The organism is Nesterenkonia sp. K-15-9-6 (assembly GCF_052656005.1).
Genome location: NZ_JBQYEY010000020.1, coordinates 1 through 50,617, shown reverse-complemented (window position 1 = coordinate 50,617; position 50,617 = coordinate 1). Strand labels below are relative to the sequence as shown.

General features: G+C 68.4%; 76 protein-coding genes and 1 other RNA gene (1 of these 77 cut by a window edge). 16 read left to right on the top strand and 61 right to left on the bottom strand.

The features are described from left to right. Nucleotides 1-613, bottom strand: the 5' portion of a protein-coding gene (locus SD455_RS12550) for a tape measure protein (RefSeq protein ID WP_445508307.1). The gene continues 2,822 nt to the left of window position 1, outside the view; the window shows 613 of its 3,435 coding nt (coding positions 1-613); its start codon is at nt 611-613; its stop codon lies beyond the left edge, outside the window. A gap of 86 nt (nt 614-699) precedes the next feature. Between SD455_RS12550 and SD455_RS12545 the strand changes: the two genes are divergently transcribed. Further along, complete coding sequence (locus SD455_RS12545) at nt 700-1,392, top strand: hypothetical protein (protein ID WP_445508306.1); 693 nt, start codon at nt 700-702, stop codon at nt 1,390-1,392. Here the strand turns inward: SD455_RS12545 and SD455_RS12540 are convergent. The 11 genes from SD455_RS12540 to SD455_RS12490 all read right to left on the bottom strand — a co-directional run bounded on the left by SD455_RS12540 (nt 1,389) and on the right by SD455_RS12490 (nt 7,648). Further along, entirely contained in the window at nt 1,389-1,604 is a 216-nt protein-coding gene (locus tag SD455_RS12540) for a hypothetical protein (RefSeq protein ID WP_445508305.1), read from the bottom strand. The genes SD455_RS12545 and SD455_RS12540 overlap by 4 nt on opposite strands. Before the next feature lie 92 nt (nt 1,605-1,696). Then, nucleotides 1,697-2,296: a hypothetical protein gene (locus SD455_RS12535; protein ID WP_445508304.1), complete on the bottom strand. Its 600-nt coding sequence runs from the start codon at nt 2,294-2,296 to the stop codon at nt 1,697-1,699. Between the two features lie 110 nt (nt 2,297-2,406). Continuing rightward, nucleotides 2,407-2,952 (bottom strand): phage tail tube protein, encoded by a 546-nt coding sequence (locus SD455_RS12530; protein WP_445508303.1) that lies wholly within the window; start codon nt 2,950-2,952, stop codon nt 2,407-2,409. Nucleotides 2,953-2,954: 2 nt separating this feature from the next. After that, nucleotides 2,955-3,242, bottom strand: a complete 288-nt coding sequence (locus tag SD455_RS12525) for a hypothetical protein (RefSeq protein ID WP_445508302.1) — start codon at nt 3,240-3,242, stop codon at nt 2,955-2,957. 22 nt (nt 3,243-3,264) lie between these two features. Beyond that, a complete protein-coding gene (locus SD455_RS12520) occupies nt 3,265-3,717 on the bottom strand; it encodes a hypothetical protein (RefSeq protein ID WP_445508301.1) in 453 nt (150 codons plus the stop codon). Further along, on the bottom strand, nt 3,714-4,055 hold the full coding sequence (locus SD455_RS12515) for an HK97-gp10 family putative phage morphogenesis protein (RefSeq protein WP_445508300.1): 342 nt from the start codon (nt 4,053-4,055) through the stop codon (nt 3,714-3,716). The genes SD455_RS12520 and SD455_RS12515 overlap by 4 nt, the downstream gene beginning before the upstream one ends. A 3-nt stretch (nt 4,056-4,058) precedes the next feature. Further along, nucleotides 4,059-4,484, bottom strand: a complete 426-nt coding sequence (locus tag SD455_RS12510) for a DUF6093 family protein (protein WP_445508318.1) — start codon at nt 4,482-4,484, stop codon at nt 4,059-4,061. A 20-nt stretch (nt 4,485-4,504) separates the two neighbouring features. Then, nucleotides 4,505-4,870, bottom strand: a complete 366-nt coding sequence (locus SD455_RS12505; RefSeq protein WP_445508299.1) for a hypothetical protein — start codon at nt 4,868-4,870, stop codon at nt 4,505-4,507. Nucleotides 4,871-4,921: 51 nt separating this feature from the next. Then, a complete protein-coding gene (locus SD455_RS12500) occupies nt 4,922-6,016 on the bottom strand; it encodes a phage major capsid protein (protein ID WP_445508298.1) in 1,095 nt (364 codons plus the stop codon). A 37-nt stretch (nt 6,017-6,053) separates the two neighbouring features. Next, on the bottom strand, nt 6,054-6,404 hold the full coding sequence (locus SD455_RS12495) for a capsid cement protein (protein WP_445508297.1): 351 nt from the start codon (nt 6,402-6,404) through the stop codon (nt 6,054-6,056). A gap of 2 nt (nt 6,405-6,406) precedes the next feature. Beyond that, on the bottom strand, nt 6,407-7,648 hold the full coding sequence (locus SD455_RS12490; protein ID WP_445508296.1) for a hypothetical protein: 1,242 nt from the start codon (nt 7,646-7,648) through the stop codon (nt 6,407-6,409). Between the two features lie 34 nt (nt 7,649-7,682). Between SD455_RS12490 and SD455_RS12485 the strand changes: the two genes are divergently transcribed. After that, a complete protein-coding gene (locus SD455_RS12485) occupies nt 7,683-7,838 on the top strand; it encodes a hypothetical protein (RefSeq protein ID WP_445508295.1) in 156 nt (51 codons plus the stop codon). Here SD455_RS12485 and SD455_RS12480 read toward each other — a convergent pair. From SD455_RS12480 to terL, 3 genes are read right to left on the bottom strand one after another with little or no spacing between them, the layout of a single operon-like run. Further along, nucleotides 7,835-8,872 (bottom strand): phage minor head protein, encoded by a 1,038-nt coding sequence (locus tag SD455_RS12480; protein WP_445508294.1) that lies wholly within the window; start codon nt 8,870-8,872, stop codon nt 7,835-7,837. The genes SD455_RS12485 and SD455_RS12480 overlap by 4 nt on opposite strands. 19 nt (nt 8,873-8,891) lie before the next feature. Then, nucleotides 8,892-10,445 (bottom strand): hypothetical protein, encoded by a 1,554-nt coding sequence (locus SD455_RS12475; RefSeq protein ID WP_445508293.1) that lies wholly within the window; start codon nt 10,443-10,445, stop codon nt 8,892-8,894. 26 nt (nt 10,446-10,471) lie between these two features. Beyond that, on the bottom strand, nt 10,472-11,959 hold the full coding sequence (gene terL / locus SD455_RS12470) for a phage terminase large subunit (RefSeq protein WP_445508292.1): 1,488 nt from the start codon (nt 11,957-11,959) through the stop codon (nt 10,472-10,474). Between the two features lie 159 nt (nt 11,960-12,118). On the opposite strand from terL, the gene SD455_RS12465 reads away from it, so the two are divergent. Beyond that, on the top strand, nt 12,119-12,739 hold the full coding sequence (locus SD455_RS12465) for a restriction endonuclease (RefSeq protein ID WP_445508291.1): 621 nt from the start codon (nt 12,119-12,121) through the stop codon (nt 12,737-12,739). Between the two features lie 165 nt (nt 12,740-12,904). On the opposite strand, the gene SD455_RS12460 is transcribed toward SD455_RS12465, so the two are convergent. From SD455_RS12460 to SD455_RS12300, 33 genes are all read right to left on the bottom strand, one after another. Further along, nucleotides 12,905-13,513: a DUF7341 domain-containing protein gene (locus SD455_RS12460; protein WP_445508290.1), complete on the bottom strand. Its 609-nt coding sequence runs from the start codon at nt 13,511-13,513 to the stop codon at nt 12,905-12,907. Beyond that, nucleotides 13,510-14,157, bottom strand: a complete 648-nt coding sequence (locus SD455_RS12455; protein ID WP_445508289.1) for an HGGxSTG domain-containing protein — start codon at nt 14,155-14,157, stop codon at nt 13,510-13,512. Before SD455_RS12455 ends, SD455_RS12460 begins: the two co-directional genes overlap by 4 nt. Continuing rightward, nucleotides 14,154-14,528 carry a RusA family crossover junction endodeoxyribonuclease gene (locus tag SD455_RS12450; protein WP_445508288.1) on the bottom strand — a complete coding sequence of 125 codons (375 nt, stop codon included), beginning with the start codon at nt 14,526-14,528 and terminating at the stop codon, nt 14,154-14,156. The genes SD455_RS12455 and SD455_RS12450 overlap by 4 nt, the downstream gene beginning before the upstream one ends. Next, nucleotides 14,525-15,115, bottom strand: a complete 591-nt coding sequence (locus SD455_RS12445; protein WP_445508287.1) for an HNH endonuclease — start codon at nt 15,113-15,115, stop codon at nt 14,525-14,527. Before SD455_RS12445 ends, SD455_RS12450 begins: the two co-directional genes overlap by 4 nt. 446 nt (nt 15,116-15,561) lie before the next feature. After that, nucleotides 15,562-15,924, bottom strand: coding sequence for a hypothetical protein (locus SD455_RS12440; RefSeq protein ID WP_445508286.1), 363 nt, complete (start codon nt 15,922-15,924; stop codon nt 15,562-15,564). A 1-nt stretch (nt 15,925) separates the two neighbouring features. Further along, nucleotides 15,926-16,918: a hypothetical protein gene (locus SD455_RS12435; RefSeq protein WP_445508285.1), complete on the bottom strand. Its 993-nt coding sequence runs from the start codon at nt 16,916-16,918 to the stop codon at nt 15,926-15,928. Then, nucleotides 16,908-17,243, bottom strand: a complete 336-nt coding sequence (locus SD455_RS12430; RefSeq protein WP_445508284.1) for a DnaB-like helicase N-terminal domain-containing protein — start codon at nt 17,241-17,243, stop codon at nt 16,908-16,910. Before SD455_RS12430 ends, SD455_RS12435 begins: the two co-directional genes overlap by 11 nt. Beyond that, nucleotides 17,240-17,608 (bottom strand): hypothetical protein, encoded by a 369-nt coding sequence (locus tag SD455_RS12425; RefSeq protein ID WP_445508283.1) that lies wholly within the window; start codon nt 17,606-17,608, stop codon nt 17,240-17,242. Before SD455_RS12425 ends, SD455_RS12430 begins: the two co-directional genes overlap by 4 nt. Continuing rightward, nucleotides 17,605-18,060, bottom strand: a complete 456-nt coding sequence (locus SD455_RS12420) for a hypothetical protein (RefSeq protein WP_445508282.1) — start codon at nt 18,058-18,060, stop codon at nt 17,605-17,607. Before SD455_RS12420 ends, SD455_RS12425 begins: the two co-directional genes overlap by 4 nt. Continuing rightward, nucleotides 18,057-18,287: a hypothetical protein gene (locus tag SD455_RS12415; protein WP_445508281.1), complete on the bottom strand. Its 231-nt coding sequence runs from the start codon at nt 18,285-18,287 to the stop codon at nt 18,057-18,059. Before SD455_RS12415 ends, SD455_RS12420 begins: the two co-directional genes overlap by 4 nt. A 12-nt stretch (nt 18,288-18,299) precedes the next feature. Further along, nucleotides 18,300-19,925: a DNA cytosine methyltransferase gene (locus SD455_RS12410; protein WP_445508280.1), complete on the bottom strand. Its 1,626-nt coding sequence runs from the start codon at nt 19,923-19,925 to the stop codon at nt 18,300-18,302. A 72-nt stretch (nt 19,926-19,997) separates the two neighbouring features. Further along, on the bottom strand, nt 19,998-20,321 hold the full coding sequence (locus SD455_RS12405; RefSeq protein ID WP_445508279.1) for a hypothetical protein: 324 nt from the start codon (nt 20,319-20,321) through the stop codon (nt 19,998-20,000). Next, nucleotides 20,318-20,497, bottom strand: coding sequence for a hypothetical protein (locus SD455_RS12400; protein ID WP_445508278.1), 180 nt, complete (start codon nt 20,495-20,497; stop codon nt 20,318-20,320). The genes SD455_RS12405 and SD455_RS12400 overlap by 4 nt, the downstream gene beginning before the upstream one ends. Beyond that, entirely contained in the window at nt 20,494-20,946 is a 453-nt protein-coding gene (locus SD455_RS12395; protein WP_445508277.1) for an XF1762 family protein, read from the bottom strand. Before SD455_RS12395 ends, SD455_RS12400 begins: the two co-directional genes overlap by 4 nt. Continuing rightward, nucleotides 20,943-21,284, bottom strand: a complete 342-nt coding sequence (locus tag SD455_RS12390) for a hypothetical protein (RefSeq protein WP_445508276.1) — start codon at nt 21,282-21,284, stop codon at nt 20,943-20,945. Before SD455_RS12390 ends, SD455_RS12395 begins: the two co-directional genes overlap by 4 nt. Then, complete coding sequence (locus tag SD455_RS12385) at nt 21,277-21,522, bottom strand: hypothetical protein (protein WP_445508275.1); 246 nt, start codon at nt 21,520-21,522, stop codon at nt 21,277-21,279. Before SD455_RS12385 ends, SD455_RS12390 begins: the two co-directional genes overlap by 8 nt. After that, a complete protein-coding gene (locus SD455_RS12380) occupies nt 21,515-22,066 on the bottom strand; it encodes a hypothetical protein (protein ID WP_445508274.1) in 552 nt (183 codons plus the stop codon). Before SD455_RS12380 ends, SD455_RS12385 begins: the two co-directional genes overlap by 8 nt. After that, on the bottom strand, nt 22,063-22,308 hold the full coding sequence (locus tag SD455_RS12375; protein WP_445508273.1) for a hypothetical protein: 246 nt from the start codon (nt 22,306-22,308) through the stop codon (nt 22,063-22,065). Before SD455_RS12375 ends, SD455_RS12380 begins: the two co-directional genes overlap by 4 nt. An 81-nt stretch (nt 22,309-22,389) precedes the next feature. Next, complete coding sequence (locus SD455_RS12370; protein ID WP_445508272.1) at nt 22,390-23,427, bottom strand: thermonuclease family protein; 1,038 nt, start codon at nt 23,425-23,427, stop codon at nt 22,390-22,392. Nucleotides 23,428-23,579: 152 nt separating this feature from the next. Further along, nucleotides 23,580-24,074 (bottom strand): single-stranded DNA-binding protein, encoded by a 495-nt coding sequence (locus SD455_RS12365; RefSeq protein ID WP_445508271.1) that lies wholly within the window; start codon nt 24,072-24,074, stop codon nt 23,580-23,582. Between the two features lie 547 nt (nt 24,075-24,621). Continuing rightward, nucleotides 24,622-24,942, bottom strand: coding sequence for a hypothetical protein (locus SD455_RS12360; protein WP_445508270.1), 321 nt, complete (start codon nt 24,940-24,942; stop codon nt 24,622-24,624). Further along, entirely contained in the window at nt 24,942-25,190 is a 249-nt protein-coding gene (locus SD455_RS12355) for a hypothetical protein (protein WP_445508269.1), read from the bottom strand. The genes SD455_RS12360 and SD455_RS12355 overlap by 1 nt, the downstream gene beginning before the upstream one ends. Further along, nucleotides 25,187-25,762 carry a hypothetical protein gene (locus SD455_RS12350; protein ID WP_445508268.1) on the bottom strand — a complete coding sequence of 192 codons (576 nt, stop codon included), beginning with the start codon at nt 25,760-25,762 and terminating at the stop codon, nt 25,187-25,189. Before SD455_RS12350 ends, SD455_RS12355 begins: the two co-directional genes overlap by 4 nt. After that, a complete protein-coding gene (bet, locus tag SD455_RS12345) occupies nt 25,759-26,724 on the bottom strand; it encodes a phage recombination protein Bet (RefSeq protein ID WP_445508267.1) in 966 nt (321 codons plus the stop codon). The genes SD455_RS12350 and bet overlap by 4 nt, the downstream gene beginning before the upstream one ends. Before the next feature lie 3 nt (nt 26,725-26,727). Then, entirely contained in the window at nt 26,728-27,246 is a 519-nt protein-coding gene (locus tag SD455_RS12340) for a hypothetical protein (protein WP_445508266.1), read from the bottom strand. 1 nt (nt 27,247) lies between these two features. After that, nucleotides 27,248-27,457, bottom strand: coding sequence for a hypothetical protein (locus SD455_RS12335; protein WP_445508265.1), 210 nt, complete (start codon nt 27,455-27,457; stop codon nt 27,248-27,250). Beyond that, nucleotides 27,457-27,597, bottom strand: coding sequence for a hypothetical protein (locus SD455_RS12330; RefSeq protein ID WP_445508264.1), 141 nt, complete (start codon nt 27,595-27,597; stop codon nt 27,457-27,459). The genes SD455_RS12335 and SD455_RS12330 overlap by 1 nt, the downstream gene beginning before the upstream one ends. Then, the gene (locus SD455_RS12325; RefSeq protein WP_445508263.1) at nt 27,594-27,728 is read right to left on the bottom strand and encodes a hypothetical protein; all 135 of its coding nucleotides are present in this window, start codon (nt 27,726-27,728) and stop codon (nt 27,594-27,596) included. The genes SD455_RS12330 and SD455_RS12325 overlap by 4 nt, the downstream gene beginning before the upstream one ends. Beyond that, nucleotides 27,725-27,949, bottom strand: coding sequence for a hypothetical protein (locus tag SD455_RS12320; RefSeq protein ID WP_445508262.1), 225 nt, complete (start codon nt 27,947-27,949; stop codon nt 27,725-27,727). Before SD455_RS12320 ends, SD455_RS12325 begins: the two co-directional genes overlap by 4 nt. A gap of 13 nt (nt 27,950-27,962) precedes the next feature. After that, nucleotides 27,963-28,172 carry a hypothetical protein gene (locus SD455_RS12315; protein ID WP_445508261.1) on the bottom strand — a complete coding sequence of 70 codons (210 nt, stop codon included), beginning with the start codon at nt 28,170-28,172 and terminating at the stop codon, nt 27,963-27,965. 68 nt (nt 28,173-28,240) lie between these two features. Then, on the bottom strand, nt 28,241-28,387 hold the full coding sequence (locus SD455_RS12310; RefSeq protein ID WP_445508260.1) for a hypothetical protein: 147 nt from the start codon (nt 28,385-28,387) through the stop codon (nt 28,241-28,243). After that, on the bottom strand, nt 28,384-28,671 hold the full coding sequence (locus SD455_RS12305; RefSeq protein ID WP_445508259.1) for a hypothetical protein: 288 nt from the start codon (nt 28,669-28,671) through the stop codon (nt 28,384-28,386). The genes SD455_RS12310 and SD455_RS12305 overlap by 4 nt, the downstream gene beginning before the upstream one ends. Nucleotides 28,672-28,761: 90 nt before the next feature. After that, nucleotides 28,762-29,079 carry a hypothetical protein gene (locus SD455_RS12300; RefSeq protein WP_445508258.1) on the bottom strand — a complete coding sequence of 106 codons (318 nt, stop codon included), beginning with the start codon at nt 29,077-29,079 and terminating at the stop codon, nt 28,762-28,764. 180 nt (nt 29,080-29,259) lie between these two features. On the opposite strand from SD455_RS12300, the gene SD455_RS12295 reads away from it, so the two are divergent. From SD455_RS12295 to ssrA, 10 genes are all read left to right on the top strand, one after another. Beyond that, nucleotides 29,260-29,751: a hypothetical protein gene (locus SD455_RS12295; RefSeq protein ID WP_445508257.1), complete on the top strand. Its 492-nt coding sequence runs from the start codon at nt 29,260-29,262 to the stop codon at nt 29,749-29,751. Between the two features lie 40 nt (nt 29,752-29,791). Beyond that, nucleotides 29,792-30,160, top strand: coding sequence for an ImmA/IrrE family metallo-endopeptidase (locus tag SD455_RS12290; RefSeq protein ID WP_445508256.1), 369 nt, complete (start codon nt 29,792-29,794; stop codon nt 30,158-30,160). Further along, nucleotides 30,153-31,598: a recombinase family protein gene (locus SD455_RS12285; RefSeq protein ID WP_445508255.1), complete on the top strand. Its 1,446-nt coding sequence runs from the start codon at nt 30,153-30,155 to the stop codon at nt 31,596-31,598. Before SD455_RS12290 ends, SD455_RS12285 begins: the two co-directional genes overlap by 8 nt. Before the next feature lie 75 nt (nt 31,599-31,673). Next, nucleotides 31,674-32,132 carry a TadE/TadG family type IV pilus assembly protein gene (locus SD455_RS12280; RefSeq protein ID WP_085437129.1) on the top strand — a complete coding sequence of 153 codons (459 nt, stop codon included), beginning with the start codon at nt 31,674-31,676 and terminating at the stop codon, nt 32,130-32,132. Between the two features lie 73 nt (nt 32,133-32,205). Beyond that, nucleotides 32,206-32,643 carry a hypothetical protein gene (locus SD455_RS12275; protein ID WP_070158668.1) on the top strand — a complete coding sequence of 146 codons (438 nt, stop codon included), beginning with the start codon at nt 32,206-32,208 and terminating at the stop codon, nt 32,641-32,643. 7 nt (nt 32,644-32,650) lie between these two features. Then, nucleotides 32,651-33,133, top strand: coding sequence for a hypothetical protein (locus SD455_RS12270; RefSeq protein WP_311023818.1), 483 nt, complete (start codon nt 32,651-32,653; stop codon nt 33,131-33,133). A gap of 93 nt (nt 33,134-33,226) precedes the next feature. Further along, a complete protein-coding gene (gene prfB / locus SD455_RS12265) occupies nt 33,227-34,339 on the top strand; it encodes a peptide chain release factor 2 (RefSeq protein WP_070158670.1) in 1,113 nt (370 codons plus the stop codon). Nucleotides 34,340-34,496: 157 nt separating this feature from the next. Further along, a complete protein-coding gene (ftsE, locus tag SD455_RS12260) occupies nt 34,497-36,569 on the top strand; it encodes a cell division ATP-binding protein FtsE (RefSeq protein WP_139827574.1) in 2,073 nt (690 codons plus the stop codon). Further along, entirely contained in the window at nt 36,566-37,483 is a 918-nt protein-coding gene (ftsX, locus tag SD455_RS12255; protein WP_070161764.1) for a permease-like cell division protein FtsX, read from the top strand. Before ftsE ends, ftsX begins: the two co-directional genes overlap by 4 nt. Nucleotides 37,484-37,658: 175 nt before the next feature. After that, nucleotides 37,659-38,037: a transfer-messenger RNA gene (gene ssrA, locus SD455_RS12250) on the top strand. Between the two features lie 81 nt (nt 38,038-38,118). Here the strand turns inward: ssrA and smpB are convergent. After that, a complete protein-coding gene (gene smpB / locus SD455_RS12245; RefSeq protein ID WP_070161762.1) occupies nt 38,119-38,622 on the bottom strand; it encodes an SsrA-binding protein SmpB in 504 nt (167 codons plus the stop codon). Nucleotides 38,623-38,772: 150 nt separating this feature from the next. Here smpB and SD455_RS12240 point away from each other — a divergent pair, with 150 nt between their 5' ends. After that, on the top strand, nt 38,773-39,564 hold the full coding sequence (locus SD455_RS12240) for a phosphotransferase (protein WP_311023821.1): 792 nt from the start codon (nt 38,773-38,775) through the stop codon (nt 39,562-39,564). A gap of 68 nt (nt 39,565-39,632) precedes the next feature. Here SD455_RS12240 and SD455_RS12235 read toward each other — a convergent pair whose 3' ends face one another. The 10 genes from SD455_RS12235 to SD455_RS12190 form a co-directional block, all read right to left on the bottom strand. After that, nucleotides 39,633-40,034, bottom strand: a complete 402-nt coding sequence (locus SD455_RS12235; RefSeq protein ID WP_311023823.1) for a fluoride efflux transporter FluC — start codon at nt 40,032-40,034, stop codon at nt 39,633-39,635. Next, nucleotides 40,031-40,597, bottom strand: a complete 567-nt coding sequence (locus tag SD455_RS12230; RefSeq protein ID WP_445508254.1) for a fluoride efflux transporter FluC — start codon at nt 40,595-40,597, stop codon at nt 40,031-40,033. Before SD455_RS12230 ends, SD455_RS12235 begins: the two co-directional genes overlap by 4 nt. 58 nt (nt 40,598-40,655) lie before the next feature. Further along, a complete protein-coding gene (locus tag SD455_RS12225) occupies nt 40,656-41,402 on the bottom strand; it encodes a metal-dependent transcriptional regulator (RefSeq protein WP_311023825.1) in 747 nt (248 codons plus the stop codon). Continuing rightward, entirely contained in the window at nt 41,399-42,304 is a 906-nt protein-coding gene (locus tag SD455_RS12220) for a metal ABC transporter permease (protein WP_311024426.1), read from the bottom strand. The genes SD455_RS12225 and SD455_RS12220 overlap by 4 nt, the downstream gene beginning before the upstream one ends. Beyond that, nucleotides 42,304-43,074 (bottom strand): metal ABC transporter ATP-binding protein, encoded by a 771-nt coding sequence (locus SD455_RS12215; protein ID WP_311023826.1) that lies wholly within the window; start codon nt 43,072-43,074, stop codon nt 42,304-42,306. The genes SD455_RS12220 and SD455_RS12215 overlap by 1 nt, the downstream gene beginning before the upstream one ends. Further along, the gene (locus tag SD455_RS12210; RefSeq protein WP_445508253.1) at nt 43,071-44,027 is read right to left on the bottom strand and encodes a metal ABC transporter solute-binding protein, Zn/Mn family; all 957 of its coding nucleotides are present in this window, start codon (nt 44,025-44,027) and stop codon (nt 43,071-43,073) included. The genes SD455_RS12215 and SD455_RS12210 overlap by 4 nt, the downstream gene beginning before the upstream one ends. A 125-nt stretch (nt 44,028-44,152) precedes the next feature. Continuing rightward, a complete protein-coding gene (gene hisN / locus SD455_RS12205; protein ID WP_085437126.1) occupies nt 44,153-45,040 on the bottom strand; it encodes a histidinol-phosphatase in 888 nt (295 codons plus the stop codon). After that, entirely contained in the window at nt 45,037-46,209 is a 1,173-nt protein-coding gene (gene rsgA, locus SD455_RS12200) for a ribosome small subunit-dependent GTPase A (protein ID WP_445508252.1), read from the bottom strand. The genes hisN and rsgA overlap by 4 nt, the downstream gene beginning before the upstream one ends. Further along, nucleotides 46,206-47,558: a 3-phosphoshikimate 1-carboxyvinyltransferase gene (aroA, locus tag SD455_RS12195; RefSeq protein ID WP_445508251.1), complete on the bottom strand. Its 1,353-nt coding sequence runs from the start codon at nt 47,556-47,558 to the stop codon at nt 46,206-46,208. The genes rsgA and aroA overlap by 4 nt, the downstream gene beginning before the upstream one ends. A 29-nt stretch (nt 47,559-47,587) precedes the next feature. Next, nucleotides 47,588-48,229, bottom strand: coding sequence for a DoxX family protein (locus SD455_RS12190; RefSeq protein WP_070161748.1), 642 nt, complete (start codon nt 48,227-48,229; stop codon nt 47,588-47,590). Between the two features lie 240 nt (nt 48,230-48,469). Between SD455_RS12190 and SD455_RS12185 the strand changes: the two genes are divergently transcribed. Then, the gene (locus SD455_RS12185; RefSeq protein WP_070161779.1) at nt 48,470-49,084 is read left to right on the top strand and encodes a sigma-70 family RNA polymerase sigma factor; all 615 of its coding nucleotides are present in this window, start codon (nt 48,470-48,472) and stop codon (nt 49,082-49,084) included. Further along, nucleotides 49,081-49,374 carry a mycothiol system anti-sigma-R factor gene (gene rsrA / locus SD455_RS12180; protein ID WP_070161746.1) on the top strand — a complete coding sequence of 98 codons (294 nt, stop codon included), beginning with the start codon at nt 49,081-49,083 and terminating at the stop codon, nt 49,372-49,374. The genes SD455_RS12185 and rsrA overlap by 4 nt, the downstream gene beginning before the upstream one ends. Nucleotides 49,375-49,632: 258 nt before the next feature. On the opposite strand, the gene SD455_RS12175 is transcribed toward rsrA, so the two are convergent. Then, entirely contained in the window at nt 49,633-49,707 is a 75-nt protein-coding gene (locus SD455_RS12175) for a 50S ribosomal protein bL37 (RefSeq protein ID WP_014300525.1), read from the bottom strand. 99 nt (nt 49,708-49,806) lie between these two features. After that, nucleotides 49,807-50,406, bottom strand: coding sequence for a GDSL-type esterase/lipase family protein (locus SD455_RS12170; RefSeq protein ID WP_311023836.1), 600 nt, complete (start codon nt 50,404-50,406; stop codon nt 49,807-49,809). Between the last annotated feature and the right edge of the window lie 211 nt (nt 50,407-50,617).

Sequence of the window (50,617 nt, the reverse complement as noted above, 5' to 3'; positions counted from 1 at the left end):
CCATGAGCTGCTGCTGGGCCTGGATCCAGGTGTCTCGGGCGAATGGTGAGGTGTCTGCGAACTCGTGGAGCCGGTCCATCTGGTCGGCGGCGGCCTCGGCGGATCCGGCCATGGTCTCCATGGCTCGGCCGGCGACCTGCTGCAGGGTGTTGTACTGGATGCCGGTGTTGATGACGCTGGTCATCAGGGCGGTGAGCCCGCCACCGACGACGGCCATGGCGCCACCGACCATGGTGAACTCGGAGCGGAGACCTTCGGCGGTGGTGAGGAAGTCTGCGGTGTGGTTGCGGGCGTCGAGCATGCCCTGCCCGACGGACAGCATCGCTCCGGAGAACCCGGAGGACAGGTCGATGCCCTGGCCGATCGCCTGGCCGGCTTGCCCCATGCTGTCGCCGAGGTCGCGTGCCTGCCCGGACGCGGTCTGGGCGGATTGGCCGAGCGTCTGGGTGCCGCGGGAGGCGGTGGAGGCAGACTGGCCGGCCCGCCGGGTGGCGGCCTCCATCCGCTCGGTACTGTCGGCCACCCTGTCGGTGGCGGACTGGGCCTGCTGCATGGGGCCGATGTATCCGGAGATCTCCGCGCTTAGCCGAACTGTGACATCACGATTGGCCATACGCGTCAGACCTCCTGGGTAAGCTGTGTGGACGACTCACTCGCGCTAGGAAAGGCACGGCAATGAGGGGAAAAATTGCGCCGCTAATGGCGATACCGCTGCTCCTTGCGGCAGGATGCGGCGTAGAAAAGGACGCACATTACGAGAGCGCAGGAAGCCTCCGCGTCGCGCTCGTGGACGAGGGGTATGCATGCTCAGCTAGGGACGGTTTCGACTACTTCGAGTCGGAGGGGACATCGCTCACATGCGACGGCGGGATCCGCGTGTTCTCCTGGGGAGAAGAAGAAGCAGGGGACCAGGAGAAGCTTGAGATCATCGCGGGAGGCGATGCTCGCCAGCCGCGCTACTATGTCCGGTCCGACACCTGGGTGCTGGCTACCCGAGATGAGGACGAGGCTGTCGACCTACACGAGACGTTCGGTGGCGAGCTAATCACTCCGGATGAAGCTTCTGGCCTGCTCAGCCCGTTGCAGGTGGCCTTTGAGTGGTGCGACGAAGGCGACCACATGCGGTATGACTCGAGCTACGATGTGCTGACGATCTCAGGCGCCTACCGGCAAGGGAGCGGGTCATTCACGAGCCCCGCAGGACGTGAAGCGGCCGACATTTACGAATGTGTAATCGACGAGATCGACCTGCCGCAGCACGTTGCAGACGACATTGCCAGGACCCGGGCACTGGACGGCACGAGGGATTCCTCTTGGGGTGACTTCTCCGCCTCCTGGACTTATCACCCTGACAATGGAATCAACATTCAGATTGAGCACGCGCAGGATTAGATCTCCACGGGCTCCTGGTAGACGGGCACGTGCAACAGGCCCGGCTCTGTCTCGCCGTCTTTGCCGCGTGAGTCCCGTTCGGCCTGCTCCACTGCGGCCTTCGCGAAGCAGTACTCCCGCTGCGCCTCGAACCGCTCCTGGGACCGGCAGACCTCCCGCGGGTAGCCGCAGTGTGGGCACAGGCCCCGCTGGTACAGGGTCCAGGCCAGCATCGTGATCCGGTTCCGGGTGGCGGCGTCCCCGTCAGCCTGCCTCGCGACGAAGTCTGACGGGGACCTGCCCCACGCTTGGGCTGCCTCGCAGATCAGCCGGCCCGCACCGCCGGACTCAGACGCGAACCAGCCCGCGAGAAAGGGCTATCAACCCTGGGGGTCGACTGCTGAGCCACGATGTGGGCCTGCTTGATCTGCAGCCACTGGCCGCCTGCGATCTTCTCGGACAGCTGCTCCCACTGCTCCGCGGTCAGCCGGCGCCCGTTGATGGTGCCTCCGGCGGCGAGGAACGCGCACGTTCCGGCGTGGGACTTCAGCGGGTCGACCTTGGACCCGTGCTCCCGCTGGAAGTCGGCCTGGATGCGTTCGATCTCCGCGTCCGAGAGAGCGGTGACCTCCACGGTGGCCTTGGCGGCGTCCATGCGTGCCTTGGCGGCCTCCCACCGGTCTTGCAGTTCGGTGAGAGTGGATTTCTCACCGACGGCGAGGTCTTCGTCTCCGGTGTCGGGCTGGTCGGAGAGCTTGGCGAGTTCCCGCTGCAGCTCGGTGGCCTCGGCGACAGCGTCGAGGTCGTTGTAGATGATCACGGTCTCGCGGGCGCGGCCGGTCTTGCCGGTGGCGAGCCAGGACTCGAAGTCGAAGGTCTCCGGGTCAGGGGTGGTGGTCTCGTCGGGGGTGTTCTGCTCGGTCATGGCGTCAGGCTCCTCTGGTGTCGCTGGTGTCAGGCTGAGTGGGGGTGGCCGTGGCCGGGAGCGAGCCTGACAAACTACTCCCGGCCACGGAGATCAACGGGACCGCCGGATCACTCGCCAGTGCCCTCGGGCTCGCCGACCACGGCGTTCACCCGAGCATCCGACACCGGCAGCGGGATGACCCGCTTCTGGTAGCCGGTACGGTCCTGCGGGGCCTGCGGCCAGTCCGTGGTCACCCGGTAGGCCTCGATCTCCTGGCCCGCCTCGAACGGGGCGTCCCATCGCAGGCCGAGGTCACGCTTCACGACGACGACCTCGGTGCCCTTCTCCTTGAGCGCCTGGAACACCTCGTCGTACTGCTCCGAGTGCTCACCCGGGTTGGTCTCGTCCGGGTACCGGTAGATGCCCATGCGGGCCTCGTAGTTGGACGCGCCCAGGGCCTGGGCATTGGCGGGCTCGCACACCGCATTGTCGGTCAGGGTGTCCGAGTCAGTGGGGGACAGTCGGGTGTCAGCGGCGACGGCACGGCAGGACGCCTGCAGCCCGTCGTTGATCACGTCGGCGGGGATGACGTCGAGCGGACCGGTGTAGTCGGTCAGCACGACGAGGGACATCATCTGTTCGGCCAGGACACGGGGGCCGGTGGTCTGAGGCATGATCAGCTCTCCTTGCTGTCAGGGGTGTCAGTGGTCTCCGGCTCGGTGACCGGCTCGGTGGTGTCAGGCTCAGGACTCTTCGCAGGCTCGGTGACCTGCTTGCGGCGGGTGGACTGCTTCCGCTTCGGCTTGGGCTTCTCGCCAGCCGCCTTGGTGTCGGCGGCCCGGGCGGACGGGGCCAGAACCAGGTGACGCGAGTACCGGATGATGTGGCGCTTCACGCGGCGCTTCTCGCCGGTGCGCTTATCGACGGCCCACACGCGGCCGTCCTCGATGTGATGAGACAACATGACCTCCAAAGGGGGCGGGGGCTTACTGGGTGGTGAGGTACCAGCGCAGCGGCACGAAGTACCGGGCCGGGGACACATCCGGGTCGACCAGGAATTCCCCGCCGCCCAGGAACATGGACGACTGCAGGCTGGACTCATGGCGGACGACCCCGGCCCCGACCTGCAACCCGGTGAGCCGGTCCGCGACCACGTCGACCATCGGGTAGAGCTGGTCGAAGATGTCGGCGGCCACACAGGTGGTCTGGAACAGGAAGGCCAGCCCTTCCCGGGACTGCACCTGGTTGACCGGCTCGTCGTCCACGGGGACCGGGACGCGGGGCCAGACGGCCACGTAGGGGAGTACCCTCCCGGCGCTGTCTTCGGGGACCTGGTCGGGGACGTGCCCGTGGAAGACCCGGTCCGGGGCGAGTCCCTGGATGTCGGCCAGGGCGTCGGTGACGGTGCTGTACACGTCCCGCATGGTGGGGGCGGTCATATGATGTCGCCTCCGATCTGTCCCATGGCGGCCTCGAAGGACGGGGCGACCGCGTCGGCCGCCGGGCCCATGGCTGGGCGGGGAGCCATCTTGGAGGTCCCGTACTCGAGGTAGATGGCGTAGTGGGCGTGCGCTGTTACCGCGGCGGAGAGCCCGTCGCCGGTGACGGAAGTTTGGATCGCGGAGCGGTGGAACCCGGTATCGACGGGCGCGACGGCGCGGGCGTGGTTCTGGACGGCCAGGGCGGACCGTCGGACTACCTGGGACGCCTGCTGTCGTACTTTCGGCCCAGCCTGCCCGAGGGAGGCGGAGAGGGCGCGCAGCTCGGAGCCTGCCACCGCTCAGCCCGCCTGGGTCTGGGTGACGTGGTCTCTGGCCAGGAGGTCGGCGTTGAACGCCTCCGTGCCTCCCAGTAGCCCCTGGATGGACAGGACACGGCCCACCAGCTGGGGCTGTTCGGTGTTCTCCACGACGCGGAGTCGGTGCCCGTTCTGGCCGATGAGGATGTTCGGCAGCGCTGAGGCTGGGACCTGCACCAGGTAGTCCTGGGAGTCGTTGGACTGCTCGGAGGGCGCCATGGTGTTGCCGGTGGACAGGGCGCGCATCCTGGCGTGCACCCCCGGGACGGCGACGTCGTCCACGTCCTCGGGGGTCTCTGGCCAGACCGGGGTGGGGATCTGGTCGACGGGGAGCAGGATGTCCACCCGGGACCGCATCGCGGTCTCCACGGATGGCTGGTGATGGGCTGACCAGCTATCGGGGATCATGGTGGTGCGGGGGAGCGGTGTCACTGTCGCCACCCCTCAGCCTCGAGCCGGCCCCGGCCGCCGAAGCCCACAATGTGCAGGGCGCCGATGGACTCGGCCTCCTCCGCGTCGGCCTTGGCGTCGTAGTCGTCCGCCAGGGCCCGCAGGGAAGCGGCCACTGCTGGACCATCGGTCGAGAGATCTTGCGTCCTGATCTTCTTGGAGACCAGCACCTCGGAGGCCGCGATGGTGCGCAGCGCGTCCGCGGCGGCCCGGTAGGTGGACCCGTCGTGCTCGCCGAGCAGCAGGGTGAGCTGGTCGTCTGTGAGCAGCTGCTCGTTCGGGTCGGTGGAGGTGTCGCTGATGCGGAGCCTGACGACGGCCACGGCTCCGGATTCGGTCGGCATGGTGTCCTTCCTTTCCGGGCTTGGTGGCCCTCGTCAGGTGCTCAGTGATGGTCAGGCCGCGCCAGTGGAGGCGTAAGTGCCCTCCGTGAACGCGGCAGCCGACCCGATCACGGAACGGCCGCGGTACCAGATCGTGTCGTTGTCGAAGCTGCCTTCCTGGTAACCGACCTGGCCGCCGCCGACACGCTCGCCCTGGTCACGCTTCGTGCGGATGTCGACCTCCGGGTGACCCGCCAGAGACGCCAGAATCAGCGCCGGGTTCTGCGTCACCGCACCCGGCACCAGGGCCCACGCGGTGTGGCGGATGCCCGTGTCCAGCAGCCTGGAGAACTCATGGCTGGCCTGCACCTGGATCCCAGCCAGAGTGTTGGTCCGCTCGATCTCCCGGATGGTGCCCCCGTCATCGAAGGTCTCGGTGACCCGGCGGGACTCGGTCAGCGCCCGGGCGGTCTCCTCGAGGGACGGGGGGACCACCAGCACCAGGGTGGACGCGTCGATGGGCCCGTCACCGCGCACGTTGTCGGCCTCGATGGCGTGCTGCTTCGCGTCCTTCAGCGACTGGAAGCCCAGCGCGGCGGTGGACGTCTCGGAGAAGTACCCGTCGTTGAGGGTGCCGTCCTCAGAGACCAGGTTGCGGTACACCAGCCGGTTGCGGGTGTTGGCCGCACCCCGGCCGAGGATCCCGGGGAAGTCGGCCAGGTTGGAGAAGTCCCCGTTGAGCCACCGCTCCCAGGTGAGCCCGTAGTTGCGGCCCCACTTGGAGACCTGGAACTCGATCTCCGTGTCGCGCAGCGGGTTATCGGACTTGTACTCCTCGCCCTCTCCGACTTCCTCGAAGTAGGTCTCGCCGAACACGTCGACCAGACGCTTGGGGCGGAAGTCCACGACAGACTCGCGCCGGGCGATCGGGGCGGTCTCATCGGAGACCTCCCGGTAGGCGGCCCGGGCTTCACGCTCGAACGCCTCACCCAGCAGGGCGGGGAAGTCCGAGGTGGTGAAGGCCTCCTTGAGGAGGGCGGTGGCGGTGTGGGAGCGGCCGGAGTAGCCCTCGGCGAAGAGCCGGGCGGCCTCGAGGACCTTCCGATCGCGGGTGGTGGCGGTGCGGAAGCCTGCGGACTCCAGCACGTTGCTCAGGACAGCATTCATGATGGCCTGGTTCCTTTCCTGGTGTGTGGTGCTGGGGTCACTCGCCGCCGGCGTCAGGCGCCGGGGCGACGAATCCGAACGGGCGGACCTCGAGGGTGTCCTCTCCGGCGGGCTTCTCCCCGAGGGAGACACCGAACGGGACACCGGCCCCGGAAGTGTTGAGGGCGCCGGCGTCGTAGAAGACTACGTCGCCCTCGGATGCGGCACCGTCGACGGTCAGGTCGTAGGACCCCACGGTCCACACGGTGACCCGGTCGCCGGCAGCGGCGTCGATCTTGGCGACACCGGCGACCGCGCCGATGACGACGGGGTCACCGGAGCTGACAGCCTCGGTGGCGGTGAGGGCGATGTGGTCGGCGCGGGGTCCGTAGCGCTGATTGGTAGCCATGGTCAGCGGGCCTCCTTCAGGATCTTGACGATGTCGTCGTCGGAGACCGTCTCGGCCTCACTGGCGGGGGTGGGGGTGGTGTTGCCGAAGCCGGTCACGGTGGGTCCGGCGGGGGTGAACTCGGCGGCAGACTCGACCGCCTCAGCCTTGAACGCCTCGGGGTCGAAGGTGTCGCCGGTGGTGGCGGCCTCGATGAGCCTGGCCTTCGCCTTGGGGGCGTCGATCCCTTCGAACGCCTCGGCCACGATGGTCTCGGCCTGGGCGCGGGTGCGCTCGGCCAGTGCTTCGGCCAGGGCCTGCTCGGCCTGGTCGGCGCGGGCCTTCTCGGTCTCGTACCGCTCCGCAGACTCGCGGAGCTTCGAGAGCTCGCTCTCGTTGATGTCGACCATGGTTCCTCCTGCGGTAGCGGTCGATTCCTGGACGGGGTTGTCAGGCTCAGGACTGGTGGGGGTGTAGACCGTCTCGGGCCGCACCTCGTGTGGTTCGCCGGTGAGGGACACGTTGACGCCGTCGAGGCTGTACGCCTGCCGGAACTGCGAACGCACACGGGAGTCACCGTCGAAGCGGACCAGCCGGACGTACACGTAGGTGTCGTCGTAGTCCTCGAGGAACGCCATCTGGTCCTCGGTCTCATAGGTGGTGTCGACGGCGTCGGAGAGGTAGCGGCGGACATCGTTGCTGGTCGCCTCTGTGACGGTCGCGGCGTGGCGGGGCTGGTAGTCCAGCCCGTTGCGCTCCGCGATCTCCCGGCGGGCGGACTCGATCACCTCAGTGATGCGTCCCCCGCGGCCAGCACGAGTCACCAGGTCGACGCTGTGCGCCTCGGTAATGCGGACCACGTTGCCGTCATCGTCGACCTCAGCGGCCGCCCGGATCGACGCGCCGATGATGTCCTTGCGTTCCTTGATGACCTGGTACTCAGAGGGCAGTGGACGGAACCACGTCTCGAGGGCCTTCACCGTGCGGCCACCCTCTTCGACGTCGACCACCTCCGCGTCTGTCTCGAATGCCCCGGCGAGGGTGAGCACGGACCGCTCTGGGCGCTCTTGCGCCTCCGTGACGGTCGGGTGGTCGTAGTGGATGTGGGTCCCGGCAGGGAAGGCTGCCACGGACGCGACGATCCCCTCGGCCGGGTAGTTCGCGGATGAGCCCTGACCTTCGGTGATGATGCGCAGGCGCATGAGCCCGGAGCGCTCGGTGGCCTGCAGGGCGCCCAGCGACTCCGTGACGGTGGTCGTGGTCATGACGGTTTCCTCTCCGAGGGTTACTCTGATGGGCATGTGGCAGGTCGACCCGCAAGACGGCATGTGCTCCGCCGAGGGGTGCACCGGTGAGCTGCGGCTGCGCGGCATCGACCTGCGCGAAGGGGCCCGCATGTGGTCCGAATGCAAGGTGTGCGGGGCGCTGGTGTACCGGCCCAGCCAGTGGGACTAGGCCCCCAGGTCCCGTGCCGGCCGTTCGTAGTAGGCGGCCCGCCAGTCGGGGTTCTCCCGGCGGACCGCGAAGTCACCCCAGCTGATGTCCCCGGCCTGCCAGAGCTCCCACCGCCTGGGGCCGAGCATGGCCCGCTGGGTGTCCTCGGTGAGCCCTTCGAACCACTCGTGAGCGTCCGGCATCATGTCCGGTGGTTCGGGGGCGTCGATCCCCAGCTCGGCCCAGGGGCGCAGCTTCGCGATGAACGTGCACCGGCCGTTCGGGTGGTCCAGCGGTCCGAATGCGTCGGCCGGGAACTCGGTGCCGTGCATGTCGATGCAGGACATGCAGGTGCGGGCGTCCAGGGTCGCCATCCACAGCTGCCCGGTGATGAGGTCCTCGTTGGCCAGTGCGGCGGCCTGGGAGCCGCCCCTGTTGGCGTCGAGCATCTCGGTTCGAGCGATCCTGGTGGCCCTGGCGAGGCCCCCGTTGAAGGCGCCTTCCACTCGGGTGAGGGTGCGGCGTGCGACCTCTCGGGGGTTGGCGCCGGCGGCGATCCCGCGGGTGAGCTCCCGGCGGATCGCGTCTTCCATGTCCTCGGCGAGCGGGTCGAGCCGGGAGCTTATTCGGCTGGTGACCCGGGTGATGATCTGCGCCAGCGACTGGGGGTCCACACTGTTGAAGCTGATCGTGATCCCGGCCGTGGCGGCTTCGGGGAGCTGGCTGCGCAGCATGTCTACGGGGGTGTCGGCGCCGGCACGGACGGCGTCGGGAATGTCGACGGTGACTCGCTGGTCTGCCTCGTCGACGAGTGCGCGGAGGCGTTCCCGGGTGAGGTCCATGGCTTCGATGGTGCGCCGGTGCTGGGCCGCCTGCGCCGGTGTGGCGCCTTGCGGGTGGTCGGCCACGAGGGTGAGGACGGCGTCCTCGTATTCGGGGCGGAGGTCGTCGAAGAGGTTCACCCAGGCGGTGGTCAGTGCGACGACTTGCGCGTCGGTGAGGTCCCGGAGCTGGTCCTTCCCGAGGCGGGCAATGCGCCTGGTCTCGTCGGTCACAGCCACAGGGCACGCCCCCTCACAGGTAGTCGGTGGGGTTGCCGCCGCGGCGCAGAGCATCCGCCGCGGACTGCCCAGCAGCCGCCCCGGCCGTCGCCATGGGTGGCACGAAGTTGCCGTCATCGTCCGTCACCGAGGCGAGGATCTCGTCCACGTCCCTGACCCTCAGCGCCCGGAGCAGCAGCTCGAGGGTCACCAGGGGTGGGACGGTTCCGGTGGAGTCTGCCTTGGACACGGCCTCCACGATCGTCTCGGTGGGGGTGTCGTCCAGCGGCGGGAAGTCAATCGTCAGCGTCACCTCGCTGGACTTGCGGAACCGGGTCTTGAGTCGGTCGCCTGCCCGCTCCACGGTGCCGCGGCGGCGCAGCGCACCACGTGGGGCCCGGACGGCCTGCAGGATGACGTATTCGAGGATCTGCCGGCGGGTCTCCCGCCACACCTCCCGGCGGGCTTCCATGATCAGCCTGGTGGGCAGGTTCAGGGTCTCTGCCACGGCCCTCGCCCCGGTCTGGCCCGGGTCGGACAGCAGTGTGGTGACCGGCAGGCCGAGGGCGGCGGCGACCATGGTGGCCAGGGGCCGGGCGGACTCGGAGTCGATGGTGGCCCCAGTCTTGGGCATCGGCTCCATGGTGGCGTCCCCGGTGAGGACCGCGGTGGATCCGGCGGGCGCCTGGTCCAGGTGGGCGGCTTGGGCGCGCATCTGCTGTGACTGGGACGCGTTCTTCCCCGACACCCGGTACGCGATCCTGCTGAGCGCCTTCATGAGGCGGGCCCAGTCGTTCAGGAACTCCGAGTACCCCCGCGCCCACGGCACCGCGGAGAACACATCGGCGGTGCCCCACAGCTGGCCCTTCAACTGATTCACCGCCACGTGATACACCGGGGTGTCCCACTGCACCGGCACAGTCTCCGACGGGGACACCCGGATGCGGCGGTGCTTCGTCGCCGGCGAGTAGCGCAGCTGCGGGTAGGCGGTCTTGCGGGTGACCAGCCGCCCCGTCTCCGGGTCGGTCTCCTGCCACCGGCGCACGTAGAACCACACGGACTCCCGGTCCTGCGGGTCAGTGATGATGTCCACGACCTCCTCAAGCGGGATGTCGCGGATCGTCACACCCCCGGTCACAGGGTCGGTCGGCAGCGCGTAGAAGATGTTCCCATCGGTCGCCAGCGCGACCTGGTTGCGCTCCTGGGCCTGCGCCCCGGTGAAGACCTTGCGGACCACGTCGTCGTCGAGGAACCCCTGCACCACGGTGTTGACGTCGTCGCCCTCGGCGCGGGTGCCGACACCCTGCCCGAACACGTACGCGGCGGTCAGCAGGGTGCCGCGGCGGATGAGCGGGTCAGCGATGGCCGCCACCCGGTGTTGCTGGGCGTGCCGGATGATGCCCTCACGGGACATGTCCTGCTGGCCGTCCTGGACCATCCGGGTCCAGCCGGCGTCTTCACGCTGCAGCTCGAGCTGGGCGAAGGACTCCTGCATCTGCTCGAGCTTCCACAGGGCGGTGTCGAGCTCCCCGGCGAGGTCCCGCTGACGGTCCTGTTCGGAGACGAGGCGTTCCATGGGGTGCGGCACGCGGGCCTCCTCTCAGGGTCAGTGGGTTACCACCAGGTGCTGACGGTGTAGTCCTCGAACTCGTCGGGCTCGACCACCTGCCCCAGCTGGGCGCCCTCGATGGGCTTGAGCAGCAGCTGGTCAATGGCCTGTGACAGGGCGTCGATGGTGTCGTCGTGGGCGCTGTTGGGGAAGTTGCGTGCTTCCTCGCGTAGCTCCTCCACGTTCGGCAGCAGCCGGGCCACTGGGAGGACCACGTTGCCGGAGAACGCGAACGGGCTGATCGCCGACGCCCTGGCGGTCTTGGACGCGGTCGGCTCCACTGGGATCAGCCCGGGGATCTCGCGTTGCAGCATGTTGATCACTGCGTCGCCGTTGGCCCGGGCCTCGATGAGCTTGGCGTGAGCCTGCGGCCACTTCGCTACCAGGCCCCTCAGTGCGTCGAGGGTGGTGTTGAAGTTCATCCGCCGCCGGACCATGTCGAGCAGGTAGCAGGTCTGCCCGATGCGCAGCCATACCTGCAGCACCACGTAGTCGCTGCTGCTGGTGTCCCGGAAGGCGAGGTCCCCGGAGATGATGAGCTCCTGGTTGGGCCGGTCCATGCCGGGCACCAGGTGGGCGCCATCATCGCGGACCGTGTGGAACGGGCGGTCGTAGGTGGCCCAGTCGGTGGGGAGGATGCCGCCCTCGTCGGGGGAGGGCCGCCCCTGGTAGAGCGACGCCCACGTCTTGGGGCCGGAGGCGGCCTTGCGTGCCTCCCACTGCCGCTGTGTGCGGCCGCGGGCCGAGTCCATGAACTGCCCGGGCTCCCGGCCCAGCACATCCTGTTCGCCGTCCTCGGGCCGGTGGTCGGCCTGGGCGGGGATGTTCAGCAGCTCCCACCCGCCCTGGGCGTTGAGCCGGCCGGTGAGGTCGTCCTCGTGCCACCGTGTGGCGATGACGACCACGGGGGCGCCGGGGGCGAGGCGGGTCAGGGCGGTGTCTGTCCACCAGTCCCAGGTCTTGGCGCGGATGGTGGCGGAGTCGGCCTGCTCGCGGCCCTTGATGGGGTCGTCGATGATGAGCAGGTCGACGGGCCGGCCGGTCATGGCGCCACCGACGCCGGCGGTGAAGACGCCGCCGTCGTACCCGTGGAGCTGCCATTCGTGCTGGGCGGCGAGGTCGTCGCGTACCCGGAGGTTGCCGAGTTGGTCGGCGTGCTGGGTGAGGTCGTCGCGGATGGCGCGGCCCCACCTGCGGGCGATGTTGGCCTCGTATGAGGCGATGGCGATCCGCAGGTTGGGGTTCTGGGTGAGTGCCCAGAGCGGGAACCGGCGGGAGGCGCGCTGGGATTTGCCTTCCTGGGGTGGCATGGAGAGCAGGAGCCGACCGTCCGGGGTCTCGAACGTCTCACGGAGCTTGGCGTCGATGAGTTCGAGGGCGGGGGTCTGCCGGGTGCGGGGGTCGAGGTCGACGGCCATGTGGCCGGGGGTGGCCCAGCGTCGGGTGGGTGGCTCGAAGTGGGCGGCGACCATGTCCCAGAGGCTCGGGGGCATGGTGGCACCTCCCGCAGAATGGGTGTTACTTGTCTGCGCTAAGCCTTAGGCTCTATTCGTCCTACTCTTCGCTGAACTGTGAGGTGCCCTGTGTCCCCAACGTCCAACCCGCCGAAGTCCGGATACGACGCCCAAGGTTCTCCTGGCGGATGCAGCGAGATGTTGGGTGTGTTCATGTTCGGTCCTGGAATTGCGGTTGGTCTTGCTCTATTGCTGGGGCTCGGGGAGTCCGATGCCGCCCGGGTTTGGCTCTCGCTCGGCGGCATCGTCCTCGGACTAGTGATTCTGTGCGTCTACCTTGGGGTCACGCAGGGAAGGTCCACCGCAGTATCATCGAGCACCCCCGCACCGGAGCCCCGCCTCGTCCGGGATGCTGATGAGAGTGAGGAGCTGGCAGCGGAGTGGGTGCGCTACATGGGGTGGCCCAAGGCCGTAGCTACGCAAGCCAGCGGTGACAGCGGTATCGACGTCCTCGGGACGGATTCTCGGCTTGGCGGTGTTGCCGCTCAGGTGAAGTTTGAGGCGAAGAAGACTGGTCGGCCGGTTGTCCAGGCTCTCTATGGCGCTGGGGCCGGGGTGGACGCGCAGCACCGAATGCTTTTCTCCAGCGCTGGCTACACGAGCCAAGCTGCGGATTGGGCGGACCAGATGGGGGTTGGCTTGTTCCGGTTCACTCTTGATGGCTCGGTGGAGGCGATCAATCGTGCGGGTGAAGACTACTTGAAGCGTCGTCATGTTGCTCGGTTGGGCCGGGCCGGTGAGGGCAGCTCGGATGCGTGATGGGTGCCGTGGGGCCTCCCGTCGCTACCGTCCACCAGGGGGTCGGGTCGATGAGCGGCGGGAGGCGCCCGGGCATGAGAAAACCCCCAGCCTGTGGCATGGGGGTCGAGGGGATCACCTGAACGTAGAGACACTACGGCCTGGTGCTCCTAGCTTAACACGTCCCTATGACGCTTGCATGATGTCCTCGGCACGCGTGTCGGCGATGACCTGCAGCAACCAGGTGAGCTCCTGACCGGTCCACACCGCGTCACAGGCTGAGCAGGCGACGTCGTACTCGGAGGGCGGGAGCATGGCGCCCTCGGCGTCGTGGGTGCCCGCTGTGAGGGCGGAGACCCTGTCGCCGTCGCTGTTGAGTACCCAGGTCTGGTCGCAGGCGGGGCAGGGCTTCCGGAGGGGGCGGCGCTTCGGGGGAGGGTCGAGCAGGCTGGTGATCTGGTCGATGATGTCGAGGGTGACGTGCTCGAGGTGGGCGACGGTGGTGGGGCGGGTCTCGGTCTCCCAGCGGGTGATGATGGCGCCGAGCGTGCCGCGGGCGGTGCCGGTGCGGTCGAGCTCTTCGGCGCGGGCCTGGGTGTCGAGGGCGGCCCAGAGGTCCATGGCTGCGGCGTTGACGGGCAGGGGTGTCTCGTTGCTGTCTCGGCGTCCTCCGCGGCTGGTGTGGACGGCGGCGGCGAGCTGGGACAGGAGCGGATCGACGGTGGCGTGCGTGCCATCTGGTCGCCGGGTCATGTGTGGTCGGACGAGCCGGTGGATGTTGTCTCGCAGGGTCACTGATGGTCCTCCTGGGCGGTGGTGACGGGCAGCTGACGCAGGATCTCGGGGACGACGGTGGGGACTTGGCGGGCCTGCTCTGCGGTGAGGTGTAGGGCGTCGAGGATCCGGTGGATGGCCTGCGCCAGGTGAAGCGCCTGGGCTTCTTGCAGTTCGATCTGGCGGCGTTCAACTCCGGCACGGAGCGCGGCGGTGGAGTATCGGGCGAGCTGGTCCTCAGCCTCACGCAGGAGCTTCCACCAGATGTTGGCGCCGGCCTGCCAGGTGCGCTTGTCGATGGGGCCTTCTGGGCCGATCCCGGTCTCGTGGGCGGTCTGCCCCCACACGAGGGCCGACTGCTCCCCGTCACCATGCGTCGTGGCGGCGGGGTGGGTGTCGATCTGCTCCACCATCGACCGCAACCACGCGACCTCCGCGAACTTCTGGGACACCAGCCGCAGAAGCGCCTCAGCCGGGTCTACGTTCTGGTCCGGCACCTCGCCGAGGGCGCGCATGATCTCAGCCTGCTGACGCCGCTCAGCCGCCTTCGCCTGCGCCCTGGGAGACTTCCCACCATGGAGCCTGCACCGGGTCGCGTCCCGCATGGGCGGCAGCTTGCAGGGGGTGCCGTCGCGCTTCTTCGCGCCGCACTGTGTGGGGCTCATAGGGTTGCGCCTCCTTGGTCATGGTTCACGGGGTTGGTGGCTCCGAGGGTGATGACGGTGCAGGGTTCCCCGACGGATTTCACTGCGGTGAGTCGGGTAACTTGGGCGTCGTCCTCGTAGGCGATGCCGTTGAGTCCGTCAAGGACTGTCTTGGCCAGGTTGTCGATGTCGACCCGCCTCCGGTTAGGCATGATGAAGTGGATGGCTAGGTGGAGGTCCCCGGCGAGCTTTGGGTGACCGTGGGATCGGTACAGCCAGCCGATGGTTCGTTCGTGGGCAAGGGTGGTTCGCGGGGTGTAGGTTCGACCGCCCTTTCCGAGTCGTGGTCGCCCTTTCGGGATGGGCCTTCCTGGGACGGTGATCGTGATCATGCGGGACGCTCCTGGGCTCCGGGGTAGTGCTCTGCGCGCCATGCTTTGGCCGCTTCGTCGGCTTCTTGCGCGGTGGCGTAGCGGCCGATGTAGACCGTCCGGCCGTTGCGTTTTCCGTAGGCCGCCCATGCGCCTCTATGGCGGTCCCAGGTGACGCCTCGGAGCCCGGTGCTACTGCGGGACGTGGCGCCCTGAAGGTTCTGGGCGTTGAGCTGCTGTGGAACGGCGCGTAGGTGGTCGGGGTTGACGCATGCGCGGTTCCAGCAGAGGTGGTCGATGACCATGCCGTCGGGGATGGGTCCGTGCGCCAGTTCGTAAGCGACTCGGTGGGCGTAGTGCCAGGTTCGTGCGTGGTGGATGTTCCCGTATCCGCTGGAGACCTTAGATCCCGTCCAGATCCAGCAGGTGCTGGTCTTGTCCGTCCGGCGCTGGAGTTTGGATTCCAGGCTGTTCCCCTGGGGTCGGATTGGTCGCATGGGGCGTCCGGCTCGCCACTGCTGCCAGTGGGTGTCGCACCAGCCTCGTGCCCGATGTTTTCGGTCGCATCCGTCGAATGAACACTGTCGGTGTTCGGCTGCGGTGGTCATGTGGTTCTCCTGGTTTGGGATGTGAGGTGCCAGCCGCGGCAGCGTGGGCATCGGTAGGCGCGGCGTTCGGCGGCTTGGGGGGCGGTCCTTGCGTCGGATGGTGGCGAGGGCGAGCTGGGCGGCGATGCGGTCGCGGTAGCGGTGCTTGCGGCAGCGCATGGTCAGTCTCTTCGCGTGCGGCGTGGGCGCTGGTGGGCGCTGAGGCCGGATCGGCTGGTGAAGACGCGTCCGCAGTGCTCGCACTGGTGGGGGTGTCCGGCTTGGCATGAGTCCATCCATTGGCCGTCGGGGTAGCCGGTGCGTCCGCAGGTGGTGCATCGGAGTTTCAGTGAGTGGGGTGTGGCGGGCTCGAACACGGCGGGGCCTCCTCCTGGGCATGAGTAGAGCCCCGGGCGGCTGTGTGCCGTTCTCCGGGGCTCGCAGGGTGCGGGTGGGGTGCTGGTGGGTCAGGGGCGGTACTGGGCCTTGTCGCGGTCAGTGAGGTAGCCGAGGCGCTGCATCTGTTCGATGAACCTCCGGGGCGGGCCTTTCTTGCTCGGCCGGGGCAGTGCCTTGGTGGCGCGCTGTTTGGCCTCGAACGATGCGGCCCGGTTCTGGTAGAGCCGGCGGACCTGCGCGGGGGTGATGGGCTTCATCTCGTCGGGGCTGTGGTGGCGGCCGTAGTAGTCCTGGACGATGACCCGTCCAGCTTCGAGGGGAATGCTGGCGAGGCTGCGCGCCCAGGTGTCGGCGTTGGCGTCGGTGTTCGGGATGAGGTTGTCGAGCCCTCGGGCGTAGGCCAGGAGGGCGTTGGCTTCTGCGGGGGTCATGTCATGCTTCCTCGATCTGTCGGGGCATCCAGAGGGCCGGGTCGTTCTCGACTTCGGGGCGTGGGCCGAACTGGCCCTGTGTGATGCGCTCGTGGCGTTCGGCGCTGATCTGGTGCTGCCGCTCTGGGCCGGTGAGCCGTGGTCGGGACCCGGCGTGGTCTTGGGCTTTGTTGAGCCACATGGTGAAGGCGGAGTTCCAGTTGACGCACCGGCGGTCGTTGGCTTCGGCGTGGAGCCGGAACTGTTCGGCTTCGCGGTTCAGGTCGACGCCGTTGGTGTGTGCGCGCTGCTGGTGTTCGTCGGTTGGCTGCCAGTCGGGTGGGAGTGGTCGAGCTGGCTTCTTGGTCTGTTTTCCCCCAGACCCCCTTTCACCACCTTTAGGTGGTGAAGTAGATGTAGATGTAGCTGTAGCTGTGCGCAGGGCCTGGCCTTGGTCGCCGTTTGGGGTAAACCCATGGGTAAGGTCAGGGGTAAAGCTATGGGTAAGTTCAGGGGTAAACCCAGGGGTAACGCTATGGGTAAATTCTTCGATCGGAGCCGCTGGCTGATCCATCAGAGCCACCACCCGATCATGCTGAATGCCCCTCCAGTCGGGGTGCCGATCACGCACTTTGTGCAGCTCGTGGATGATCACCTTCCGGATGCTGACTGAGGCGATCTCCCCGAACGCGTTGACCATCGACACGGACAGCTTCGGCTGCTTGAGGACGCCGTCATGCTTCAGGAACGACCGGACCAGCACCTCTTCGGTCTCCTCGTCGATGAGAATGAACTTCTTCCCCTGAAGCATCTGCCCGATGCGCTCCACGTCTGCCCGCCCGGTAGACCCGGAGAGGGCGGCCAGTCGCCCGGGGCGCCAGTCTGCGACCCCCGCGTACGACAGGGACGGGTGGGACAGCAGGAGCATGTACAGCCACTGCTCGGAGGCTGAGAGGTCCCGCCAGTCCTGGTCGGTCCAGATGTCGAGGCGCAGGTTGGCCTGCTCACGTGCCATCGTCGGTGCTCCTCTCGGGGTCGGTGTAGTAGTCCATGGCCAGCTCGTGCAGGTATTCGTACTCGCCCATGGGGACCAGGGCTCCCTGGTCGAACAGGGCGCCGCCGATGCTCATCACGTTGATGGGTTCCCCGGCGGCGTGGAGGTCGAATGCGGCCAGCACGATGAGCCGGTGTCGCCAGTCGGTGAAGTCGGCTGGTCCGAGGTCGACGTATTGGAAGGTCTCGACGGCTGGGGCGCCCTCCATGAGGAGGGTGGAGATGATGGCCCGGTCCTCCTGGTCCTCCATCGGGTCCGGGACGTGATCGGGTGGTGGTTGTGTCATGGTCGGGCTCCTTCCGGTACGAGAAAGCCCCTGGCGTCTGCCAGGGGCTCGAGGGGTTGTGGTGGCCGCACCGGGTCGTGCTCCAGACGGCGTAGGTACCTGATGCCGTGGAGGGTGATGACCCGCCGGCCCTCCTGGCTGAGCCGGTGCAGGGCGGCGTGGAGGTCGCCACGGTGGCAGGCGACGTGCTCCCCGCACCGGCAGGAGAACCTGTACCCGTCGCGTGCCTTCCGGGCGCCGGACAGGTCGTGGGTCTGCGGGGTGCAGGTCCAGGTGTCGAGGGCTTCGAGGTCGGTGATGGTGGCGATGGTCCGTGGTGGGTGGGCGGCAGGGTTGCGGCACACGATCTCGTACACGGTGCTCATGGCGCGTCCTCCTGGTGTCGGGTTTCGACGATGCGGTCGTGTGGGATGCGGGGCGGGTCCATGCCTGGCCCGGACTCCTGACAGGTGACGGTCTTGGCATTGACGCGCTTGACGCGGAGCCAGTTGCCGACACTTTGCCCGTGGCTGCGGTACCGGATGAGGTCACCCGGGCGGAGGCGTTCGAGGTCCACGGTGGCGGCCTCGTTCGCTTCGGCCTCGGCCTGCTCGTGGCTGATCCGGTGCTCCAGTGCGCGAATTTCCTCACGCAGGCGCACGGACTCGCTGGCGATCCGGGTTGAGCGCTTGATGTCCTTCACCTGGCGGTCACGCGTGTACCCCTTGACGCCTGATAGCGCTCCGGGGTCGCGGGGCAGGCCGGTGGATTCCCACTGAGCGTCAAGTACGGCGAGTCGCTTTCGTGCCCGGTCGAGCTTCTGCGCGGTGGTGGTCATGGCTTCTCCTCGGTCATGTCGTCGATGAGCTTGTAGACGCGGGTGTGGGCCTTGCGCCATTTGATGCGGGCAGCGTCGAGCAGGGCGAGCAGGTTCGGGCCGGGCGTCCGGCCCTCGGCCTGGCACCAGAGCTCGTCGGCCTCCAAGGCGCGGAGGCTCGCGGACATGTTGGCGAACTCTGCGACCGCCTCTTTCAGGGGCTTGGCTTCTGCTGGGCTGATGGGCATGCGTGGCTCCTGTCAGTTGAGGGTGGCGGCGGCGATGGCGATGAGGTCGCGTGCCGCTGGTGGGGTGACGGCGTTTCCGGCGAGCTTGACCTGCTCGCGCTTGTTGCCGAGCATCACGTAGTCGCGGGGGAAGCTCATGCCCCAGGTGATCTCGTGGGGCTGCAGCATCCGGAACTCGGCCGACTCGACTTCCACCACGTCAGGTTCGTAGGCGGTGAGTCCGTGGTGGCTCCCGCCGGCGGTGAGTGTGCCGATGGGCTGGTCTGCGGGGCGAGATGATGCCTCGAGCTGGCCGGGGCTGGTGCCGCGCATGGTAGTGACCATGGCGTTGCGCACCGCCGGGGTGACCAGCGACTGGTGGCCCTTCGTCGTCAGTGTCCGCAGCGCCTCGTCGGCCGGGGTGACCATCTCAGCGCCGTCGCCGGTGCTCGAGTTGTTCCGCATCACGTAGGCCGGGGTGACCATGCCGTAGTTCGCACCATCCGCCACGATCGTGTTGAGGGGCTGGCCGTAAGGGTCCAGATCTCGGACCCTCTCCCGGAACTGAGTGAGAAACGTAGGGGTGAGGATGCCGGTCTCGTTGCGGGTGGTCTGGGTGCGCATCACCTCGTGCACCGCCCGGGCGTCCTTGCCGTCCCGGCCTTCCACCGGCACGAGCAGCGACTCGTGGAGCCCGCCGGCCACCAGGGTGCGCAGCGGATCCCAGGCGGTCGCTGCCCGGCCAGCGTCATTGCCGGAGAGGTTGTTCACGATCAGCGGCGGACGATACCCCTCACCCATCCTGTGGCCGGCGTATTTCGCCAGGCCGGCGCGGATGCGGCGCATTGTCTTCTCGGCCAGGGGACGGGCGCGGTCTCCGATGCGCTGACCCCGGATGGACCAGTCGATCGCGGACGCGGCAGGCAGCCACCCGGGCTCCACGATGGAGTGACGGCACGTGGTGTTGGGGCACCGGTAGACGTACTGGGCCCGGTACCGGCCCCACCTGCTGGCCGGGTTCTTGAAGGACTGGACAGCCTGGACGGGCCCGCAGGTGTCGCACTCCGCCCAGGGGCGCAGCGCGTCGAAGTCTGGCGCTGGGTTGCCCTTCTTCCAGAACACCACGTACATGCGATCCCGGGACTGCGGGGCGGGGAGCCCGTACGCCTGAGCGTGCATGCTGTTCAGGTAGACGACGTGGTGGTCGTAGCCGAGGCTGTCCATGGCGTGGAGCCAGGCGTCCCACATCACCCATCGGGCGGCGTCGACCACGTTCTCGGTGATGATGACCTGGTAGTCGTGGTGCTCGGCGAACCTCGGGACGTCCCACATGGTGGCCCGAGACCGTTCCGCGGCCTCGTCGGCGATGGTCTCCCCGGTGAACAGGTCCGGCTGGTTGGTAGCCCGCCGGCGCCCCTTCGCCACGCTGTGGTTGGTGCACTCCGGGGAGGCCCAGAGGATGTCTGAGCGGCCCACGTAGCGGGGATCGACCTGGGAGATGTCCGCGTGGACGTGGTCGGTGGTGGGGTGGTTGGTGTTGTGGGTCTCGATGGCGCGGTCCCAGTGGTTCATCGCGGTGCGCACCTCGATGCCCGGGACTTCGAGGGCGCCTGTGCTGCTCCCACCGGCGCCGCAGAACATATCAGTCAGGGTGATCACGGTGTCTCCTTCTGGCCATAGAAAAGCCCCCACCATCGGCAGGGGCTAGCGTTCTCTCTCGTGTGCGGTCAGTCAGTCATCGGTGGACTCCTCATAGGTAGCGGCGAAGATGTCCGGCTTGCAGGGGTAATGCTCATTGCTGACGCCTCGTATGATCCAGTCGCCAGGCATGGCGTACATGGTCCCCTCCAAGGTCTCCACCTCGATGCGGTCAGTGATCGTCGTGATCCCGCGCCCTGGTCCGGGAAGGTGCTTCTCGTTGTTGTCCCATCGGGCGGCGCGGGTGCCGGTGGCGAGAATCCAGTTGATGATCGGACCCGCGCCTGTCACGGTCCCGTCCCACTGCATCGCCTCGATGACGACGGGCTTCTTGCGGAACTTCATTGGGGTGCTCATGTCTCGTCTCCTTCTACTCGGAACCCGGCGGCGCGGAACGCGGCGCGGGCGTCTTTGAGGAATGCCGTGCGCAGGTGGTCAGGTGCGTACGGGAACATGCCAGGCTTGCCGTAGAGGTCCCACATTCCGCCGGCCGCTTTCTCGATCTGCTCGGCGGTGATGGTCTGGTCAGTCATGGTGTTGTCTCCCAGAGTGTCCGTTGAATGTAGGCGTTCCTTTCTCCCCGTGGCCGTGATGGGGTCCACCAGCCAGATCGGGGCTTGCGCTGAGCGACAACCTGGTACCCAGCACCGCGCAGTGATGCCCCGGATTCCCCCGCCTGGGTGTAGGTGATGAGGCGGTCATAGCCGAGAGCGAAGGTTGCCCGTCTCGCTGCCCCGTAGAGGATGCTGTTGGCGTTCCTGGTGCCGTCCGTGGCGGTCCTGGTGACCTCCAGAGTGCGCCCGTCGTCGCAGTGTCTGGCGACTGGCCTGCCGACGATGGCCACCCCGTGCAGCACTTGATCCTGGACTACGCCCAAGCTGAATTTGTGGCCCTGCGGTGGTCGATGGTGCCGATGGTGGTCTTTGACGAACTCGGCGGCGTCCGCCAGTCTCAACGGCACGACCACTAGCCCGCCATTCATGCGTCCTCCCTCGGTAGGCGGATCAGCTCGACGGGGTGCATCATGATCAGCGCGCCCGGCGGGAACAGGTTGACGCCTCCCAGATGGTGCCAGGCGGCGTCCTTGACCTTCACGAAGACGTCCCCGTCGTCCAGCTCGCCGACGACGGCCCCCATGGGCAGCGCGTCCAGCTCCTCCGGCGTGCGGAGGATGATCGGCTCAGTGAGTGCGTGACGGGCACCAGCGATGAAGGCACCAGCCACGAACTCTCCGCCCTCGCTATACAGCTCATCCACGTTGCGCTCTATCACCGCCGCCGCGTCTCGGAGCGGCTTCAAGACGTCATTCAGGTCAGGCATCGTCGGTCCTCTCTCGGTAGGGGTTGCGGGGCGGGTCGAGTGCATCCTCCACGGCTTCGTCCCACGCTTCGGCCTGGGCGTCACGGATCACGGCGGCAAGCCAGCGGTCGAAAGCTTCACGTTCCTGGTCGCGCTCTGCCAGGTCGTGGCTGTTCGGATAGTTCAGTTGGAAGGTGTCCCAGCGGCGCATGGCGAAAGCGTCGCGCACCTGATCCGTGCTCGGCACGTGCTCACTCATCCGGCACCACCTTTGCGCGGGTGACAGTGACCGCTTCGGGAGCCGCATACAAGGACACGTCCGGCCAGCGCTCGCCGTCCGCACGTCGCCACCAGCCGTCAGCATCCCAGATCGCCACGACGGAGGCGTCCAGCTCCTCGCCCTGAAGGTGCGTCACGATTCCGATGTCACCGCGCTGAGGCTTCCACTGCTCCGGCTCAGGGTCCGGGGCGGGCGCGTCCTCCAGCAGGACGATGGTGTCCACGTGGTGGGCGGAATCCGTGAGGGCGTCACCGTAGAGCCAGGGGCCGTTGCTGGTCATGTCAACGCGGAGCACCGCCCAGATGGCGGAGAAGCGCGCCGCCACAACCTGACCTTCTCGCAGTTCGTCCGGGGTGATCACTCGCGGAACTGCGTTCCGCTCTGCGCGGGCCTCGTCACGCTCGCGGATCAGGCGCTCGACACCTGCGGCGAGGCCGGTCAAACCGTAGCCGATCGTGTGTGCGGTGTCTCCAGCTTCGTGCAGATGGTCGAGGGTCTGCTGCGGGTTCTGTTCGGTGCTCATGCTGCTGCTCCAATCAGGTCAGGTTCGTGCACAGGCAGAGTGGTGGAGCCGGTGACGATCACCGGCACGGTCGCGGTCAGTGCTGGCTCGGTGCCGTTGGTGACCTGCCAGCCGATGCGGCCACGCCGCACCAGGCCCTCCTGGCGGAAGATCCGTCGCAAGTCCTCGGTCGCCTCGCGTTTCAGGTCGGCCAGTGGTGGTCCGTTCGGGTCGAGGATCGGCCACCTGTGGACGTAGTACATGGGTGCCTCCTTCGGGCATAGGGAAGGGCCCCGCACCGGTTGGTGCGGGGCCCTCGTGGGTGTGTAGTTGTGGTGCTGGGATCAGCCGCTCTCGCAGCCCCAGCCGTCGCCGTCTCCGTCGAGACCGTGCGGGTCGCTACCGGTCACGCGGACCGGCTTCGACTCCGCCGGCAGGTCACCGCAGTTGATGTCCGGCGGGTAGGGCGGGATGCACGGCGAGTACCCCTCAGCGCACTCCGCACCAGGCTGCTCCGGGGCCGGCTCAGGCTCCGGTTCCGGCTCTGGCGCCTGAGTCTCACAGGTGCGCATCGCGGTCCCGTTGTCCGCGGCGATGTAGTCCGGCTCCCTCGTGTGGAAGCCGTACCCGTCTCGGGAGTCGTACCGGGAGATCGCCAAACCCTCCTGGATGAGAGTCAGCCCGGCGTCGACCCCATCGACGTCGATGTAGCGCAGCAGCCGGTCGTAGTGGTCGGTGTCGTCTCCGTCCCGGACCAGGGTGACGGTCTTGCCCTGGACGAGCTCGACCATGCGCTGGGTGGCAGTGTCCGCGTGACACTCACCGGTCTCTGGGGTGTCGATGCCCAGGAGCCGTACCCGGTCTCCGGAGTCGAGGACGACGGTGTCGCCGTCGATCACCCGGGTGACGACAGCTGTGTGCGTGTCGGCATCCTGGGTGGGCTCCGGTGTCGGGGACGGAGACTCCGTGGTGGGTGATGGGGTCGGGGTAGGCGATTCGGTGGTGGGCTCGTCGCTGGGCTCGTCTGTGGGGGACTCAGACGGCGACGGCGATTCTGACGGTGAAGGCGACTCCGAGGGGGACTCCGATTCCTCCGGCTCATCTGGCTCTTCGCTGGCCGCGGTCTCCGAGGCTGTCTCGGCTTCGGTGCGCTGCTGCTCACGATCGGCTGCACGCTCCGCGGTGCCCTCCGGGTCCATCACAACGGAGATGAAGGCCGCAATGAACAGCACGGCGAACAGAGCGACGAGCCCTCCGCATCCGATGGCGGGGATCTTGAGGATCAGGGGCCACCGCTTGAATCGCTGCCAGGCCGAGAGCTTGCCGGGGGCGGGCGGAGGCCCACTAGGTGACGCGGGATAGTTCCCGGGGGTGTTGGTCATGGGATCGTCCTTGCAAGGTGTGAGTGAGTGATCCGGCCCTCTCCCGGATCTGAGGTCAGATTAGCCCCAGTCACACGGTGCTGGCGATCCCACGCCGGTGCCCGCCTCAAGCCTCGTCGGCCTCAAGCGGGCACCGGTGGGTGCCGAGCTTGTCAGAAGGGCGGCTCAGCTTCGGTGGGGGAGTCCCAGCCGCCGCCGGCGTGCTGACCGCCCCACGGGTCCGCAGCCTGGCCGCCGAACCCGCCAGCCTGCTGGGCACCAACGAACCCGCCGCCCCCGTTCCGCTGAGCCTTGGCCACCTGGGTGGTCGCGTAACGCAGGGACGGGCCGATCTCGTCCACATCCAGCTCCCAGGACGTGCGCCGGTTCCCCTCCTTGTCCTCGAACGACCGGGCCTTCAACCGTCCCTGGGCCACCACCCGGGTGCCCTTCGACAGTGACTCGGCCACGTTCTCCGCCATCTCACGCCACACCGAGCAGCGGACGAACAACGGCTCGCCGTCCTTCCATTCGTTGGCCTGACGGTCGAAGAAGCGGGGGTTGGACGCGATCGTGAAGTTGCTGACCGCCGCCCCCGAGGGGGTGAACCGCAGCTCCGGCGCTTCCACGAGATTGCCGCAGACGGTGATTACTGGTTCATTTGCCATTGACGTACTTCCTTGTCTTCTCGATTGGCCCTCCGGCATTGATCCGGACACGGCCTCGTACGATTGCTGAGACATACGCTGGTGAGCAGTTGAACTGCTCCGCGAGATCTGTCTGACGCGCTCCTAACGCACGTCGCTCTCGGATAAGACGAATCTGATCGTCCGTGAGCTTGGCTGTGTTGTTGGCTCTATCCCTGGCCACCATGTCCGCCACGTTGCTCTTTCGGGTGTCGAAGCGCAGGTGGTTGGGGTTGCAGCATGGAGGGGAGTCACAGGCGTGGCACGTATCCAGATCGGGATGCCGACTCTCTCCCGTGCTGAACGACAGGGCCAGCTCGTGTGCCCCATGCCTCCGGCCGCGCCAGTTGAAGATCCCGTATCCGTTTTCGTCGCGGTATCCGTTCCACGGCCAGCATTCGTCTGCCCCTCGTATGGACACCAGTTGCCAGAACCGGGTCACAGAGACGGCGTCAGACAACTCTGGGAAGGGGTCCGCGCTGGTGCGGCGACGAGTCGGAACGATCACTGCCATATCGTCACGCCCCTCCTATTTGATGGTGCCGACCCGGGACCGGGCGGCTCTGTGCCTGCGGCGGGCCATGTAAGCCTCCAGTGCCCGCCGGTTGTACTCGTCCTGCACCGACCCGGAATCCGGGCGGCGCCGGGCGCTGATCTGATCCAGGGCCGCTTCCACATCGGCCAGGGTGTCCATGCGAGACCGGTGCTCACCGGTCAGGATCGACCGGATCGTGTCCTCCATGACCCCGGCCCGGCGGGCGATCTCTGACCGGGTCGCCCCGTGGACCGCCATCACGTCGAGGATCCGCTCACGGATCCGCTCCTGTGTCTGCGAGATGGGTCTCTCCATCACGCCGCCTCCAACTCGGCGTCCGACATGCCGTCGAGGGTGAGCCGCAGTGCGTCGATGGTTTCCCGGGATGAGCCCACTAGCGGGGCGCCTTCGGCCCTGCCGGTGTCCTCCATGTCATCCAGCAGTGCGAGCATCAGCCGCCGGCGGGACCCTCCCGCCCTGCGGGGGACGGTGACGGTGATGACTGGCACCTCGGAGAGGTCCACGCGGGCGCCCCGCACCGGGGGCAGAGTGGGGGCTCTCATGCCGCCTCCTCGGTCTTGACGCCGGTCCAGTCCAGCTGGGGGACGGTCTCGCCGGTGTCGATCTCGGCCAGCTCGCCGTCCTTCCACGCCTCGATCAGCCGGGCACGAGACTCATCACCCTGCGCGTACTTCACCATGAACGACGACGGTGCGGCGGTGGTGGTGCGCAGGCCGGGGACGGTCTCCCCGTCCTCGGTGACGTGCTCCCCATCCACCACCGTGGTGGACTTTGCCAGCTCCGCCAGCGCCGTCGCGGACAGCACCCGGTGGGCGGGCACCTCCTCGACCAGGTCCGGCCGGTTCTCCTCCGCCCAGGCGAGCAGCTTGTCCTCGTCCCGGATGGTGGTCTTCGGCTTCGGCTGGGTGATCGTCAGGGTGGCGATGGCCTCCCCGTCGGGCAGGTTCACGGAGAGCTGCTTGATGCCGTCTTCCTCGAACCGGGCCAGCAGGTCGGCCACGACGTGCTCCCGCTCGGTCTTGACCTCGGCGGTGACTAGGTCAGAGATCGTCTTGCGCAGGATGAACGCGAGCCGGTCCTCCTTGGTCATGGGGGTGGTGTTCTCGGTGCTCATGCTGCTGTCTCCTCAGTCTCGATGGGCAGGCTCTCTGCCTGCTGGGGTTCCTCGACGACCTCGGCGTCGACCACGCCGTCGTCATCCGGCTGTGTCTGGGTGAGCTCGATGCCGCGCTGGCGGATCATGGCTAGGCGGGCATCGTCCGGGTGGGCCGATGACATCCACTTGTGGAGCTTCCGCAGCTGGTCGACGTCGTTCCATGCCTCCCGCATCCGGGCCTCTACCGGGTCCTCACGCGGCGGCTCCTTGACGGGCGCGTCCTCGGCGCTGTCGGTGCCACCACCAGCAGCAGGTGGGTGACCCTGATGCTCGACCGGCGAGGCGGCCGACGGGGCGGGCTGGGCGTTCTGCGCGGAGCCGACCGGGGACGAGCCCCGCACGTTGTCGGCCTGCTGCATCTCATCCGAGGTGTACAGACCAGACAGGTCCTGCGGGAACGCCCTGCGCAGGGCCAGCGCCTCAGCGCACTTCGCCAGCTGACCGGCGGGGCGGTCCTTCCACATCTGCGTCAGGTCGCCGTTGCGCTTCCGGGCCGCGTACTCGCTGAACAGCGCGATCCCGGGGAACCGCTCACCGCCACGGCGGACCACCACACGGGCAGCCGCCGGGGGATCCTCGGACAGCCACACGTCCCGCCACTGGCCGTCCGGGCCACACCACTGGGTGTCCTCATATCCGAGGGTCTCCCGGGTGGATCGGGTGGTCCGGTCAGCGATGAGTCGGAATCCGTCAATGCCGGTCTGGATGGTCTGCTTGCCCTGCCGCTCGATCATGTAGATCTGCTTCGCGAACGGGTCGAGGCCGGTCCGCTTGCACACGTGGAAGAAAACCTGCGCGTCAGCCTGGGTGGCCCCGCGCACCCCCATGTGTTGCAGGGCGGTGGCCTGCGCCTGGGTGAAGTTCGTCTGTCCGTCCTGGATGGTCAGGTCCGTGGTGCCGGACTGTGTTAGGTCCGTCATGTCTCAGCCCTCCTCGCAGGCGATCTGGTTCAGGTAGTAGCGGGTCAGGGCCGGCTCGAGGCGGTCCTCACGGAGCGTGTTCAGGTCCTCCGTCAGCTCGTCCAGCCGGGCCGAGTCCCACTCGTAGGCGGCGATGATCGCGTCACCCCCGATGGACAGCGACTCCGAGTAGACGTCGATCAGCTCGTCAGCCTCCGTGAGGGCGTCGGTGCACGCCTCGGGTGTCACCTCCACCTCGACCTCCTCGGTGATCGTCTCGGTGATGACCTCGGGCTCAGCCTCGACCTCGATGGTCTCGGTGATGATCTCGGGCTCCGGGGTGTGGGTGACCGTCTCAGTGGCGGACGGCTCCGCCGGGGCGCCATCCGTGCTCGCGCCGATGGCGACGCCTCCGATGCACCCGGCCAGCAGCGCGGCCGGCGCGGTGACGATGGCCGCGATCTTGAGCCCCCGCCCCGGGCGCTTGGGCTTCCCAGGCGGGGTCGGCGGGGTGGGGTAGTAGTCGTTGTTGTTCGGGGTCATGTCAGGCTCCTTGGATGGTGGGGCGGTCGAAGATCAGCCCCGTGACGCCCAGGTGGGCGACGAGTAGGCCGATGACCGCCAGATGTGTCGTGTCAGTGGTCGAAGCGAAGAGCATCGCCCCGAGGATCAGCAGAGGTGTCCACAGGCGCCGGCGGCGCCGGGCGTACTCCGGGACGTAGGCGGCGACCAGGTCGGAGTGAGGGACACCCATCACGCCGCCTCGTCTTCGGGGCGTTCGCCCTCGTCGTACCTGCGGGCGTGGTTCTCGCAGAGCCCGTCCCGGTCGGACCGGTCAGGGCAGCCGTCCCACCAGCAGGGTTCGGTGCACCAGATCGGGGTGGTGAGTCTCATGAGGGCTCACCTGCCGCGATGCACGGGAAGCAGACCAGTCGGCCGTACTTGTTCTCGGTGCGGCGAAGCACGCTGACGTCGGTGTTGAAGGTGGCGCCGCAGATCTCGCACTCGAAGGTCACGTTGCTCATGGCTGGGCTCCGATCTGCTCGGACAGGGCCGTCAGCGTGTGGTGCAGGCCCTCAGCGAAGGTGGCCGCGGCGATGGCCTTCGCCGCCGCGTCCTGGATGTCGCCTCGGCGGCCCTCCTCGCACAGGGCGCGGACACCGGCCAGTGCGTCCTCGGCTTCCTGCAGCTGGACCGACAGGCGCCGGTTCAGGGTCTCGACGGCATCGATGGTGATGGCGGACATGTGGTGTCTCCTCTCAGGAGTGGTGCACCGCCCTATTCCCGGTGGGGTCCGCGTAGACCAGCGCCTCGATCAGCTGCAGCGCCTCCTCGTGGGAAGGGATGTAGGTGAAGGCCTCCCACCGGCGTTTCGCGAGCTTCGCGACCCGGCGGACCGTGCCGCGTTCCAGATCGGGGCGGGCTTCACGGACTCGGTTCTCCATGACGGCAAGGCTGATCGTGGGCATGGGGTATCCACGCTTTCTCCCCAGGGACGAACACAAGGGGCAGGGCAGTGCAGGGGTGGTGGGGTGGGTCAGGCGGCGCGGTTGTCGCGCACCTGGTCGGGGCGAGTCATCGTCGCCAGCGCTGTGGCGTAGACCCGGGCTGCATCACGGATGCACTCCTCGCGGGTCGGCCTGCGACCCTGCGGGTGCTGAGCGGGGGAGGGGCGGTCGCTCATCGGCCCTTGGCCTTCCACTCGTACCGTGCGCCGCCTCGGCGGGAGCGGATGCCTGAGGCTCCGTAGGAGGCCTTCTCGATGACGCCGGCCTTCGCGAGACGCTTGAACAGGGAGCCGGGCCAGGCTGACTTCTGAGCCGGGGTCAGTGCCGAGTCATCCACTGCCTCATGGATGTCGTCGGCGGTGACGGTGAGGCCCAGCTCCAGACGCCGATAGACCTCGGTCTCAGCGGCGGCTGTCCAGTCCTCCAGGTTGTCGAGACTGTGGACCATGGTGGTGCTCATGGGTGCCGCCTCCTGGTGGTTACGATGGTGGTCATGGATCGCTCCGATCTGTGTGGGGCCCTCAGCTGTTGCCGCAGCTGGGGGCCTTTCTTATGCCGCCGTGCGGCTACCTGTGTACGTCTCGCGGGCGACGGTACACACTTCGTCAGAGAAGAGGCTGGACCACTTCAGCTTGAGGACGTTCGCGATGGAGACGGCAACCTGGGCGCGGACCACGTCTCGCTCTCCCGAATGAAGGTTGCCGATGGTGGACCGCTTGGCGCCGATCGTCTTCTGCCGCCGACGGCGCAGGTCACGCTGCACTTCCTCGCTGAGCGTGCGGACTGTGTAGCCGCGGTCATCGATCATCGTCCGGAAGATCTCGGCGTCCCGCAGTCGGACGATGCGATCCTGTTCGTTCTTGACCATGTTCACCTCCCTGTCTGGCCGTGTACCTAAACACTACACACATTGGACACGGTTGTCCAACCTCTCTGTCAGAAAAGTGCCGAAATCATGCGGTACAGGTCAGTTACACGCGTGTAATTCTTGGACGCTTGCGTAGGATAGGGCCTTGCTAGCCCCCGATATTGGACAGAGAGTTGACCCGTGACAGACAAGCTCCCGCAGCGAGTGCGGCAGGCGTTCATCCAGGCGGGGTACATCAACCCCCGCAACGGAGAGCCCTCGGTGCGCTCGCTCACCACGGAACTCGGCCTCAACAACGCCACAGTCAGCCGGTACTTCTTCCAGCAGTCACGGATGAAGATCGAGACCCGGCAGGCGGTCGCGGAGGCCCTGGGCTTCGACGTCGCCGAGATGGACGAACTCATGTCTGGCCAGGGCGCTACGCCGTATCAGCCGCCTGAGACAGCTCATAAGCTGAGCTTCCGGAATCGTCGTCTCGTTGACCAGCTGATCAACGCCCTCGCAGAGGCAGACGACGAGGAGGTGGTGGAGGATGAACACGACTCCGCCCCCATGACCGACGAGCTCACCCGCCGCCGCACACGCGCCGACCATCCAGGCCAGCACAGCGCCGCCGCCTTCCAAGGCGACCCCGGCACCACACACGACGCGCCCCTGGACGAGCACGACTGACACCACCGCCCATGTCAGCGCACACCCCTAGGGTGCTGGCATGGATCTACTCGCACACGCGGACGCCATGAGGGTGACCGTCCGCCACATCGACGACCTCGACACGTGGGGCCTGTACTGCGCCCAGACCCACACCATCCACCTGCGGTCAGGAATGGGGACGGTGCAATGGCGGACCACACTCGCCCACGAGCTCGGCCACGCCCACTGGGGACACACGATGACCTGCCCCAAAACTGAAAGGCAGGCCGACGAGTACGCCGCCCGCCTCCTCATCCCGCCCACACGCTGGGAGGCTGCCACCACCGAGGCTGACACAGTGGAAGCTCTCTCCCAGGAGCTTCTGGTCCTGCCGAACCTGGTCCGGGTCGCCGCACAGATCTACAGCCCCCAGGAGAGCCATGCCTGACACCGCCACGCCTCCCCGAGCCGTGCTCTACCTGCGCCAGTCCACCTACCGGGAAGAGTCCATCAGCCTCGAGCTGCAGGAGACCGCCGGTCGGGACTACGCCCGCCAGCAGGGGTACAAGGTCGTCGCCGTCGAATCTGACCCCGGCATCAGCGGCCGCACCTGGAAGCGCCCCGCAGTGCAAAGGGTCATGTCCCTGGTGGAAGACGGGCAGGCCGAGGTCATCATCCTGTGGAAATGGAGCCGGTGGTCCCGGTCCCGTCTGGACTGGGCCGTCGCTGCCGACCGGGTCGAACAGGCTGGCGGCCGCATCGAGTCCGCCACCGAACCCATCGACGTGTCCACCAGCACCGGCAGGCTCGCCCGCGGCATGCTGACCGAGTTCGCCGCGTTCGAGTCCGAACGGATCGGGGACGTCTGGCGGGAAGCCCACGAGCGACGGGTCAGGGCAGGACGGCCCGCGAACGGGAAGCCCCGCTTCGGCTACAACTACGACCCCGACGACGGATTCACACCCGACCCCGTGACCGGCCCAGTCTTGGCCGAGATGTACCGCCGGTATCTCGCCGGAGAGTCGTTCTACAGTCTCGTCCGGTGGGCCAACGACGGACCCACCCAGCCGGTCTCCGGGTACGGACCCTCATCCGACGGGCTGTGGTCGGATCGGACCCTCCGGCGGGTCCTCGACTCGGGATTCGGCGCCGGCTACTTCACCCACCGAGGCGAGCTCATCAAAGGTGCGCATGAGCCGGTCATCACCGAGGACGAATGGGCCGAGTACCAGGCCCGCCGCGCCACCCGCCGAGTCCGGCGCCGCTCCGAACGCTCCCAATATCTGCTCTCCGGGCTCATCCGGTGCGCCTGCGGATCCACCATGAACGCCGGCCTGTTCGGCCACGCGAAGACCCCCAAGTACCGGTGCAAGGCCGCCGGGGACAAGCGCGCCCACACGGGCGGGTACGTCACCGCCACCGTCGTCGAAGGCGCCGTGCTCACCTGGCTGCAGCAGGTCGCCGAAGACATCACCGCCGAAGCCGGGAAGGTCGAGCCCCCGAAGCCGAAGCGCACCGGGGGAGAGGTGGCGAAGCTCCGCCGACGACTCGTCAAGCTCCAATCCCGTCTCGACGCTCTCACCGTCCGGTACCTCGACGAAGAGGTCACCCGGGGGACCTACGAGCGGATCCGCCAGCAGACAGAGGACGAGATGGGCCGAGTAGAGGCAGCAGTCAGGGCCGCCACCGTCGAAGAGGTCCGGCCCGCCCGGTCCCTGGTGCCGGATCTTCTGCGAGACTGGGATCAGCTCTCCGTAGAGGTCCGGCGAGACATGCTGACCCGCCTCATCCACCCAGTGGTCGTACGCCCCGCCCGGCCCCGGTCAGAGGTCGCCGTCGCGGGCCTATGGCAGGATCCACCCACCCTGGGTGAGTCGAGCAACTAGTCACCTTGATGAGCGCGGTGCTGGTCGCAGGTCTGCTGGCCGTGGCCCAGCCTGCCCTGCAGGGCCTGTTCAGCGATGCGATCGACCAGGTCTCCCGCTGACCCAGGCGTGGCCACGGCGAACACGGAGGACGGGGGCTGTCGGTCCTGGGTCCGCGCGCGGCTCCGGGAAGAAGAGGGTGCGGCAACGGCCGAGTTCACGATGGTCGCGACGCTCCTGGTCCTGCTGACGCTGGCAGTCATGCAGCTGACCACGTACGTCCATGTGCGCAACACTCTGATCGACGCCGCCTCTGCCGGTGCGCGATTCGGCGCCCTCCACGACCGCACCGCTGAGGACGGCGTGGAACGCACGCGGTCTCTGATCGCGTCATCCGCCGCGGCGGACCACGCCCAGGACGTGAGCTATGCCTATGTCGACACCGCGGAGGGGCGCACGCTGCGGATCACGGTCCGCTCCGGAGTCCCGCTGGTCGGGCTCGGTCCGGGCGTCGGGACGCTGGAGGTGCAGGGGCGGGCCTATGACTTCGAGTGACCGGAGAACCCCGGAAGGTCGGAGCGGTCCGTCTCCGCGCCTTCGCGTTGGTCCGTCTGCGCGCCTTCGCGCGATGCTGTCCCAACGACTCGGCTCCGCCGATGACGAGGGAGGCTCGTCGATCGTGGAGTTCATCATGCTGGCGACCCTGCTGCTGATCCCGATCGTGTACTTCGTGCTGGGACTCTCGGCGGTGCAGGGCGCGGCCTATGCGACGACGGGAGCCGCCGACCAGGCCGCGAAGATGTACGTGTCCGCCGAAGCCGGCGACCCCGAGGCGGACGCGCGCAGCGAGGCCGCCGTGCTCGCCGCCCTGCAGGACTTCTCCATCGACCCGGATCGTGCCGACGTCTCTCGGACCTGCCCGCAGGGCACCTGCACCACCGACGGTGACCTCGTGGCTTTCACCGTGGAGGTCCGGGTGCCGGTGCCGCTGCTCCCGGGATTCGGCGACTGGCAGCCCACGCTGGTCACGGTCTCGTCCACGTCCGTCCAGGTCCAAGGAGGCTGATGGCGTCATGATCGGGCTGAGCTGTTCCCCCCTGCGCGCGGCGTGGCGCCGTCTCCGTGCCCGCATCGAGGCCTCCCATCGTGAGGACGCCGGACAGTCGACGGTGCTGATCCTGGGCATGGTCCTGGTGGTGCTCATGCTCGTCTCCGTGGTGGCCGGAGCCACGGCCGTCAACCTGGAAGCCCGTCGGCTGCTCTCGGTGGCCGACGGTGCGGCCTCGGCAGCCACGCAGGGTGCCGCGGCAGGTGGGACCGCGCCGTCGTTGACGGCCTCCCAGGTCCGGGCCAGGGCGCAGGGCTACCTGGATGACTCCGGCGCGCACGGGAGGCTCGGCGGCGTGGAGGTTGTCGACGCCTGGGTGGCTGACGGCGGCGAGACCGCACACGTGCGGCTCGGCGCCTCTGCCGAGCTTCCGCTGCTCAGCTGGTTCCTCCCCGCGGAGGTGCCCATCAGCGCGGAGTCCCATGCGAGAGTGAGCCTCAACCGGTGACCGACCGGACGCGGAGTCTGCCGAGGATCCGACGCCGAGACGGGCGGCGCCGGAGCGGCGAATCGTCGCGCCAGCCGGTAGGGTGGTGTCGTTATGGCAGAGACTGATTTCCCCACTGAGCTGCGCTCCCTGCGCTCCACCCTGACCCGCATCACCGACGTCACCGACGTGGACAAGCTCCGGGCCGAGGTGGCCGAGCTCAGCGAGAAGGCCGCGGCTCCGGACCTGTGGGACGACCAGGCCAACGCCCAGAAGGTCACCTCCCAGCTGAGCCACAAGCAGTCCGAGCTGGAGCGGCTCACCAAGCTCTCCGGGCGCATCGACGACGTCGAGCTCATGGTGGAGATGGCCCAGGACGAGGGCGATGACGATGTCCTCACCGAGGCCGTCCAGGAGATCGACTCCATCCGCAAGGCCCTGGAGTCGCTGGAGATCGTCACCCTGCTCGCCGGGGAGTACGACGAGCGTGACGCCGTGGTGACCATCCGGTCGGGAGCCGGCGGTGTGGATGCGGCTGACTTCGCGGAGATGCTGCTGCGCATGTACACCCGCTGGGCGGAGCGCCGCGACTGGACGGTGAAGGTCCTGGACACCTCCTACGCGGAGGAGGCCGGACTGAAGTCCGCCACCTTTGAGGTCAAGGCTCCCTACGCCTTCGGCACGCTCTCCGTGGAGGCGGGCACGCACCGTCTGGTGCGCATCAGTCCGTTCGACAACCAGGGCCGACGCCAGACCTCCTTCGCCGCCGTCGAGGTCATCCCGCTCATCGAGGGCACGGACAGCGTGGAGATCGACGAGAACGACCTGAAGATCGACGTCTACCGCTCGTCGGGGCCGGGAGGGCAGTCGGTCAACACCACTGACTCGGCGGTGCGCATCACCCACCTGCCCACCGGCACGGTGGTCTCCATGCAGAACGAGAAGTCGCAGATCCAGAACCGTGCGGCCGCCATGCGGGTCCTGGAGTCCCGTCTGCTGCTGCTCAAGCAGCAGGAGGAGGCCGCCGAGAAGAAGGAGCTCGCCGGTGACATCAAGGCCTCCTGGGGCGATCAGATCCGGTCGTACGTGCTGCACCCGTACCAGATGGTCAAGGACCTGCGCACTGAGCATGAGGTCGGCAACACCTCGGCTGTGCTCGACGGTGACCTGGACGGCTTCATCGACGCGGGCATCCGGTGGCGCGCGCAGTCTCTGCTGGAGAACTGATCGCCCGTGCCGGGGGACCACGCGCACAGAAGTCTCCGGCACGCCGCCCCTGATCGTCCCGAAGACCTCGCGGCTGAACTAGGCTCAGAGCGTACCGGCCCGTCTTCCCCGACCTGTGCCCCGAACGGCCGGTGCGTGTCGGGGCAGCTGGTGAGAGATGATCCGCTTCGAACACGTCACACGGCGCTATGAGCCCGACGGCCGACCGGCCCTCGACGACGTCACGGTGGAGTTCAACCGTGGGGACTTCGTCTTCCTGATCGGGGCGTCCGGCTCCGGCAAGTCCACGCTGCTGCGGATGATCCTGCGCGAGGGTCTGCCCCAGCGCGGCAAGGTCACCGTGGCCGGGCAGAACCTGGGCCTCATGCTCGAACGCCGCGTGCCGGACTATCGGCGCAGCATCGGCATGGTCTTCCAGGACTTCCGGCTGCTGCCGGACAAGACCGTGTTCGACAACGTCGCCTTCGCCATGCGTGTGATCGGGGCCAGGCGCACCCAGATCCGCGAGCGTGTCACCGAGGTCCTGGAGAGAGTCGGACTGGAGGACCTCGCCCGCCGGTACCCGCACGAGATCTCCGGCGGCGAGCAGCAGCGCGCCGCCATCGCCCGCGCCATCGTCAACGAGCCAGCCATCGTGCTGGCCGACGAACCGACCGGCAACCTGGACCCTCGTGCCTCGGACGAGGTCATGAAGATCCTGCGCTGGATCAACGCCTCCGGCACCACGGTCATCATGGCAACCCACGACCGGGTGATCGTCGACCGGATGCGCCGGCGGGTGGTCCAGCTCCACGACGGCGCACTGGTCCGCGACGACGAGCGCGGCACCTACGATCCGCCGCGGGGCTCGCAGGCCTGGACCGTTCTGCGTGAGCGGGAGTCCAGCGGGGCGCTCCGTGTCCAGGACCCCCGCGCCCATGATCTCGGCGAGCAGGGCGACGGCGGCGCCACCGCGCCGGGACCGGAAGCCCTCACCGCCGACGCCGCCCGAGCGGCCGGGCGAGACGTACCGGTCGCCGCCGAGGCTGTGGAGCACGCTGCCCGAGCCCAGGGGAGTGCCTCCGCCGAGGAGGGACCGACGGCCGAGCATTCCGCGCCGGACGGCACCGCGGCCGACACCGCCTCACCACAGTCCCTCGCCGAGCCGGTGCGCGTACGCTGGCCGGAGCATCTGCGACCCCAGCAGCACGGCCCCGACGTTCCGGAGCCTGTCGGCGGATTCGACGGGTCGGAGATGCCGAACCTCGCGCGTGACGGCTACACGGAGCCCGAGGGAGAGGGCGCCGATCCCGAACGGCTGCGCGATGCCCTGCGTCAGGCAGTGTCCTCGCACGTCCAGATGTCTGCGGGCCCGGACGGCGTGGCGGAGCATCCTCACGAGTCATGGTTCACCCACGCGGCCCCGGGCCTGGTGGATCGGCCCGGCAGCGCGGCCACTCCGGCTGCACCGGGCTCGGCCAAGGCCCGGGGGGACGAGATCGAAGACGAGCGGCTGCGCACACAGAGCGGCGACGACGAGCCCCCGGTGCACGATCCTGACCTGCCTCTGACCCGAGGGCAGGGTCCGCGGCGTCGCGCACCGGTTCCGGCCTCGCCCGCCGAGGCTGAGGCGCCGGCGGACCGGGACGACGGCGGCCTGGCGAGGCCCTTGCCCGCCGTCACGGCGGCCACCCCGGCCGAGCCCGGTGCGGCAGACGTTCCGGAAGTGCTGGAGGACCTGGCCGAACCTGATCGAGAGTCTGAGAGCTCCGACGCACCGCAGCCGGAACCGCAGCCGGAACCGCCGTCGGAGCAGGTCCGGGAGTTGGACTCCGAGGCGGAGTCCGAGCACTCTTCTGCGCGGTCCGCCCCGCTCGAGGCGGAGGAGGGTGAGCCGCCGATCCTCGACGACCGTCCGCCGCGGCCGGTGGACGTCGACGGTGAGGAGGTGGAGGATCTCACGGAGGGGGTACCGACGCAGGTTCACCCCGGCGCCCCGGACAGCGTAGACCCGGACAGCCCAGACCAGGACTCCGCAGGCGAATCAGCAGCATCCGGCAGGTCGGCGTCGTCCAGCGTCGAGACCGTCGATGCCGACTCTGTTGAGGCCGGCGAGGCATCGCCCCAGGTGCCGCGGCCCCGGTCCTCGGCGTCCCAGTCCACCTACGCCGACACCCGTCGCACCGCCGAACAGCTCGGCGTCACCGGAGAGCGCCGCTCGTTCTGGCGGCGGCTGAGGAGGAGACGATGAATCGCCTGCTGCACATGCTGCGCGAGACGTTCACCTCGCTGCGTCGCAACGTCGCCATGGTGGCTTCGGTCGTGCTGGTCACCTTCATCTCCCTGACCTTCGTGGGGGCGGCCGCCCTCATGCAGACCCAGGTCGACCGGATGACCGATGACTTCTATGACCGGCTGGAGGTCTCGGTCTTCCTCTGCACGGACAACTCCACCCAGACCGCCTGCCCGACCGGTGCGATCAGTGCTGACCAGCGCGACGCACTGGAGCACTCACTCGAGGAGGGGGCGGCCAGCCAGTACGTGTCCAGCTTCCGGCACGAATCACAGGAGCAGGCGCTGGAGAACTTCCTGGAGTCCCGTGGCGAGACCGCGCGGACCGCCTCTCTGGAGGCCGAGGACATGCCGGAGTCCTTCCGTGTGCTGCTCCACGAGCCGGAGCAGTACCCGATCGTCACGGAGCTGTTCTCGTCCGCTCCAGGCGTGGAGACGGTCGCCGATCAGCAGGAGGTCATGGATCAGGTCTTCGCCATTCTCAACGGCCTGACCATTGTGGCGCTGATCATCGCGGCGGTGATGATCGTCTGCGCGGTGCTGCTGGTCTCCACCACGATCCGCCTGTCCGCCTTCAGCAGACGCCGAGAGACCGGCATCATGCGACTGGTGGGCGCCTCGAAGTCGATGATCCGATTGCCGTTCGTCTTCGAGGGCGTGATCGCCGCCCTCGTCGGCTCGCTGCTGGCCTGCGCGGCCACCTGGGTCATGGCTGAGTTCCTACTGGGTCAATGGCTGACCCGTCAGGTGCCGGGGATCCCCTTCATCGACTCCTCCGCGTCCTGGATCATCATGCCGGGCCTGGTGCTGGTCGGCGTGCTGCTGGCGGTCCTGTCCTCGTGGCTGACGGTGCGTCGCTACCTGCGTGTCTGAGCCAGCACGACGGCGACTGGCCACACCCGAGCCAGTGGGCTGCCACATCGGCTGCGGACCAGGCGGCAGGACGGAGCCCGACAGGAATATTGTGACCGGGACGCCGGTTGTCCTATACTGAAAGGCCTGCTGACGGCCTGTGGGCCAGCAGGTACGGTTCTTGACAACCGCATACGGGGACGATCGGTTTCGACGATCTGAGTTGAGCATGGGGAAGCGGGCCGAGGATGTAGAGTGCCCTCGCTAAAACCCCTCTGCACACCAATAAGTGCCGATTCTAAGCGCACTGACTTCGCCCTCGCTGCCTGATAGCAGCGACCGCGAGTCTGTCAGCCTGAGCTTGCTATCGGCTCAGCAGCTGGCATCAGCTAGATAGCCACTGGAGCGCCGCCTTCGTCGTGGGGGCGTCGCTCGACGATCACACGACTGGGCCCGGGTCAGCCACTTGTCTGCAAGATGGCTGGGGCCGAGCAACGCCCGATGCGCAGACTGCGCCCGGAGAAGTCCATGTGATGCCAGATCGGACGCGGGTTCGATTCCCGCCGTCTCCACCACACCAGACGGGCCGCCGGCCGATGAGGATCTCCTCATCGGCCGGCGGCCCTTCGTCGTGTCTGGGGGAGCTCCCGGGCTGCTCAGGCGGCGCCGCGGTTGCGGTAGCGCATGGCTCGCTGGGCGTCCCGCTCGTCCTGCTTGCGTCGCAGGGTCTCCCGCTTGTCGAACTCGCGCTTGCCCTGGGCGATGCCGATCTCGACCTTGACCCGGCCGTCCTTGAAATAGAGCTGCAGCGGCACGATCGTGTGCCCCGGAGACTCGATCTGCCGGGTGATCTTCACCAGTTCCTTGTGGTTCAGCAGCAGTTTCCGCTTCCTGCGGGCGCTGTGATTGGTCCAGGTGCCGTTGAGGTACTCCGGGATGTGCACCTGCTCCAGCCACAGCTCGCCGGCGTCGGAGAAGGCGGCGAACCCGTCGGTGAGGGACGCCTGGCCCTCCCGCAGAGACTTGACCTCGGTGCCGGTGAGCACCATCCCGGCCTCGTAGCGGTCCAGGATCGTGTAGTCGTGCCGAGCCCGCCGGTTGGTGGCGACCACGTGGTTGTTCGGGTCCTTCTGACCTTTCCGGGCGTTCTTCTTCGCCATGGTGCCACCTCCTCGCAGCAGGGTCGGTCTGTGCTCACGGCCGCATGGCCGGCCGGAGAGCCGACTGTCCATCATACACCCCGAGGGTCGGACGTGGCGGGCGTCACGTCCTTTCGTGGTCGATGGTCAACCCCATGATGTGATGGATGGATGCGCCTCTCCGTCCCGGACCACGTGTTGCGAGCCTTCGGGCAGCACGGATCCGCGGTGCCGCTGAGCGGGGGACAGGGCACCTCATGGCGGGCCGGAGACATCGTGCTGAAGCCGGTGCCCGTCCAGGGCCAGGAGACCTGGTCGTGGCTGCACCACCGGCTGGCTCCGTCACTGCCGCGTGAGACGGCACTGAGGATCGCGCTGCCCGTGGCGGGATCCGACGGGTCCCTGCTGGTGGACGGCTGGGGCGCGAACCGCTGGATGCCCGGCTCCGGGGCCGGGCTGAGTCTGCGGCGTCGCGCGGAGGCCGCCCGGGCCTTTCACCGGGCGACGGGGGCCGCACCGGCGGACCTGCCGACTCGACAGGACCCCTGGGCCCGGGCCGACCGGCAGGCCTGGGGTCAGGAGGATCTGCCACCGGAGGCACCGGGGGCGCTGGCTGAGCTGCTGGACCAGCTGCCCGTGACTGAGCAGCCCCTCCAGATCGTGCACGGGGACCTGGCGGGCAACATCATCGACCATCCGGTCCACGGGCTCGGCGTGCTCGACCTCAGCCTCTATCGGCGTCCGGTCGCCTGGGCGGAGGCGGTCCTCGCCCTCGACGTCATGGGCTGGGAAACCGGACACGGAGGCGCGGCGGTGCAGGTCGGCGCCTCCGCCGAGATGCTGGGTCGGGCGCTTGCGTTCCGGTTGTGTGCGGAGCTGAACCTCGGGGCTCGGCGGCTGTCATCGCCGCTGATGGACCTCATCCCGGTGGTGCGTCGACTCGCGGATCTCCGGGGTCGGTGAACGATCCCCGAGATTGGTGACCCTGATGGTCAGGGGAGGCACAGGGGCGCTGCTCGCGCAGGTGCCGCTCAGAGCTCCACGAGTCCGGAGAGCCCCATGCCGATCCCCGCGGCGACGAATCCGCACACCACGTTGACCAGCCAGATCCAGGCGGCCTGCATCCGATGGCCGTCCACCCAGCGCTGAGCCGCGCGCAGCGAGACGGTGGCGAAGGTGCTCAGCGCACCGATGAGCCCATAGCTGATCACGGTGACCACGCCGGGGGAGAAGAGGCCGTTGTCCGGCACGGCGTCCGCCGAGGTCAGCGCGGAGAACTCGCCGTAGAGGAAGCCCAGCAGCAGGCAGCCCAGCGTGTTGGCCACGAGGATGCCGAAGCGTGCGTACCGGTCCAGCAGGAGTCGCAGCACGGCACCGGCGGCGCCGCCGAGGGCCACACCGAGCACCACGGCCAGAGAGAGCGTGGTGGTCATCGGGCCCCGCCTCCGGCGTCGGCGGATCCGTCCCCGGCCTCGCGGGCGGGCGGCGCAGCCACCGCGCCGAGGCCGTAGGGGTCCTCCACGCAGCCGAACAGCGCACGGCCGATAGTGACGCCCGCCGCGGCCGCCCCGGTGGAGGCGATGACGCTGATCAGCAGGTAGAACAGCATCTCCAGGGTGCCGGGGCTGACATAGGTGACGGCGCTCAGGCCCTCGAACGTGCCTCCGGGCAGAGACGGCATGGTCGCCACGATCACCAGGGAGAAGGTCGTGTAAGAGCCCAGGAGGCCGGTACCCAGCCCCGGCACCACCCAGCGCCGCAGCCACGGCCTGGCCGCGGCGACGCCGGTGAGCAGGCCCAGCATGCCGGATCCGGAGATGTTGATGGCCAGCGTGGTCCAGGGGACCTTCATCCCGTGCTCCGGGATGATCTGCCCGATCGTCAGCCGCAGCAGTGCACCTGCCGCACCCGCGCAGGCGACCAGCAGGATCAGCGCCGGCAGCGGGGGAGCCGTCGGCGCCGCAGAGGCGGGGGCGGGATTGACTCGCGTAGGCACCGTCCAAGCCTAATACGCCGGTCGCGCCCGGCAGGTCAGGGCACCCCGGGGGAGGCCGTCAGTTCTCGAGGTCCCCCGGACCGGAGGCCCCGGAGCCGTCAGAGCGCACTACGGAGACCCGCATCGCATGGGCCAGCTCGTGAGCCAGGCGGATTCCCTCTCCGGCGTCGGTGCGAGCCACCACGACGTCGCCGGACTCCGAGGCGGTGACATGCACCTGGGCACCGATCTCCACCTGCTGCTCGGCCAGCACCCGCAGCGCGTCCGGCACCGAGTCGTCCACCTGCTCGAGACGCACCGCGGAAGAGGTCGGCACCCGGCACAGCAGCTCCGTGTCCGGGTGGTCCATGGACAGGTCCGGCCCGGGGATCGGGTCGCCGTGAGGGTCCACCCGTGGGTGGCCGAGCCGGGCGTCCAAGCGATCCACGAACGTCTCTGAGACCGCATGCTCCAGGCGCTCGGCCTCGTCATGCACTTCGTCCCAGCCGTACCCGAGCTCCCGGACGAGCCACGTCTCGAGGAGCCGATGCCGCCGCACCATCGCCAGTGCGAGCTGCCGCCCCTGTTCGGTGAGTCGGATCGGCGCATACGGCTGGTGGTCCACGAGGCCGAGATCCGCCATCTTGCGCACCATGAGGGTCACCGACGGGTTGGAGACCCCCAGCGTCTTGGCCAGCGCCGAGGCGGAGACCGCCGTGTCATCCCATTCCGCCAGGCCGTAGATGGTCTTGGCGTAGTCCTCCACCGACGTCGTCGCGGAGTCCGTGCGGGTGGACCGGCCCTGGGCGGAGGTGCGCGGGGTCATGGGATCCTCTCGATGGTCGCGGCTGACTGATCCAGTCTATGGGCCACCGGTCGACGACGACGGTGCGCCAGTCGCCCCAAGACGCCCTTGCGTGGGGCGAACAGGTAGGCCATGGCGAACTGCGCGGACTGGACCAGGACGATGGTGCCGCCCGTGGCGACGTCACCCCAGTAGCTGAGGTAGACGCCGACCAGAGCGGAGAGCACGGCCGAGGCCGAGGCCACGATGAGCATCCGACCGAAGGTCCGGGTGAGCAGCATCGCGGTGGCTCCCGGGATGACCAGCATGGCCACCACCAGGATGATCCCCAGGGTCTGCAGGGCCGTGACCGTGGTCAGCGCCAGCAGCATCAGCAGCACGGCGGACAGACCCGTGGCAGAGAGTCCGATGGTGTGGGCGAAGGTGCGGTCGAACGCCAGCAGCGTGAAGTCCCGCCGCTTGATCAGCAGAACTGCGGCCGTCAGGGCACCCAGGCACAGCACCTGGATCAGATCCGTCCGGGAGGTGCCCAGCACGTTGCCGAAGAGGATGTGCTGCAGATGCGTCTCGCTGGGCGTCCGGGAGATCAGCACCAGGCCCAGAGCGAACAGCGAGGTGAACACCACGCCGATCGCCGTGTCATGCTTCACCGTGGAGGAGGTGCTGATGCCGCCGATCAGGGCGACCGCCAGCATGCCGAACACGAAGGCTCCCACCGCCATCGGGACGCCGAAGAGGTAGGCCAGCACGATCCCCGGCAGGATCGAATGGGCCACCGCCTCGCCCATCAGCGACCAGCCCATCAGCACCAGCCAGCAGGACAGCAGACCGCATACCGCGGCGGCCACCACGGAGACCAGCAGCGCATTCTGCATGAAGCCGAACTCGAGGGGGGCCAGAAGAAGCTCACGCAGCAGGTCCATCATGGCTGCCTCCGCTCGGCCGATGCCGCACCGAGTCCCAGTACGGTGCCGAAGGCGTCCGCCATCCGCTCCTCGGTGAGGACCTCCCCTGGAGGACCGGCGGCCAGCACCGTGCGGTGCAGCAGCACGACCTCCTCGGCGAGGTCGGGGATCCCCTCCAGGTGGTGGGTGGAGACCAGCAGCGTGGTGCCGGCATCACGCAGCTGATGCAGCACTTGGACGATCAGCTCCTCGGAGACGCGGTCCACTCCGGCGAACGGCTCATCCAGCAGCATCAGCGGCGCCCGCTGCGCGATCGACCGCGCCAGAAAGGTTCGCCGTCGCTGCCCGCCCGAGAGCTCCCCGATGGTCCGCGAGCGGAGGCCCGCCAGGCCGACCTGTTCCAGGGCGGACTCGACGTGTTCCCGGTCCGCCGCCCGCGGGCGACGGGTGAACCCCAGATGCCCGTACCGTCCCATCATCACGGTCTGCTCCACCGTCACCGGGAAGCTCGGATCCACCTGGTCGTGCTGCGGGACGTAGCTGACCAGGTTCCTCCGTCGCGCCGCATGGGGGCTGCGGCCGAAGAGTCGGACTCGACCCTGGGCCGGGGAGCGCAGCCCCAGCAGGGCCGCGAACAGCGTCGACTTCCCGGAGCCGTTGGCCCCGACCAGGGCGCAGATGCGCCCCGACCGGACGGTCAGGTTGACCTCCTGCAGGGCCAGGACCCCGGGATATCCGGCGCTGAGCCCTTCCACCGAGATGGCAGTGGTGGTCTCGGTGGGGATCATCGGCCGTCGTCCTCAGCGCCGGCGAGGATCAGCTCCAGATCGTGGCGCAGCAGGTCCACGTAGGTGGGCACCGGGCCGTCCGCCTCGGTCAGAGAGTCCACGTAGAGCGGCTCGCCCAGCTCCGCACCGGTCTCCTGGACGACCTGCTGCTGGGCCACATCGTTGACGGTGGATTCGCAGAACACGGTGGGGACCTCATGGTCGCGGACGTAGCGGATCTGCGCCTCGACCTGCTGGGGCGAGCCCTCGTCATCGGCGTTGACGGGCCACAGGTAATGCTCGCCCAGGTCCAGATCGTCGGCCAGATAGCTGAAAGCGCCTTCGCAGGTCACCAGATGCACCTCCTCCAGCTCCTCGGCGCGCTCGCGGGCCTCAACGTCGAGGGCCGCCAGCTCGTCGCGCAGCGCCGCGGCGTTCTCGGCGAAGACGTCGGCATCCTCGGGAGAGAGTTCGGACAGGGCGTCCTCGACGCCGTCCACGTAGCTCATGCCCTGACGGGGAGACATCCAGGCGTGCGGGTTGACGGGCATCTCCGCGGCATCATCGGGGTGGCCGGGCAGCCGGGTCACCGGCAACGGCTCGATGTCCCCGGTCACCGTGACGGTCGGAGCATCGGACTGGTCGAGGAACTGCTCCAGCCAGGCCTCCAGACCCAGGCCGTTGGCCAGGATGAGGTCGGCCTCGGCCGCGTCGCGCACGTCTCCGGGAGTGGGATCGTACTCGTGGATCTCCGCACCGTGCGGCGTGATGGAGCGGACGTCTGCGCGGTCCCCGGCCACCTCGGACGCGATGTCCTGGAGCACGGTGAAGGTGGTCAGCACCACAGGTCGCTCCTCGACGCCTCCCTGGCGTTCGGAAGGGTCGCCGGAGCCGTCGGCGCTCGCACACGAGGTCACGAGCAGGGTGCTGAGAGCCAGGAGAGCGGCGGACGTCGTCGTCGTGGTGTGCGGCATGCCCCCAGTATGGTTTAGGCATACCTAAAACTGCAACCGGCGCGCCGCCTGGACGCAGCAGGGGCCGGGTCCGGGCCTCCCGATTGGAGGACCGGACCCGGCCCCTGGGCGCGGCGGAGAGAGCGTCAGAGTGCGGGCGAGCCCGCCGTGTCGGGTGAGGACTCTGGATCAGCCGACTCCTCGGACCGCGAACCGGCGTCGGACCAGGGGGTGGGGCTGTCCGGGGCCAGGGCACCGAGCGCGGCCTCGTGGAGCAGTCCGTTGGTGGCCAGGGCATTCCCGCCGGAGCAGCCCGGCTCGCCGTCCAGCGAGGTGAACCTGCCACCGGCCTCGGTGACGATCGGGACCAGGGCCGCCATGTCATAGAGCTCCAGCTCGGGCTCAGCGGCCACGTCCACAGATCCCTCGGCCACCATGCAGTAGGACCAGAAGTCGCCGTAGGCCCGGGTGCGCCAGACCGAATCCGTCATCTCGAGGAAGTTGTGGATCCGGCCGATCTCCCGCCAGCCGGTCAGCGACGAATAGGAGAAGGAGGCGTCCTGCAAGGTGGAGACCTTGGAGACACCCAGCTGACGGGCCGAGGCCAGCGACTTGCCTGTGTAGGCCCCGCCGCCGGCGGCGGCCCACCACCGGCGGTTCAGGGCGGGGGCGCTCACGACGCCGACCACCGGCTCGCCGTGGTCCACGAGTGCGATGAGGGTGGCCCACACAGGGACCCCGCGCACGAAGTTCTTGGTCCCGTCGATCGGGTCGATGACCCAGCGCCGAGGTCCGGATCCCGAGGAGCCGAACTCCTCGCCGTAGACGGCATCCCGCCCCCGGACCCGGCTCAGCTGGGCACGGATGGTCTCCTCGGCCTTCCGGTCGGCCTCGGTGACGGGGGTGAGGTCGGGTTTGGTCTCCACCTCGAAGTCCATCGACTGGAAGAAGGACATCGTCTGGGCGTCCACCGAGTCGGCGATCATGTGGGCCAGGCGGAGGTCCTCGGTATAGGCGCTCGTGCGATGGTTCATGGGCTCAACCCTAGTCGCTTCTCCTCCTGTTCCTCCGCAGACCCGGCCAGCGAGGCGAGCAGCCCGCGCAGTGAGGCCAGGCGTGCCGGTCCGTGGGCGCCGGCATGTCCTGCCTGCACCCAGGCGTCCAATGCGCAGCCGCCCTCGGGCGATGCGTGGGCGCATCCCGGCTCGCAGTCGACCGAGCCCTCCACCAGATCCTCGAAGGCGGCGAGCACGTCATCGGGGTCGACATGGGCCAGGCCGAAGGACCGGATCCCCGGGGTGTCGACGATCCAGGACTCTTGGGCGTCCTGGTCACCCAGCGGAGATGTCGGATCCTCCGACGGCTCGAGGGTCAGCGCGACGGCGGAGGACGAGGTGTGGCGGCCGCGGCCGGTCACGGCGTTGACGCCTCCGGTGGCGCGATCCGCCCCGGTCAGAGCGTTGACCATGGTGGACTTGCCCACGCCGGAGTGGCCGATCATCGCGGTCACGTGCCCGGCCAGCAGGGACCGCAGACGGGCCACGGCCGCCGGGTCCAGAGCCGGATCCCGTGTGGATCCCGGGGCGGAGCCCGGCGTGCGCTCTGCGTCGGCGCCTCCGCCGACCTCGGTACCGGCATGGCCGGAGATCACCGTGGTCAGGCTCAGCTCTGCATAGTGGCTCACCAGCCCTGCAGGATCCTCAGGATCCTCGGCCAGGTCCGCCTTGGTGATCAGGAGGATGGGAACGATGTCGGCGTCGTAGGCGGCGACCAGGGCCCGATCGATGAAGCCGGTGCGCGGGGCCGGATCCGCCGCGGCGACCACGATGAGCAGCTGATCCGTGTTCGCGACCACCACGCGCTCAGCGTCGTCGGAGTCGTCGGCGCTGCGACGCAGCAGGGTGGAGCGTTCCTCGATGCGCACCAGCCGGGCCAGCGTCCCCTCCTCGCCCGAGGTGTCGCCCACGAGTGCGACGACGTCGCCGGGAACCACCGGGGTGCGCCGCAGGGCTTTGGCCCGCACGGCGGTGACCACCTGCCCCGAGTCCACCAGGGCAGCGGTGTAGCGCCCGCGGTCGACCTGCACGATCCGGCCCAGCTCCGCGTCGGCGTGCTCGGGCTTCTCCTTCGTCCGGGGGCGCGAACCCTTCTTGTTCGGCCGGACCCGGGCACGTGACTCGTCCCAGCTGTCCCAGCGGCTCACGGGACCAGCCGCTCCCACAGCTGAGGGAAGGTGGGCATCGTCTTGGCGGTGCAGCCGATGTCCTCGACCTCCACGCCGTCCACGGCCAGTCCGAGGACGGCGCCGAAGGTCGCCATGCGGTGGTCGGCGTAGCTGTGCACCAGGCCGCCGTGGGAGATGGGGGACAGGACGCGGAAGCCGTCATCGGTCTCCTCCGCCGCTCCGCCCAGACGGCGGATCTCCGCCACCAGTGCGGCGATGCGGTCGGTCTCGTGGCCGCGCAGATGGGCCACCGAGGTGAACGTCGTCTCACCGTCGCACAGTGCGGCCAGCGCTGCCACGGTGGGGGTGAGCTCCGCAGTGCCGTCCACGGTGCCCGGGGTCACCAGGCGTTCGGGGCCGCGCACGGTGAGCGTGACGGTCTCCCCGCCGGGCTCTTCGACGGAGTCCACTTCGGCCCCGAAGGCGGTCAGCAGCTGCGTCCAGCGCCGTCCGATCTGTGTGGAGTCCTTCGGCCAGCCTCGCATGACCACCTCTCCGCCGGTCACTGCGGCCGCGCAGAGGAACGGTCCCGCATTCGACAGGTCCGGCTCCACCCGCGCGGTGAACGCCGGAATGGCGCCTGGTTCCACCCGCCAGGTGTAGGGGGCCGGAGAGCTGACGGAGACGCCGAGCTGCTCGAGCACCGTCAACGTCATCTCCACGTGCTCCAGAGACGGCACCGAGGTGCCGCTGTGGCGCAGCGTGAGGCCCTCCGTCATCCGGGGGGCCGCCAGCAGGAGCCCGGAGACGAACTGGGAGGAGCCGGAGGCGTCGATGGAGATCTCGCCGCCGGTCAGCCCAGCAGGGCTGCTGACGGTGAAGGGCAGGGTGGTCGGTGCGGCGCCCTCCGGGGCCGAGGGGTCGCGGACGTCCACACCGAGCTCAGCCAGCCCTTCGAGCACGGCGCCCATGGGCCGGACCCGCGCTTCGGGATCGCCGTCGAAGTGCACGGCGTGTCCCGTCAGGGCGGCGACCGCCGGCAGAAAACGCATGACAGTGCCGGCGAGCCCGCAGTCCACCTGCACGTCTGAGGCGTCGTGTGCCTGTGCGGCGGAGGGCGCGGCCAGCGGCAGCGGAGTGATCCGCACGGCCGGTTCACCGGTGCCCCCGCCGTCTGCGAGGTGCTCGACGCGCGCCCCGAGCCGCTGCAGTCCGGCGAGCATGAGGGAGGAGTCGCGGGACTCCAGCGCGTTGACGACCACGGAGGGGCCGTCGGCCAGAGCTGCGAGCAGCAGCAGCCGGTTGGTCAGGGACTTCGAAGCGGGGACGACGACCTCTCCACGCACCGGTGCCCCCGCTCGCGGCGCAGGCCACGGTGTCGGGGGCACCCGGAGAGCGTCAGATGACATGGCGGTGCTCAGAGCGCGTCCTCAGCCTTCTTCTTCCCCTCCTTGGCGGCTGCGGAGATGGCCTTGACGGCCTCCTTCTCCGCACGCTTGAAGCTCTTCGCCGCGTCCCGTTCGAAGGCCTTGGCGGTCTTGACCGCGTCGTCGCCGAACTCCTCGGCCCACTTGTAGGTCTTGTCCCGGAACTGGGCGCCCTTCTTCTTCGACTGCTTCGCCAGGTGCTCAGCACGCCAGCTCAGCGAGGGCTTGCCGGCGAGATCGGCGACGGCAAGCCCGAGGCCGCCGAGGATGGCGAGGTTCTTCAGCAGAGTGTCCCGCTGGGCGGTCAGGTCCTCCACCGAATCGAGGCCTGCGGCGCGCATCTCCACATAGGAGTTGACCTTGTGCACCCCCATCAGGGTGAATGCGGCGATGCGGGGGCACTTGCCGATCGCCAGTGCGACCCCGGCGACGACTTCGATGCCGCCGAGCACCTGGACGGTGCGGCGGGGGTCCGAGGTGATGACCTCCGCCTGGGGGACCAGGGAGCCGAGCTCCTCCAGGGTGGGCTCCAGCCTGTCGGCGGCCTCCTCCGTGTTGCGGAGGCGGTCGATGCCGTCGGCGATGAAGCCGGCACCGAGCAGCGGGCGGGCGACTTTGCGGATCAGGGACATGGAATCCTCCTGTGGCGGCGCGGCGTCGGGGTCGTCCCCGGCTCCACGTGCGGTGAACTCGGTTGAGCTGTGCGTGCCGGAACATGCGGCGTTCGGCATCGTCCAGAAGACAATCTACCCAATCAGCCCCTGTCGGGGAATTGCAGAGCACGCGTGGTCGTTGTCCTGTCCATGACCACAGCCACGCTTCAGCCGCGCACGCAGGCCCCGATCCGCCGGGTGCGCGTAGACTCGTCTGTGATGGAAGACCGTGACGAGAACGTGAATGTGGCCGAGGAGACCGACGCACAGCGTCGCGCCCGCTTCGAGTCCGATGCGCTGCAGTACGTCGACCAGCTCTATTCCGCGGCGATGCGGATGACGCGCAACCCGCAGGACGCCGAGGACCTGGTGCAGGAGGCCTACACGAAGGCCTACTCCGCGTTCCACCAGTACAAGCCGGGGACCAACCTGAAGGCCTGGCTGTACCGCATCCTGACCAACACGTACATCAACATCTACCGGAAGAAGCAGCGGCAGCCGCAGCAGGCCAACACGGACACCGTGGAGGACTGGCAGATGGCCCAGGCGGCGGAGCACACCTCCACCGGACTGCGCTCGGCCGAGGCGGAGGCCCTGGACCATCTGCCGGACTCGGACGTCAAAGACGCCCTGCAGCAGATCCCGGAGGAGTTCCGCCTGGCGGTCTACTTCTCCGATGTCGAGGGATTCGCCTACAAGGAGATCGCCGAGATCCTCAACATTCCCATCGGCACGGTGATGTCGCGGCTGCACCGCGGCCGCAAGCTGCTGCGTGAACTGTTGACCGACTACGCCCGCGAGCGAGGCTTCAAGAAGCAGGAGGCTCGAAAATGAGCGAAGACCGCACCACGGATGAGTGCCCCGGCGGTGACTGCCGGGAGGCCGAGGAGCGGATGGAGCGCATCTACGAGTACCTCGACGGTGCGCTGAGCCGGGACGACCTCGCGGAGGTCCGGGGCCATCTCCACGACTGCCCGGACTGCGCCTCCGAGTACGACCTCGAGTGCATCATCCGTTCCGTGGTCCGGCGGTCCTGCGTGGAACGTGCCCCCGACACTCTGAAGGTCACCATCATGGAGCGCATCAGCGAGATCCGCGTGGAAGCTGGCCACGAGAGCCGCTGAGCCGGGGCGCACCGGGAGTCCGACCCGGAGCGCGCACCAGGGGTCTGCCGGTCCGGAGCGCGCACGTCCCTCTCGCCTCCGGCATGACAGGTCCGACATGACAGAGCCCCCGACGGGATGATCCCGCGGGGGCTCTGCCTTTCTGTGTGCGCTTGCTGTCCGTGGCGCTCCGTCGCCGGAGCACGCACGGCGCGCGCCGCGGCCGCTCGACGGCGGCCCGCTGCTGAGCGTCAGGGGCCCGTGAGGGACCTGAACGGGTCAGGAGTTGGGGCGCTTGCCGTGGTTGGCCTTGTTCTTGCGGCGGTCCTTGCGCTTGCGTCCACGCTTGCTCATGGTGAACTCCTTTCGTCGGCTTCGCCACATCCTACCGGACGGTGGTGCTGGGGCCATCGGTGCGGTGCCCGGGGAGGTGGTGCTCCGCGCCGGCAGGTCTCACGCAGAGGGCTCGCGCAGGCCCAGCCACTGGAACCACCCCCGGTGGAGGACCAGCCAGGCGATCAGCCCGTAGCCGGCCTGGCCGGGGGCGCCGTCGTTGGCTGCGAGATCATGGCGCCACTGGTCATGCTGGACCAGCGGCGAGAACGTGTCGACGTAGACGTGGGAGCGGCGCGACGCCACGTCCTGGTACGCGACGTTGAGCTCCGCCAGTCGCTGGTTCCGTTCGGGGTCCAGCCCCGGGACGGGTCCCACGACCAGGCACCGGATCCCCTCCTGACTGGCCCGGTCCAGGATGTTGGCCAGGTTGAGTCGGGAACGGGCCGACGAGGAGGTGCTGTCCAGGTCGATGTCGTTGAGTGCGACGATCAGATGGTTCTCCGCGCCCTCCGAGAAGCGTGGTGCGGCCTCGGCCTGCCAGCGGTGGGACAGCGCCTCCGTCCCCTCGCCGGGCATGGCGAGGACATAGTGTTCCAGGTGCACCGCCTCGGTGGGCGTCTTCGCCAGCACCCGTCCCAGCCATCCCAGTGCGCGGGGATCACCAGTTCCGGTGAGCAGCTCATTGCCGACGGCGACGATTCTGATGCTGCGTTCCACGTCGTCCCTTCCTCTGTGTGGCCATCCGATCCCGGGAACCCGGGGGAGGGCCGGCGGACACCGACTTTTCCTCCCCTGACGTTACCGCGTCCGAGCCGCCGGGCCGGCCTCGGACGCGCCACGGGGACAGATCGCCGCTGAACGACGGAGGCCGCCGACCCGGAGACCGGGTCGGCGGGCTGTGTAGAGAACACCGATGGAATACAAGAAA

Excerpts from the sequence above, each read along its gene's own strand:
- SD455_RS12545 (WP_445508306.1), top strand. The coding sequence starts at position 700 with ATGGCGATACCGCTGCTCCTTGCGGCAGGATGCGGCGTAGAAAAGGAC.
- SD455_RS12540 (WP_445508305.1), bottom strand. The coding sequence starts at position 1,604 with ATGCTGGCCTGGACCCTGTACCAGCGGGGCCTGTGCCCACACTGCGGC.
- SD455_RS12535 (WP_445508304.1), bottom strand. The coding sequence starts at position 2,296 with ATGACCGAGCAGAACACCCCCGACGAGACCACCACCCCTGACCCGGAG.
- SD455_RS12530 (WP_445508303.1), bottom strand. The coding sequence starts at position 2,952 with ATGCCTCAGACCACCGGCCCCCGTGTCCTGGCCGAACAGATGATGTCC.
- SD455_RS12525 (WP_445508302.1), bottom strand. The coding sequence starts at position 3,242 with ATGTTGTCTCATCACATCGAGGACGGCCGCGTGTGGGCCGTCGATAAG.
- SD455_RS12520 (WP_445508301.1), bottom strand. The coding sequence starts at position 3,717 with ATGACCGCCCCCACCATGCGGGACGTGTACAGCACCGTCACCGACGCC.
- SD455_RS12510 (WP_445508318.1), bottom strand. The coding sequence starts at position 4,484 with ATGATCCCCGATAGCTGGTCAGCCCATCACCAGCCATCCGTGGAGACC.
- SD455_RS12505 (WP_445508299.1), bottom strand. The coding sequence starts at position 4,870 with ATGCCGACCGAATCCGGAGCCGTGGCCGTCGTCAGGCTCCGCATCAGC.
- SD455_RS12500 (WP_445508298.1), bottom strand. The coding sequence starts at position 6,016 with ATGAATGCTGTCCTGAGCAACGTGCTGGAGTCCGCAGGCTTCCGCACC.
- SD455_RS12495 (WP_445508297.1), bottom strand. The coding sequence starts at position 6,404 with ATGGCTACCAATCAGCGCTACGGACCCCGCGCCGACCACATCGCCCTC.
- SD455_RS12490 (WP_445508296.1), bottom strand. The coding sequence starts at position 7,648 with ATGACCACGACCACCGTCACGGAGTCGCTGGGCGCCCTGCAGGCCACC.
- SD455_RS12485 (WP_445508295.1), top strand. The coding sequence starts at position 7,683 with ATGTGGCAGGTCGACCCGCAAGACGGCATGTGCTCCGCCGAGGGGTGC.
- terL (WP_445508292.1), bottom strand. The coding sequence starts at position 11,959 with ATGCCCCCGAGCCTCTGGGACATGGTCGCCGCCCACTTCGAGCCACCC.
- SD455_RS12465 (WP_445508291.1), top strand. The coding sequence starts at position 12,119 with ATGTTGGGTGTGTTCATGTTCGGTCCTGGAATTGCGGTTGGTCTTGCT.
- SD455_RS12455 (WP_445508289.1), bottom strand. The coding sequence starts at position 14,157 with ATGAGCCCCACACAGTGCGGCGCGAAGAAGCGCGACGGCACCCCCTGC.
- SD455_RS12450 (WP_445508288.1), bottom strand. The coding sequence starts at position 14,528 with ATGATCACGATCACCGTCCCAGGAAGGCCCATCCCGAAAGGGCGACCA.
- SD455_RS12445 (WP_445508287.1), bottom strand. The coding sequence starts at position 15,115 with ATGACCACCGCAGCCGAACACCGACAGTGTTCATTCGACGGATGCGAC.
- SD455_RS12440 (WP_445508286.1), bottom strand. The coding sequence starts at position 15,924 with ATGACCCCCGCAGAAGCCAACGCCCTCCTGGCCTACGCCCGAGGGCTC.
- SD455_RS12435 (WP_445508285.1), bottom strand. The coding sequence starts at position 16,918 with ATGGCACGTGAGCAGGCCAACCTGCGCCTCGACATCTGGACCGACCAG.
- SD455_RS12430 (WP_445508284.1), bottom strand. The coding sequence starts at position 17,243 with ATGACACAACCACCACCCGATCACGTCCCGGACCCGATGGAGGACCAG.
- SD455_RS12425 (WP_445508283.1), bottom strand. The coding sequence starts at position 17,608 with ATGAGCACCGTGTACGAGATCGTGTGCCGCAACCCTGCCGCCCACCCA.
- SD455_RS12420 (WP_445508282.1), bottom strand. The coding sequence starts at position 18,060 with ATGACCACCACCGCGCAGAAGCTCGACCGGGCACGAAAGCGACTCGCC.
- SD455_RS12415 (WP_445508281.1), bottom strand. The coding sequence starts at position 18,287 with ATGCCCATCAGCCCAGCAGAAGCCAAGCCCCTGAAAGAGGCGGTCGCA.
- SD455_RS12405 (WP_445508279.1), bottom strand. The coding sequence starts at position 20,321 with ATGAGCACCCCAATGAAGTTCCGCAAGAAGCCCGTCGTCATCGAGGCG.
- SD455_RS12400 (WP_445508278.1), bottom strand. The coding sequence starts at position 20,497 with ATGACTGACCAGACCATCACCGCCGAGCAGATCGAGAAAGCGGCCGGC.
- SD455_RS12395 (WP_445508277.1), bottom strand. The coding sequence starts at position 20,946 with ATGAATGGCGGGCTAGTGGTCGTGCCGTTGAGACTGGCGGACGCCGCC.
- SD455_RS12390 (WP_445508276.1), bottom strand. The coding sequence starts at position 21,284 with ATGCCTGACCTGAATGACGTCTTGAAGCCGCTCCGAGACGCGGCGGCG.
- SD455_RS12385 (WP_445508275.1), bottom strand. The coding sequence starts at position 21,522 with ATGAGTGAGCACGTGCCGAGCACGGATCAGGTGCGCGACGCTTTCGCC.
- SD455_RS12380 (WP_445508274.1), bottom strand. The coding sequence starts at position 22,066 with ATGAGCACCGAACAGAACCCGCAGCAGACCCTCGACCATCTGCACGAA.
- SD455_RS12375 (WP_445508273.1), bottom strand. The coding sequence starts at position 22,308 with ATGTACTACGTCCACAGGTGGCCGATCCTCGACCCGAACGGACCACCA.
- SD455_RS12370 (WP_445508272.1), bottom strand. The coding sequence starts at position 23,427 with ATGACCAACACCCCCGGGAACTATCCCGCGTCACCTAGTGGGCCTCCG.
- SD455_RS12365 (WP_445508271.1), bottom strand. The coding sequence starts at position 24,074 with ATGGCAAATGAACCAGTAATCACCGTCTGCGGCAATCTCGTGGAAGCG.
- SD455_RS12360 (WP_445508270.1), bottom strand. The coding sequence starts at position 24,942 with ATGGAGAGACCCATCTCGCAGACACAGGAGCGGATCCGTGAGCGGATC.
- SD455_RS12355 (WP_445508269.1), bottom strand. The coding sequence starts at position 25,190 with ATGAGAGCCCCCACTCTGCCCCCGGTGCGGGGCGCCCGCGTGGACCTC.
- SD455_RS12350 (WP_445508268.1), bottom strand. The coding sequence starts at position 25,762 with ATGAGCACCGAGAACACCACCCCCATGACCAAGGAGGACCGGCTCGCG.
- bet (WP_445508267.1), bottom strand. The coding sequence starts at position 26,724 with ATGACGGACCTAACACAGTCCGGCACCACGGACCTGACCATCCAGGAC.
- SD455_RS12340 (WP_445508266.1), bottom strand. The coding sequence starts at position 27,246 with ATGACCCCGAACAACAACGACTACTACCCCACCCCGCCGACCCCGCCT.
- SD455_RS12335 (WP_445508265.1), bottom strand. The coding sequence starts at position 27,457 with ATGGGTGTCCCTCACTCCGACCTGGTCGCCGCCTACGTCCCGGAGTAC.
- SD455_RS12330 (WP_445508264.1), bottom strand. The coding sequence starts at position 27,597 with ATGAGACTCACCACCCCGATCTGGTGCACCGAACCCTGCTGGTGGGAC.
- SD455_RS12325 (WP_445508263.1), bottom strand. The coding sequence starts at position 27,728 with ATGAGCAACGTGACCTTCGAGTGCGAGATCTGCGGCGCCACCTTCAAC.
- SD455_RS12320 (WP_445508262.1), bottom strand. The coding sequence starts at position 27,949 with ATGTCCGCCATCACCATCGATGCCGTCGAGACCCTGAACCGGCGCCTG.
- SD455_RS12315 (WP_445508261.1), bottom strand. The coding sequence starts at position 28,172 with ATGCCCACGATCAGCCTTGCCGTCATGGAGAACCGAGTCCGTGAAGCC.
- SD455_RS12310 (WP_445508260.1), bottom strand. The coding sequence starts at position 28,387 with ATGAGCGACCGCCCCTCCCCCGCTCAGCACCCGCAGGGTCGCAGGCCG.
- SD455_RS12305 (WP_445508259.1), bottom strand. The coding sequence starts at position 28,671 with ATGAGCACCACCATGGTCCACAGTCTCGACAACCTGGAGGACTGGACA.
- SD455_RS12300 (WP_445508258.1), bottom strand. The coding sequence starts at position 29,079 with ATGGTCAAGAACGAACAGGATCGCATCGTCCGACTGCGGGACGCCGAG.
- SD455_RS12290 (WP_445508256.1), top strand. The coding sequence starts at position 29,792 with ATGGATCTACTCGCACACGCGGACGCCATGAGGGTGACCGTCCGCCAC.
- SD455_RS12285 (WP_445508255.1), top strand. The coding sequence starts at position 30,153 with ATGCCTGACACCGCCACGCCTCCCCGAGCCGTGCTCTACCTGCGCCAG.
- SD455_RS12280 (WP_085437129.1), top strand. The coding sequence starts at position 31,674 with ATGCGATCGACCAGGTCTCCCGCTGACCCAGGCGTGGCCACGGCGAAC.
- SD455_RS12275 (WP_070158668.1), top strand. The coding sequence starts at position 32,206 with ATGCTGTCCCAACGACTCGGCTCCGCCGATGACGAGGGAGGCTCGTCG.
- SD455_RS12270 (WP_311023818.1), top strand. The coding sequence starts at position 32,651 with ATGATCGGGCTGAGCTGTTCCCCCCTGCGCGCGGCGTGGCGCCGTCTC.
- prfB (WP_070158670.1), top strand. The coding sequence starts at position 33,227 with ATGGCAGAGACTGATTTCCCCACTGAGCTGCGCTCCCTGCGCTCCACC.
- ftsE (WP_139827574.1), top strand. The coding sequence starts at position 34,497 with ATGATCCGCTTCGAACACGTCACACGGCGCTATGAGCCCGACGGCCGA.
- ftsX (WP_070161764.1), top strand. The coding sequence starts at position 36,566 with ATGAATCGCCTGCTGCACATGCTGCGCGAGACGTTCACCTCGCTGCGT.
- smpB (WP_070161762.1), bottom strand. The coding sequence starts at position 38,622 with ATGGCGAAGAAGAACGCCCGGAAAGGTCAGAAGGACCCGAACAACCAC.
- SD455_RS12240 (WP_311023821.1), top strand. The coding sequence starts at position 38,773 with ATGCGCCTCTCCGTCCCGGACCACGTGTTGCGAGCCTTCGGGCAGCAC.
- SD455_RS12235 (WP_311023823.1), bottom strand. The coding sequence starts at position 40,034 with ATGACCACCACGCTCTCTCTGGCCGTGGTGCTCGGTGTGGCCCTCGGC.
- SD455_RS12225 (WP_311023825.1), bottom strand. The coding sequence starts at position 41,402 with ATGACCCCGCGCACCTCCGCCCAGGGCCGGTCCACCCGCACGGACTCC.
- SD455_RS12220 (WP_311024426.1), bottom strand. The coding sequence starts at position 42,304 with ATGGACCTGCTGCGTGAGCTTCTTCTGGCCCCCCTCGAGTTCGGCTTC.
- SD455_RS12215 (WP_311023826.1), bottom strand. The coding sequence starts at position 43,074 with ATGATCCCCACCGAGACCACCACTGCCATCTCGGTGGAAGGGCTCAGC.
- SD455_RS12210 (WP_445508253.1), bottom strand. The coding sequence starts at position 44,027 with ATGCCGCACACCACGACGACGACGTCCGCCGCTCTCCTGGCTCTCAGC.
- hisN (WP_085437126.1), bottom strand. The coding sequence starts at position 45,040 with ATGAACCATCGCACGAGCGCCTATACCGAGGACCTCCGCCTGGCCCAC.
- SD455_RS12190 (WP_070161748.1), bottom strand. The coding sequence starts at position 48,229 with ATGTCCCTGATCCGCAAAGTCGCCCGCCCGCTGCTCGGTGCCGGCTTC.
- SD455_RS12185 (WP_070161779.1), top strand. The coding sequence starts at position 48,470 with ATGGAAGACCGTGACGAGAACGTGAATGTGGCCGAGGAGACCGACGCA.
- rsrA (WP_070161746.1), top strand. The coding sequence starts at position 49,081 with ATGAGCGAAGACCGCACCACGGATGAGTGCCCCGGCGGTGACTGCCGG.